The sequence below is a fragment of the Mycobacterium simulans genome (assembly GCF_900232995.1).
GTDB lineage: Bacteria > Actinomycetota > Actinomycetes > Mycobacteriales > Mycobacteriaceae > Mycobacterium > Mycobacterium simulans.
In genome coordinates this window covers 1893261-1950931 of sequence record NZ_OCVX01000003.1, presented here as the reverse complement: position 1 = coordinate 1950931, position 57671 = coordinate 1893261, and the positions used below count along the sequence as shown (strand labels likewise).

The 57671-nt window shown below is 66.2% G+C and carries 35 protein-coding genes and 5 pseudogenes (1 of these 40 only partly in view); 23 read left to right on the top strand and 17 right to left on the bottom strand.

What is annotated here, in order from left to right; all coding sequences use genetic code 11:
- Positions 1-1041, bottom strand: partial view of a CoA transferase gene (locus MSIMFI_RS09555; RefSeq protein WP_191497025.1) — the 5' portion only. 153 nt of this gene lie to the left of the window's left edge; the window shows 1041 of its 1194 coding nt (coding positions 1-1041); it begins with the start codon at positions 1039-1041; its stop codon lies beyond the left edge, outside the window.
- Between the two features lie 14 nt (positions 1042-1055).
- Complete coding sequence (locus tag MSIMFI_RS09550) at positions 1056-2006, bottom strand: class I SAM-dependent methyltransferase (RefSeq protein WP_191497024.1); 951 nt, start codon at positions 2004-2006, stop codon at positions 1056-1058.
- A gap of 120 nt (positions 2007-2126) precedes the next feature.
- Here MSIMFI_RS09550 and MSIMFI_RS09545 point away from each other — a divergent pair, with 120 nt between their 5' ends.
- Entirely contained in the window at positions 2127-2810 is a 684-nt protein-coding gene (locus tag MSIMFI_RS09545) for a cation transporter (RefSeq protein WP_224770250.1), read from the top strand.
- Positions 2811-2816: 6 nt separating this feature from the next.
- On the opposite strand, the gene ctpC is transcribed toward MSIMFI_RS09545, so the two are convergent.
- The 4 genes from ctpC to MSIMFI_RS09525 all read right to left on the bottom strand — a co-directional run bounded on the left by ctpC (position 2817) and on the right by MSIMFI_RS09525 (position 7658).
- Positions 2817-5003 carry a manganese-exporting P-type ATPase CtpC gene (gene ctpC, locus MSIMFI_RS09540; RefSeq protein ID WP_191497023.1) on the bottom strand — a complete coding sequence of 729 codons (2187 nt, stop codon included), beginning with the start codon at positions 5001-5003 and terminating at the stop codon, positions 2817-2819.
- Between the two features lie 9 nt (positions 5004-5012).
- On the bottom strand, positions 5013-5294 hold the full coding sequence (locus MSIMFI_RS09535) for a DUF1490 family protein (RefSeq protein ID WP_186241956.1): 282 nt from the start codon (positions 5292-5294) through the stop codon (positions 5013-5015).
- 145 nt (positions 5295-5439) lie between these two features.
- A complete protein-coding gene (locus MSIMFI_RS09530; protein ID WP_191498106.1) occupies positions 5440-6123 on the bottom strand; it encodes a TIGR03089 family protein in 684 nt (227 codons plus the stop codon).
- A 38-nt stretch (positions 6124-6161) separates the two neighbouring features.
- A complete protein-coding gene (locus tag MSIMFI_RS09525; protein WP_396819745.1) occupies positions 6162-7658 on the bottom strand; it encodes an LCP family protein in 1497 nt (498 codons plus the stop codon).
- A gap of 63 nt (positions 7659-7721) precedes the next feature.
- Here MSIMFI_RS09525 and rfbD point away from each other — a divergent pair, with 63 nt between their 5' ends.
- The 3 genes from rfbD to MSIMFI_RS09510 are packed head-to-tail and all read left to right on the top strand — an operon-like array spanning position 7722 to position 10642.
- A complete protein-coding gene (gene rfbD, locus MSIMFI_RS09520; protein ID WP_191497021.1) occupies positions 7722-8636 on the top strand; it encodes a dTDP-4-dehydrorhamnose reductase in 915 nt (304 codons plus the stop codon).
- Entirely contained in the window at positions 8629-9561 is a 933-nt protein-coding gene (locus tag MSIMFI_RS09515) for a glycosyltransferase family 2 protein (RefSeq protein WP_224770132.1), read from the top strand. Before rfbD ends, MSIMFI_RS09515 begins: the two co-directional genes overlap by 8 nt.
- A 1-nt stretch (position 9562) precedes the next feature.
- Positions 9563-10642, top strand: coding sequence for a mannose-1-phosphate guanylyltransferase (locus MSIMFI_RS09510; RefSeq protein ID WP_186241960.1), 1080 nt, complete (start codon positions 9563-9565; stop codon positions 10640-10642).
- A 50-nt stretch (positions 10643-10692) separates the two neighbouring features.
- Here the strand turns inward: MSIMFI_RS09510 and MSIMFI_RS09505 are convergent, their stop codons facing one another.
- From MSIMFI_RS09505 to cofD, 8 genes and pseudogenes are all read right to left on the bottom strand, one after another.
- Positions 10693-11238 (bottom strand): NUDIX hydrolase, encoded by a 546-nt coding sequence (locus tag MSIMFI_RS09505; protein WP_191497019.1) that lies wholly within the window; start codon positions 11236-11238, stop codon positions 10693-10695.
- Positions 11235-12912: pseudogene (locus MSIMFI_RS09500) on the bottom strand (Eco57I restriction-modification methylase domain-containing protein). Before MSIMFI_RS09500 ends, MSIMFI_RS09505 begins: the two are co-directional and overlap by 4 nt.
- Positions 12902-13603 carry a hypothetical protein gene (locus tag MSIMFI_RS09495; protein WP_224770131.1) on the bottom strand — a complete coding sequence of 234 codons (702 nt, stop codon included), beginning with the start codon at positions 13601-13603 and terminating at the stop codon, positions 12902-12904. The pseudogene MSIMFI_RS09500 and the gene MSIMFI_RS09495 overlap by 11 nt, the downstream one beginning before the upstream one ends.
- A gap of 32 nt (positions 13604-13635) precedes the next feature.
- On the bottom strand, positions 13636-14976 hold the full coding sequence (locus tag MSIMFI_RS09490; RefSeq protein ID WP_191497017.1) for a coenzyme F420-0:L-glutamate ligase: 1341 nt from the start codon (positions 14974-14976) through the stop codon (positions 13636-13638).
- 66 nt (positions 14977-15042) lie between these two features.
- Positions 15043-15116 (bottom strand): annotated as a pseudogene (locus tag MSIMFI_RS29620) (hypothetical protein); the annotation flags it as partial.
- A gap of 85 nt (positions 15117-15201) precedes the next feature.
- Positions 15202-15275: pseudogene (locus tag MSIMFI_RS29615) on the bottom strand (hypothetical protein); the annotation flags it as partial.
- 32 nt (positions 15276-15307) lie between these two features.
- A pseudogene (locus MSIMFI_RS29610) lies at positions 15308-15381 on the bottom strand (hypothetical protein); the annotation flags it as partial.
- Positions 15382-15396: 15 nt separating this feature from the next.
- Positions 15397-16452 (bottom strand): 2-phospho-L-lactate transferase, encoded by a 1056-nt coding sequence (gene cofD / locus MSIMFI_RS09485; RefSeq protein WP_191497016.1) that lies wholly within the window; start codon positions 16450-16452, stop codon positions 15397-15399.
- A gap of 329 nt (positions 16453-16781) precedes the next feature.
- Between cofD and MSIMFI_RS09480 the strand changes: the two genes are divergently transcribed.
- Complete coding sequence (locus MSIMFI_RS09480) at positions 16782-17147, top strand: WhiB family transcriptional regulator (protein ID WP_396820178.1); 366 nt, start codon at positions 16782-16784, stop codon at positions 17145-17147.
- A gap of 15 nt (positions 17148-17162) precedes the next feature.
- On the opposite strand, the gene MSIMFI_RS09475 is transcribed toward MSIMFI_RS09480, so the two are convergent.
- A complete protein-coding gene (locus MSIMFI_RS09475; RefSeq protein WP_186245608.1) occupies positions 17163-17582 on the bottom strand; it encodes a metallopeptidase family protein in 420 nt (139 codons plus the stop codon).
- Positions 17583-17755: 173 nt separating this feature from the next.
- Between MSIMFI_RS09475 and MSIMFI_RS09470 the strand changes: the two genes are divergently transcribed.
- The 4 genes from MSIMFI_RS09470 to manA all read left to right on the top strand — a co-directional run bounded on the left by MSIMFI_RS09470 (position 17756) and on the right by manA (position 22060).
- Entirely contained in the window at positions 17756-18247 is a 492-nt protein-coding gene (locus MSIMFI_RS09470) for a DUF3499 domain-containing protein (RefSeq protein WP_191497015.1), read from the top strand.
- An 85-nt stretch (positions 18248-18332) separates the two neighbouring features.
- The gene (locus MSIMFI_RS09465) at positions 18333-19739 is read left to right on the top strand and encodes a phosphomannomutase/phosphoglucomutase (protein ID WP_191497014.1); all 1407 of its coding nucleotides are present in this window, start codon (positions 18333-18335) and stop codon (positions 19737-19739) included.
- Complete coding sequence (locus tag MSIMFI_RS09460; protein WP_191497013.1) at positions 19736-20824, top strand: TobH protein; 1089 nt, start codon at positions 19736-19738, stop codon at positions 20822-20824. The genes MSIMFI_RS09465 and MSIMFI_RS09460 overlap by 4 nt, the downstream gene beginning before the upstream one ends.
- A gap of 9 nt (positions 20825-20833) precedes the next feature.
- Positions 20834-22060 (top strand): mannose-6-phosphate isomerase, class I, encoded by a 1227-nt coding sequence (gene manA, locus MSIMFI_RS09455; protein ID WP_191497012.1) that lies wholly within the window; start codon positions 20834-20836, stop codon positions 22058-22060.
- Here manA and MSIMFI_RS09450 read toward each other — a convergent pair.
- Positions 22057-23412 (bottom strand): FAD-dependent oxidoreductase, encoded by a 1356-nt coding sequence (locus MSIMFI_RS09450; RefSeq protein ID WP_191498103.1) that lies wholly within the window; start codon positions 23410-23412, stop codon positions 22057-22059. The two genes, manA and MSIMFI_RS09450, sit on opposite strands and share 4 nt — an antisense overlap.
- Before the next feature lie 50 nt (positions 23413-23462).
- Positions 23463-24833: an FAD-dependent oxidoreductase gene (locus MSIMFI_RS09445; protein ID WP_191497011.1), complete on the bottom strand. Its 1371-nt coding sequence runs from the start codon at positions 24831-24833 to the stop codon at positions 23463-23465.
- A 52-nt stretch (positions 24834-24885) separates the two neighbouring features.
- On the opposite strand from MSIMFI_RS09445, the gene MSIMFI_RS09440 reads away from it, so the two are divergent.
- The 14 genes and pseudogenes from MSIMFI_RS09440 to MSIMFI_RS09365 all read left to right on the top strand — a co-directional run bounded on the left by MSIMFI_RS09440 (position 24886) and on the right by MSIMFI_RS09365 (position 57455).
- A complete protein-coding gene (locus tag MSIMFI_RS09440) occupies positions 24886-26370 on the top strand; it encodes an amino acid permease (RefSeq protein WP_191497010.1) in 1485 nt (494 codons plus the stop codon).
- Between the two features lie 112 nt (positions 26371-26482).
- Positions 26483-27736 (top strand): alkane 1-monooxygenase, encoded by a 1254-nt coding sequence (locus MSIMFI_RS09435; protein ID WP_191497009.1) that lies wholly within the window; start codon positions 26483-26485, stop codon positions 27734-27736.
- Positions 27733-27909, top strand: coding sequence for a rubredoxin (locus tag MSIMFI_RS09430; protein WP_186241971.1), 177 nt, complete (start codon positions 27733-27735; stop codon positions 27907-27909). The genes MSIMFI_RS09435 and MSIMFI_RS09430 overlap by 4 nt, the downstream gene beginning before the upstream one ends.
- Complete coding sequence (locus MSIMFI_RS09425; protein WP_186241972.1) at positions 27906-28088, top strand: rubredoxin; 183 nt, start codon at positions 27906-27908, stop codon at positions 28086-28088. The genes MSIMFI_RS09430 and MSIMFI_RS09425 overlap by 4 nt, the downstream gene beginning before the upstream one ends.
- Positions 28085-28720: a TetR family transcriptional regulator AlkX gene (gene alkX / locus MSIMFI_RS09420; RefSeq protein WP_186241973.1), complete on the top strand. Its 636-nt coding sequence runs from the start codon at positions 28085-28087 to the stop codon at positions 28718-28720. The genes MSIMFI_RS09425 and alkX overlap by 4 nt, the downstream gene beginning before the upstream one ends.
- Before the next feature lie 145 nt (positions 28721-28865).
- On the top strand, positions 28866-30344 hold the full coding sequence (gene ahcY / locus MSIMFI_RS09415; RefSeq protein ID WP_191497008.1) for an adenosylhomocysteinase: 1479 nt from the start codon (positions 28866-28868) through the stop codon (positions 30342-30344).
- A 157-nt stretch (positions 30345-30501) separates the two neighbouring features.
- Positions 30502-31818, top strand: coding sequence for a lipase family protein (locus MSIMFI_RS09410; RefSeq protein ID WP_191497007.1), 1317 nt, complete (start codon positions 30502-30504; stop codon positions 31816-31818).
- A gap of 91 nt (positions 31819-31909) precedes the next feature.
- Positions 31910-32554 (top strand): dTMP kinase, encoded by a 645-nt coding sequence (locus MSIMFI_RS09405; protein WP_191497006.1) that lies wholly within the window; start codon positions 31910-31912, stop codon positions 32552-32554.
- A 69-nt stretch (positions 32555-32623) separates the two neighbouring features.
- Positions 32624-33310, top strand: coding sequence for a two-component system response regulator MtrA (gene mtrA / locus MSIMFI_RS09400; RefSeq protein WP_055576516.1), 687 nt, complete (start codon positions 32624-32626; stop codon positions 33308-33310).
- Between the two features lie 25 nt (positions 33311-33335).
- Entirely contained in the window at positions 33336-35012 is a 1677-nt protein-coding gene (gene mtrB / locus MSIMFI_RS09395) for an MtrAB system histidine kinase MtrB (RefSeq protein ID WP_191497005.1), read from the top strand.
- Entirely contained in the window at positions 35012-36769 is a 1758-nt protein-coding gene (lpqB, locus tag MSIMFI_RS09390; RefSeq protein WP_191498102.1) for an MtrAB system accessory lipoprotein LpqB, read from the top strand. Before mtrB ends, lpqB begins: the two co-directional genes overlap by 1 nt.
- Before the next feature lie 33 nt (positions 36770-36802).
- Positions 36803-37633: a hypothetical protein gene (locus MSIMFI_RS09385; protein ID WP_191497004.1), complete on the top strand. Its 831-nt coding sequence runs from the start codon at positions 36803-36805 to the stop codon at positions 37631-37633.
- Between the two features lie 174 nt (positions 37634-37807).
- Positions 37808-56731, top strand: a pseudogene (locus tag MSIMFI_RS27980) (amino acid adenylation domain-containing protein); the annotation flags it as partial.
- A 91-nt stretch (positions 56732-56822) separates the two neighbouring features.
- On the top strand, positions 56823-57455 hold the full coding sequence (locus MSIMFI_RS09365) for a ComF family protein (RefSeq protein ID WP_186241981.1): 633 nt from the start codon (positions 56823-56825) through the stop codon (positions 57453-57455).
- Positions 57456-57671: the final 216 nt, after the last annotated feature.

Genomic DNA, 57671 nt, shown 5'->3' with positions numbered 1-57671 from the left:
AAACAGTGGCGTGTCGACGACCTGTTTCCAGGTATGGGCAAGGCAGGCCATCAGCCCGTTGTCCTGCAGCAGTTCAACCCATTCGGCGGCGGTCTTGTTAGCCAATGCCGATTCCAGTTCGTCGGTCAACTCCGGGTAATTGATCGACCGTGAACGTTGATCAGCGAACCGCTCGTCGTCCAGAAGGTCGGGCCGGCCGATGAGGTGACACAGCTTTTCCCAGTGTTTGGGCACGTATGCGCTGATGACGACGTACCCGTCGGCGGCGCGGAATGCGTCCGACGGCTGGGTTGCGAAGCCGACGCCCTTGCGCCGCTTGGTCTTGGGCGCCGGATCTGGCTTGGGCAGGGCGGCGGCGGTTCGGTTGAGGTGCATCGTCAGTTGGTTGGCTTGCAGGCCGACCGCGACGTCGTACATGGCGACCCGGACGATGTCGGCGACCCCATGGCGCTCGCGGTTTAGCAGCGCGGCCAGAACCGCCTGAGCCAGCACATGACCGCTGGCGTTGTCGACCAGCTGGAACGGGATGATCTGCGGCTTGCCGTCTGGGGTAGGCATCCCGGTGGTCATGCCGGCCTCGGCGGCAACCATGAGGTCGATGCCGGGACGGCTGCCGTGCGGGCCGTTGCCGCCGTAGGCCGTCAGTCGGGCGTAGATCAGTTTGGGGTTGCGTGATCGCAAGTCGTCGGGGCCCAGGCCCATTCGTTCCATGGTGCCGGGGCGAAACGCTTCCAGGACGACGTCGGCGGTGTCGGCCAGCCGCAGGATCTGCTGCTTGGCCTCGTCGGTGGTCAGGTCCAGCGACACCGATTTCTTGCCGCGGTTGTTGGGCAGAAAATAGGTGGCCAGCGGCGGCCGTCCGGGAAGTACCGAGGTAATCCGCCGGGCCGCCTCGCCCCCGGGCGCCTCGACCTTGATCACCTCGGCACCCAGATCGGCCAGCACCTGCCCGGCCAGCGGCCCGGCCACGTTCTGGGTGAAGTCGAGTACCCGAAACTCGTCCAGCGGTTTGGCGGCGTGGTTGTTCGGCTTGTTTGCCATGGGCGGGGCCTTTCTCAATGTGTAGCGGTCTCCCGGTACCGCACGGCGGTGCAGTAGTAGTTTTCGGCGAAGAGCGCTGCTGCGGCATTCATGGCAAGGGGGGATTTGCCGTCGACGGCGTGCGGCTCGAATCCGTTGTCGACCAACAATTGATTCAGCGGTGTGCGAACCACCCGCCAACCACGCTCGTTCAGATAGGGGGCCACGTCGTTGCGTTCGCCGGGGAAGCCCAATCTTTCAATGTCGATGTCGAGACCGTGCTCGTACCACCTCTGGTAAATGGCGTCGAAAAGCTCTCGGCTGGCGGGCGCACTGAAAAAGACTTCGGCGACCAGCTGGCTGCCGTCGGCGCTGAGCTCGGTGATGTTGTCCAGGAGCCGGTCCTGGGCCTCCGGCGGCAGGTAACCGAGGAGCCCCTCAGCCGCCCACACGGCGGGTCGCCCGGCCTCGAACCCGGCCTCTCGCAGCGCCGCCGGCCAATCGTGGCGCAGATCTACTCCGACGCCCCGCACGTCGGCTGTCGGTGCGGCGCCGAGGCCTGCCAGCGCGGCGGTCTTGAATTCCACGACTTGCGGCACGTCGATCTCGAACACCGTCGTCCCCGCCGCCCACGGCAGGCGATACCCGCGAGCGTCAAGACCGGAGGCCAGGAGGACCGCCTGACGGATACCGGCGGCCTGGGCCTGAGCGAAGAAGGCGTCGATGTAGCGCGTGCGCGCCGCCTGTTGGTCGGTCATGCGCTGCATGCCCCAAGGCGCATCGGGAATGTCGACATCGGCGGGGTTGAGTTCGCCGCTGGCCCACCGGGTGAAGAAGTCAATGCCGACTGCGCGCACCAGAGGTTCGGCGAACGGGTCCTGGATCAGGGCGGCCCTGCTGGCGCGGGCACGTCCGGCGGCCACCATGGTCGCCGTGGCGCCCACACTGGACGCCAGGTCCCAGGTGTCGTTATCGGTGCGCGCCATCTCTATACCCCTCTGTGGCCCTTCGGGGCCTTTCTGGATCAGGGGCCACTCGTTAGACAGATTAATCACAAGCGCTCCCGGCGTTGGGCGCGTCTTGCCTCTACCATCATCGGGATGGAGATGACGCCCCCTGGCGAGTTGGTAGCGGACGTCTGCTGCGATGGATCCACACACAGTTCGCCCGTGGCGGCTGCCCGAGATGCCGACTGGCGGCGGCATGCTCGATGGGCGCTGTGCCTGGCCTGGGTGAGCCTGGTCGTGATGCTCTCCGAGGGAGTGGTCGGGCTCTGGCAGGGCGTTGCGGTGGGATCAGTCGCGTTGACTGGGTGGGCGCTTGGCGGTGGGGCCGAGGCGTTGGCCAGTGCGATGGTGGTCTGGCGATTCAGCGGAGCACGCACGTATTCCGAGACCGCCGAACTGCGCGCGCAACGCGGTGTTGCGGTGTCGTTCTGGCTAACCGCCCCCTACATCGCGGCCGAATCGATCCACTACTTGGCCGCCGAGCACCACGCCGAAACCTCGGTGATTGGCATTGCGCTGACGGCCGGCGCGCTGGCGCTGATGCCGATTCTCGGCTGGGCGAAACACCGATTGGCCGTGCGGCTCGGTTCGGCGGCGACCAAGGGCGAAGGCACGCAGAACTATTTGTGCGCCGCTCAGGCCGCCGCGGTTCTGATCGGTCTCGCTGTCACGGCGTGCTGGTCCAGCGGTTGGTGGGTCGACCCGGTGATCGGGCTTGGCATCGCCGGCGTCGCGGTGTGGCAGGGGGTACGGGCCTGGCGTGGCCTCGACTGTGCGTGCTGAACCAGGTCAGTCCAGGCGATAGCGGATCAGCCGGGAGCTGTTGGCTACCACCGCCACCGACGATGCGTTGTGCAGGATGGCCGCGAGCACGGGTGACAACGCACCCCCCGCACCGATGAGCAGCCCGGCGGCGTTGACGGCAATGGACATGCCGTAGTTTTCCCGGATTACATCCACCGCCCGGGAACCGAGGTCGCGCACGTCGAGCAGCCGATGCAGGTCGTCGTTGGCCAACGCCACATCGGCGGTCTCGACGGCGACATCGGTGCCGGCCAGGCCCATGGCGATGCCGATATCGGCCGCCGCCAGTGCGGGGGCGTCGTTGATGCCGTCTCCGACCATGCCGACGATGTAACCGTCGTCTTGCAGCTCGCGTACCACCTCAAGCTTGTCCTCCGGCATCACCTCGGCGCGCCATTCGTCGATTTCCAGCTCCTCGGCAACCACCTTGGCAATGTCGGGATGGTCCCCGGTGAGCATGACGATCCGTCGAATCCCGTTGGCGCGCAGCTCCTTCAGAACCTCGGCCGCTTCGGGCCGCACTTCGTCGCGCAGGCTGATCAGACCGACCAAGGTGCCATCCACGGCGAGCAAAAGCGGGGTCTCCGCCTGGCCCCGTAGCTTGTCCACCCAATCCTGGGCCTTCTTCGACACCTTGACTTTCTCCGACCGCAGCAGCGACGGGCTGCCCAGCAGCAGCGTGCGGCCGTCGGCCCAAGTCCGCATGCCGAGGCCGACGAGGACTTCGCACTCCTCGTGTGGGGGGATGCTGATGTGACGTTCCTCGGTGGATCGGATCACCGCTTCGGCCAGCGGGTGCCGCGAGTGGATTTCCGAGCTGGCCGCATAGGCCAGCACCTGCTCGGGCTCCCAATCCTTATGCATGGCAACGATATTGGTGACCACCGGACGTCCGACGGTCAGCGTTCCGGTCTTGTCGAACACGATCGCGTCGACCCGGCCCGCCTGTTCCAGGTGGGATCCGCCCTTGATCAGAATGCCGCGCCGTGCCCCGTTGCCGATCGCCGCGCTGATCGCGGTCGGGGTGGACAGGCCCACAGCGCAGGGGCAGGCGATCAACAACATGGTCATCGCACGGCGCACATCTCCGGTGATCAACAGGGTGATGGCCGAGACGATGAATGAGGTGGGCACGAAGCGGCGGGAGAAGTTCTCGCCAACCGTCTGGATCGGCGCCCGATCGTGCTGAGCCTCTTCGACTCTGGTGATAATGCGACCGATCGTCGTTTGGTTGCCGACGGCCTGGGCCCGCACCACCAGGCGACCGCGCACCACCACCGAACCGGCGTGCACGTGGGTCCCGACGGTGACGCTGACCGGCAGGTTCTCCCCGGTGATCGCGGACTGGTTGACCACCGCCTCGCCCTCGACCACCTCGCCGTCGACCGGTATTGCGACGTGGTCATGGACCACGACCTCGTCGCCGATCTGCACGGTGTCGATGGGCACCTGGACTTCGGTTCCCGCGTCGGGGCCTTCCGTAAGCCTGACCCAGGCGGTGTCCTGGTTGCCGCGCAACAGATCGGAGATCGCCCGGCGGGTTCGACGCAGGGTCAGATCCTGTAGATACTCACCGATATTGAGCAGCCATAGCACGGTGAGCGCGACGACATTCTCGCGCAAGATGAGGCTGGCGACGGTCGCCGCCGAGACCAGTGCGTCCGTGCCGGCCTTGCCGGAGCGCAGCGAACGCAATGCGCCGCGCAGGAAGGGATAGCCGGTGAAGATCGTGACGCCGGTGGCCACCATCCGGCCGCTCGGACCGAGCAGCGGTGGTCGGGCGAACACGTAGCGACGCACCCCTAGCAGGGCCAGTGCCGCACCACCGATCACCATGCGCAACACGTCGGTGTTGCGGATCTCCGACGAGTGCGGGGCGCGTGCCGGTATCAGTTCGGCGGCGATATGGGCGGCGCCGCTGATCGCCTCCAGAACCTGGGAGCGGTCGCAGCGCTTAGGCGAATACCACACCACCACCGACCCGGTGCGTGGGTAGGCGTGTACGGCCCGCACACCGTTCTGCTTGGCGACGGCCTCTTCCACCGCCACGGCGCGCCGGGAATCGGAGCGGACCCAGTCCACCAGGACCCGCATGCGCCCAGCCGCGTCCGAAACCACGACGAGTGCGGGGTCATCGGCTGGTGCGATCTCTTTGACAATCGCGAGAGACATTGGCAGAGATCAGTGGTCGTGGTCGTGGATGTCGCTGACGGCCGGGGTGGGCGCCTCTTCGCCGATGCGTTCGCGGGCTTCGGCCATCACATCGGCGATCTTCAGCCTGGCCGACTCCGCGGCCGTCTCGGCGCGGCGGGTGCCGCGCAGGCCCAGCTCCGCGGCCCCGACGGCGGTCTCACGCAGCGGCGCCTTGGCGGCGGCCTTCTTCAGCACTTCGTAGGCGGTCACCCCAACCACACCGGTGACTACCGTCGATGCTGCCTTCACCAAAAACGCCTGCACTGCCATTGCCAGAGCCTCCTCTGTGGTCTGTTGAGCTTTCGGACGACGGTAACATCTAAATATCGCGATATCAACATGGATGGTTTCCCCGGGCGAGCAGACGTGGAATCGCACTCAGAAGGCCTTCTGAGTGCGATTCCACGTCTGCTCGTCAGAGTATGCGGGTCACTTTTTCCGTCTCGATGCGGCGCTGCAGCGCCCCCGGATCGGGATTGGCCACTTGCACCAGCGATGCGCCGACGGCCAGTACCGCCAGCAGGCCGTACACCAATTCGTCGGGTGTGGTCCACGAGGCGGTGGACAGGACTCGATCCTTCGACGTCAAACCCCTTGCCGCCGCGGCCCTTTCACAGTCGGCCAGGACCTGCTCGACCGATCGGCCAGCGAGTGCCGGACCGGGTTGGCGTTCGGCGATGATCTGGTCGCCGTGCACCCGCACGCCGGTCGCGTAGTCGGTGACACCGACCGGTAGGTCGGGTGCCGGCCGGCCGAACGGATCCAGGGACAGCACCGCCACCTCTCCGTTAAGGCCGCCGGCGACAGCGGAGTCGGCCTCATCGAGCCTGTCGGCGGTACAAAATGCGACATCTGCGGTTCCGTCCAGAACCACCTCCGCGCCGATCCACCACACCCCGAACAACACCGCCGCCGTCTGCCAGTGGGCCGGCAATAGGATCGCGACCCGGCTGGATCGCCCGGCGGCCAGCTCGTCGCGCAGTAGGTTGCCGGTCTTGGCGGCCCAGTTGGCAAGCGTCGCCGCCGACAGTTCGATGCGCTCGCCAACGGCATCGTCGTAGTAGGTGATGCGCGGTCCGACCGGGTCCGCGCGCAGCATCGGATCCAGGATCTCGGCAGAAAGCGTTGTGAGCGTGGTCAGTTGATGCACTCGGGTTTGTCGGAGCCTGCGGTCAGGATCGGCGACGCTGGGGGAGCGGTGCCGTTATCGGACCCAGCGTTCGATGCCCGGGCAGGTGTCGCCTGGCCGTTCAGGCGGCCGCCGTCGAGGCCGGAGCCCGGACCGGTGTAGTCGTTGGCCAGCACCACGCGCACCGATCCCGCCGGTAGCGACGTATCGGCGACGACCGGCAACCCGCCGAGTTGCTTGGCCACCTCCTGCGCGCCCAGGTCGTCGGTTTTGGCGGCGCGCACCTGACTGCCCTTGACGTGGCCACCGTCGTTGTTGCCGATGTCGCCGGCGGTAAATCCCTTGGCGCTGAGCACGTTTGACACAGCTGCGGCCAGCCCGTTGATGTCGGTGTCATTGGCCACGTTGACCGTGGTCTTGCCGGGTGCGTAGGCCAGCTCTTCGGTCTTGCCTTGATCCTGCTCGTGCAGCAGGCTTGCGACCCATTCCTGGACCTGACGCGGATCCACCCGCACGACGCTTTGCATGCCGTCATCGCTCCAGCCGGCCCCGTCGAGCACCGGAATGGTGGCGAACGCGACATTGCCGCCGGCCAACTTTTGCAGCTGCTTGACGAAATCCATGATGTCCCAACCCGAGGACAGCACGACCGAGCGCTGCACGGCCTGCTCCAGGCGCTTCAGCGTGGCGGGGCTGGACAGTGTCTTGCCGGAGATGACCCGGTGGGCCAGCGAGGCCATCACCGCCTGCTGGCGCACCACCCGATCCAGGTCGCCCCGCGGCAGCTCATGGCGTTGCCGGACGAAGCTCAGCGCCTGCGGACCGTTGAGCTTCTGCTGGCCCGCCGGAAAGTCCGCGCCGGAAAGTGGTTCGTATACAGCCTCTTTGAGGCACACGTCGACGCCGCCGAGCGCGTCGGCGATCAACGCGAAGCCGAGCAGTCCGATCTCGGCGTAGTGGTCGACGGTGACGCCAGTGAGATCGGCGACGGTCTTGATCAGTGCCTCGCGCCCGGCTTCGGTGCCCGCCGCGGCGGCTTCGCCGGCAGAGGCGCCGGCCTGGACGAGGCTGGTTCGCTTGGCCTCTCTGGTTTGGCCGTAGACGCCGTTGATCTTGGTCTTGCCCAATCCGGGGGCGGCGACGTAGGAGTCGCGCGGGATCGAGATCGCGGTCGCCGACTTCCCGTTGTTAGGTATCCGGACCAGGATGATCGTGTCGGTGTTGGTGGCTTCCTCGTCGCCGGCCCGCAATGTCGCCAGTTCCTCGGTGGTCAGCGGGTTGCCGTGCGCATCGGTGCGGCTATCCAGGCCGACCAGCAGGATGTCGATCGCGCCGTCGTCGCCGCCGCGACCCAGGGACGGCGAGGACATATGGAAGATGCCATCTTCGAATGACCGGACGTTACTCCATGCCACTCCGGTGCCGAGGAGGATCGCGATGGCCAGCGCCGCGGAAAGGGGGCGAAGTGCACGAACCACACGAGCCACAGGTTGCTCAGGCATCACTGTAGATTACGTGTGTCACAGCTGCTTTTCGGGTAGCCCAGCTCGGCGTGCCAGACTCGATGCATGTCGGGCAGGCCAGGAAGACTCGTGATCACCGGCGCCGGCGGGCAGTTGGGCAGCCATATGACGGCGCTGGCCGCTCGTGAGGGCCGCGAGACGCTGGCCAAGACGTCTGCGGCGTGGGACACCACCGATCCCGCCGCTGCCGAGCGCAACATCCAAAGAGGCGACATCGTGTTCAACTGCGCGGCCTACACCAATGTCGATGGCGCTGAGAGCGACGAAGCGGGCGCTTACGCGGTCAATGCGACCGGCCCGGAAAACCTCGCCCGCGCCTGCGCACGTGTCGGAGCTCAGCTGATCCACGTCTCCACCGACTACGTATTCAATGGTGACTTCGGTGGATTGCCTGGCGGCGGGCCGCCGCGCCCCTATGAGCCCAGCGACGCCACCGCACCACAGGGTGCCTACGCCCGCAGCAAACTCGCCGGCGAGCAGGCAGCGCTGATGGCGTGGCCCGAGGCCGTCGTGGTGCGGACCGCCTGGGTGTACACGGGCGGGACAGGCAACGATTTCGTTGCCGTCATGCGTCGGCTGGCCGCCGGGGATGGCCCGATCAATGTGGTCGACGACCAAACCGGCTCGCCGACCTACGTCGCCGACCTGGCGGCCGCGCTGTTGGAGGTTGCCGACGCTCGGGTGCGCGGCTGCGTGCTGCACGCCGCCAACGAGGGCGCGGTCTCCCGGTTCGATCAAGCACGCGCGGTGTTCGAAGAAAGCGGCGCCGACCCGCACCGCGTTCGGCCGGTAAGTAGCGCACAATTTCCCCGGCCAGCGCCCCGGCCGAGCTACTCGGCGCTGTCGGGAAAGGCGTGGGCTGCGGCGGGCTTGACGCCGCTAAGGCCCTGGCGCAGTGCACTTGTCGCGGCACTGACAGCGGCCTCGCCCGATGGACCGATACCCTCTACGCGTGACTGACGTCCTGCCGGTCGTAGCGGTGACCTACTCGCCTGGCCCCCACCTGGAGCGGTTCCTGGCGTCGCTGTCAATGGCCACTGAGCGGCCGGTCGGCGTTTTGTTGGCCGACAACGGCTCCACCGACGGAACACCCGAGGCCGCCGTTGAGCGTTACCCCAATGTGCGGTTGCTGCCGACCGGGGGCAATCTCGGGTACGGAACCGCGGTGAATCGCACGGTCGCCCAACTGGGCAGGGAAGGGCCCGGCAGCGACGAGGTGTGGGTTGACGACTGGGTGATCGTGGCCAACCCGGACGTGCAGTGGGGCCCGGGCAGCATCGACGCTCTGCTGGACGCCGCGGCGCGCTGGCCCCGCGCCGGCGCGCTGGGCCCGCTGATCCGGGACCCCGATGGATCGGTGTACCCGTCGGCGCGCCACCTGCCCAGCCTGGTCCGCGGCAGCATGCACGCGGTGCTCGGCCCATTCTGGCCGCGCAATCCTTGGACGGCGGCCTACCGCCAGGAGCGGCTCGAGCCCAGTGAACGGTCGGTGGGGTGGCTGTCGGGTTCCTGTCTGCTGGTGCGCCGATCGGCCTTCAATCAGGTTGGTGGATTCGACGAGCGGTACTTCATGTATATGGAGGACGTCGACCTCGGCGACCGCCTCGGCAAAGCCGGTTGGCTGTCCATTTATGTGCCGTCAGCCGAGGTTTTGCACCACAAGGGCCATTCAACCGGCCGCGACCCGGCGAGCCATCTGGCCGCACATCACAAGAGCACCTATATCTTCCTGGCGGATCGGCATGCTGGCTGGTGGCGGGCCCCGCTGCGCTGGACGTTGCGAGCATCGTTGGCTGTACGCTCCCGCCTGATGGTGCGCAGCTCACTGCGCCGTTCGAGACGATCCGAGCGTCAGGACCTCAAACTGGCAGAAGGGCGGCACTGAGTTGGCAACCAACCGAGTCGATGCGGTGGTCCTCGTCGGCGGCAAGGGCACCAGGCTGCGCCCGCTGACACTGTCGGCGCCCAAGCCCATGCTGCCGACGGCCGGGCTGCCCTTTCTCACCCACCTGCTGTCGCGGATCGCCGCCGCCGGCATCGAGCACGTCGTCCTTGGCACGTCATACCGGGCCGAGGTTTTCGAGGCCGAGTTTGGTGACGGATCCAAGTTGGGCCTGCAGCTCGACTATGTGACCGAGGAGAACCCGTTGGGGACCGGCGGTGGGATCGCCAATGTCGCCGGAAAGCTGCGCCACGACACCGTGATGGTGTTCAACGGTGACGTGCTCTCGGGCGCCGACCTGGGCCAGCTGCTGGATTTCCATCAGTCCCGCCAGTCCGACGTCACGCTGCACCTGGTGCGGGTTGGCGACCCACGCGCGTACGGCTGCGTGCCCACCGACGACGGGGACCGTGTCGTCGCCTTTCTCGAGAAGACTCAGGATCCGCCCACCGACCAGATCAACGCTGGCTGCTATGTGTTCAAACGCGACATCATCGACCGGATTCCACGCGGCCGGGAGGTATCGGTGGAACGCGAGGTGTTCCCGAACCTGCTGTCCGATACTGACGTCAAGGTGTGCGGTTACGTCGATGCCACCTACTGGCGCGACATGGGCACCCCGGAGGACTTCGTTCGCGGATCGGCGGACTTGGTGCGCGGGATCGCCCCGTCGCCGGCCCTACGAGGCCACCGTGGGGAGCAGTTGGTGCACGACGGCGCCGCGGTGTCTCCTGGGGCGGTGCTGATCGGTGGCACGGTCGTGGGGCGCGGCGCCGAGATCGGCCCCGGCGTCCGGCTGGACGGCGCGGTCATTTTCGACGGAGTCAAGGTCGAAGCGGGCAGCGTGATCGAGCGCTCGATAATCGGCTTCGGGGTCCGCGTCGGTCCGCGGGCGCTGATCCGAGACGGCGTGATCGGCGACGGCGCCGATATCGGGGCGCGCTGCGAGCTGCTGCGGGGCGCGCGGGTATGGCCGGGCGTATCCCTTCCCGACGGCGGGATCCGCTACTCGTCCGACGTCTGAGCTTTACCCCGACCGTCACGCTAGCGTGGCGGTCGACGTCTACAGTCGCGCTAGCGTGACACTCGGCGCGTCGCCTGGGCGACCAGGTATGCCAACGCGTCATCGGTGCCAGGCGGCAGCGTGTCGGCCGGCCACCACTGCAAGTCCTCGGACTCGTCGCTGACCGCGATCTGCGCCGCGGCCGGGGCATGCGCCACGAACTGCAAATCCAGATGCCGCGTTGGCACACCCAACGAGCAGGTGACCGGATGCACGTGCACCGCAACCAATTGCGGCGCCATCCGCAGATCCGCGACTCCGGATTCCTCGGTCGCTTCGCGCCGTGCCGCGGCGACGATGTCGTTGTCGTCCTCCTCGCAGTGCCCACCCAGTTGCACCCAACGACCAAGGCGCGGGTGCAGGGTCAACAGCACCTGGCGGCCGCTGGCGTCGAGCACCAGCGTCGACGCGGTGACATGACCGGGTTCGCACTCGCGGCGGCAGGAATCGGCGCGCCCGTGCACGAAGGCCAGCACGGCATGCCGCACCGAGTCCTGGGCCGCGTCGGGCGCCTGCCAGTCGGTGAGGATCGCGATCACCGACTCGCGCAGGCTCACGTGTGCGCTTGCGGTCGCCGGGAACCTCGTTTGGTCCGCCGATCCCGCAGCGTGAGCCATGCCGCTCGACAGTCGGCGACCAGGCGCGGTGACAGTCCGAGTCCGTCGACCAAGACGTGACGATCCACTACATCGAGCGCCTTTTCGATCTCATTTGCTTTTAGTAGTAGATCAACATCCTGGGCGAGTTCGGCGCTCCCATACGTCGGCGGTGGAATGGGTAGCTGCTCGGCTTCCCTCGGCTCCAACTCCAATATGCCTCCGCCATAACTGCGGCCCATGATTTCGGCGAACGCGAATGTTGCGCTGTTGTGGAACACCGCGGCAAATATTGCGGCGTCGAGGTTCGGGTCGAGCCGGACCCGGTGCACGGTATCGGTGCTGGTAGCCGCCGCAGCGTTGACGGTCAGGCGCGGGGCGAAGTGTATCTGGCGCAGCATGAAGAGGTCAGGAATCCACAACGAGGGTGTGGCCCACCATGGCTTGCGGATCGAGCACTTGTAGCCGAGATGGACGCCGGCGGCTTCACCCGCCTCGATGTGCGCGACGAGAGCGGGATCGGTCGGATCGTTAGCGGCGTTGAGTAGCCACGTGCGGTGCTTCGCCGCGACATCGCTTGCCCGACAATCGTCGTCGTACACCAGGCCGCTCAGTTGAGCGCTGCGAGAGACCAGTGGGACGCAGTGCTTTCTCAGCCGTAGTGATTTCGCCTCGACATCGGTGAAAGTGAAAAAACTGTTACGGCCCGTAACGATGCCCACATCCACGTCAGCCATGGAGCCAAGCCGGGTCAGCGAGTCGGACTGCTTGAGTCTTCGGAGTAGCTGGATTTGAGCTGGGTCGAGGAAGTACTTTGTCCACTTCTCATTTTCGTGGAGAAGGGCCGGTGCCGACTCGTTGTCGAAGTCCTTGTCCGCTAGCGTGTCCAGATCGTTCGCATCGCCGAGATTGACGGTCCGTATTTGCGCTGGGCCGGCACCGACGACACCGCAAAACAACACAACTTCTTGCAAGATCCCGTCGAACACCAAACGCTCGAAGGTAACCAGGGTGATGTCGCGATAGCGGCTCAACAGAAATTCGCGCAGCTGCGCCGCGTAGGTGACTTGAAGCAATTCCGCCGGAACCACAAGACCCACTCGTCCGCCGTCGCGCGTCAACGTCGTGCTCGCCACAACAAACGGGACCCAGGCGTTGGTCAGTTTGGTCGGACGTAGGCCCACACGCCTCATCAGTTCGAGTGCCGGGTCGCGCTGTTCCGATGCCCAGTTTCCGAAGCGGATGTACGGCGGATTGCCGGCAACAGCATCCCAGCTGCCGGCTTGACTCCCGCGCACCCAGGTGAAGAGGTTCGCCGCGTCGACGGAAGCGAATTTTCGCGACTTTCTCGCCTCCCGCGCGACGAGGTCGACACCGTGCGCGTGGTTTGTGATGGCGGCGAGTTCGCGGAGAATTCGCCCATCGCCGCATGACGGCTCAAGGATCCGCGGGCCCGCCCTTCGGACCCAGCGGGCCAGAAATCGGGCCACCGCGGGCGGCGTGTAGTAGCCCCCGCGAACCTTGTCAGCGGACGCGGCCGTCTTGCCGGCGAACGTCGTCATGGGACAAGTATCAGGGGAGCCACCGACATCCTTGGTGACCGCACGCAGGGCGCGTCGGATGCCTAGGTTGCATGGGGTGGAAGGCCCTGGAATCGAGCCTGATAGCAGCGGTACACGTCGGCACTGAATCGTTCTATCCGTAGGGGGCTCTGCGCGTCGGGCAGGTTGGGGTCGACTTGACCGGTTGCCGGGTCCCACGAGATCAGGCTCATGGCTTCTGCCCGATGGTTTGGCTCGTCGACGAGCTCTCGACCTCCCAGCCGAGCCAAGGTGCCTACGATGGCGTTCGTTCGTGCACCGGGCGCCAAACACGGCATCGGTATGGCGACTACAAAACCCACGACGGCACTTGGAAACCTGCTGTGGACCGTGGTTGCTTCGGTCGCCAAGTCGTTGATCATGTTCTGCCAGTTCTTGCCGACGCTTTCGTGGTCATTCAATGTCTTGCTGTCGAACGCGATTCGCACACCATCCGGCCGGTAACCGACGTCGAAGTTCTGTGGCCGAACGCCGCCGACGATGCGCACTGGCCCAACTTCTACGCAGTCGGGTTGGGAAGGTTGCAGCTGGTTGGCGTTCGGAACCACTAATGGGATGTTGCCGAGCATCACGGACAGTGCGCCGCCCACAGCCGCATCTATCAAGGTGCCGAAGTCCATGCCGTCCTTCTTGGAGAACTTCGAGCCGAGGAGCCACTTTTGACCGAACGCAGTGAACTGATCCGTCGGGAGATCGATGGTTGGCATCGGTTGCAGGACGGCCACGTCTGCGTAGCCTATCGTCGCTCGAGCCCATGTCACTTCAGGATCAGCAAGTCAGCGAGCGGGACCGGGTCGCGCAACCCGGCCGGATCCTGCGCGTAGCCGATCGCGATGGCGCCCAACGGCTCCCACTCGACAGGCAGGTCCAGCTCTTCGCGGACCAGGTCAGCGGCAAAGATCGTCGACCCGATCCAGCAACTACCCAGCCCGCGCACCGCCAGCGCGACCAGGAGGGCTTGCACGGCAGCACCTACCGCGACGGTAAACATGGTGTGCTCCGCGTCGGTGCGTGCGGCGTCGGGGTAGGTGTGTGCGCCGTCGGGCACCATCATCGGGATGACGACTTCGGGTGCGTCGTAGAGGATCTGGCCCCGCGTCACCCGGCGCTCGATGGAGTCGGCGGGCCTGCCGTCGCCGGCGAGGTCGTGCCGCCACTTGTCTTTCATCCGGTCGAGCAACCGGTCGCGGGTGGCGTGACTCTGCAGCCACACGAACCGCACCGGCCTGGTGTGGTGGGGGGCCGGAGCGGTGAGGGCTTCGGCGACGGCGGACTCGACGAGGTCCGGTGGCACCGGTTGGGCGCTGAACCGGCGCACCGACCTGCGCAACAATTGCGCCTGCTGACGCCCGAGCTCGATGGCCTCGGCGGTGCCGAGCCAGAACAGGTCTTCGGTGCCCGGTCGCAGCAGTTGCCGGGCCGTCGAGCCGTCGTCGGGCACCGAAAGACCGCGCACCACGGCCACCGGCATCGCGTTGAGTTTGCCCTTGACCAGGTCGGCCGCGGCCGCGATCTCGTCGGCGACCGCGATCTCGGTGACCACCAACTCGTTGCCGTATCCGTCGACGACACCCGAATAGTTGTGCAGCACAGCCAAACCGGCGGCGCCGACGGCGGCGTCGATCTGGCCGTTGCGCCACGCGCGGCCCATGGTGTCGGTGATGATTACGGCGACGGTGACGCCGAGTCGCTCCTGCAGCCCGGCCCGCAGGGCCGTAGCACTGGCGTCGGGATCGACTGGTAGCAGCGCCAGTTCGGACCGGCCGACGTTGGATCCGTCAACACCGGCGGCGGCCTGAACCAGCCCCAGTCGGTTCTCGGTGATCAACGTGCGTCCCTTGCGCGCCAGCACGCGCACTGCCTCTTGGTCCACCAGCTTGCGGCGCAGTTCGTCTCGCGCCACTTCATTCTGGGGGGCCGGGACCAGCCGGCCCTCGCATTTGGACACCACCTTGCTGGTGACGACCACCACGTCGCCGTCGCGCAGCCACGGCGCCGCCGCGGCGACGGCACCGCCCAGGTCGTCGCCGGGACGGAATTCGGGAAGCCCGGTGACGGGCAGGATCTCGATCCTCGAGGCGGTACCGTGGTGGGTCATTGGCGCCGCTCCTCAGCATCGCTGCGTTCTGCATCGTCGCCGGCGCGGTTCATTGGCGCCGCTCCTCCGCATCGCTGCGCTCTGCATCGTCGCTGGCGCGGTTCATTGGCGCCGCTCCTCAGCATCGCTGCGCTCTGCATCGTCGCTGGCGCGGTTCATTGGCGCCGCTCCTCAGCATCGCTGCGCTCTGCATCGTCGCTGGCGCGGTTCATTGGCGCCGCTCCTCCGCATCGCTGCGCTCTGCATCGTCGCTGGCGCGGTTCATTGGCGCCGCTCCTCAGCATCGCTGCGCTCTGCATCGTCGCTGGCGCGGTTCATTGGCGCCGCTCCTCCGCATCGCTGCGCTCTGCATCGTCGCTGGCGCGGTTCATTGGCGCCGCTCCTCCGCATCGCTGCGCTCTGCATCGTCGCTGGCGCGGTTCATTGGCGCCGCTCCTCCGCATCGCTGCGCTCTGCATCGTCGCTGGCGCGGGACACGCCCGCAAGGTCCAAGCCGGCGCGGACCATCTCCGCCGTCGCCTTCGGGTCGCTCATCAGCAGCGGTACCGACGCCACCGTGACTCCGTCGATTTCGGCCTCGAAATCGGCCTCGTCGCCGTCGTGCACCAACCAATAGTCCAGTATCCCGGTCGTGCGGCGCCCGCCGTAATGCCGGCCCACAGCTTCCGCGCTGGAATCCACCCCGATGACCGCCAGGCAGGCATCGGCCATGCCGCGCAACGGCTTTCCGCCGATGATCGGCGAGTAACCCACGATTGGAGCGCTGGCCGATCGCAATGCCCCGCGGATACCAGGGACCGCCAGGATCGCGCCGATGCTGACCACGGGATTGGACGGTGCCAGCATGATGATGTCGGCCTCGGCGATGGCTGCGACTGCTTCGGTTGCGGCGCTGGCCTTTTCGGCCCCGACGAAGGCGAAGCTGTGCGTCGGCAACTGGGCTCGGTAGCGCACCCACCACTCCTGAAAATGGATCGCGCGGCGCGTGTCGTCGACTGGATCGGTTACCACCACGTGGGTTTCGCAACGGTCGTCGCTCGCGGGTAGCAACTGCGCGCCCGGTTGCCAACGATCGCATAAGGCCGTGGTGACTTGCGACAGCGGGTAGCCGGCCCGCAGCATTTGGGTGCGGACCAGATGGGTGGCCAGATCTCGGTCGCCGAGCTGAAACCAATCGGGCTGCATGCCATAACGCGCGAGTTCCTCTTTGGCGTGCCACGTTTCGTCACGGTGGCCCCAGCCGCGCTCCGGGTCGACGCCGCCGCCGAGTGTGTACATGCAAGTGTCCAGATCCGGGCAGACGCGCAGTCCGTGGATCCAGGCGTCGTCGCCGATGTTGACGACAGCCGTTAGTTCGTGGCCCGCGTCCTGGAGGGCACCGTCGGGTGTGGCAAACTGGCCCAGGCCAAGCAGCTGCTGCACTCCCAGGAGGAAGCGGGCGCCGCCGACTCCACCCACCAGTACGGTGACTTTCACATCGCAGGACAGTACCTGCCCGCGAGCAGGGTCTACCGGGCCCGTGTGAGGAGTCGCATAAGACACGCCGAAGACCAACAACAACGGAATCGCCGAAATTTGATCACGAGATGATATGGAAATGCCGCGGAATGCTTGACCCAACAGGTGAAGCCGTGTCTAATCACATCAGTGTCATTTCCCGGTTGGCCGGCCGGTTCCGGTGTCGCAGACCGAGATTCGATCACTTGTTCGAATTGGGTTAACTGTACATCAAAACAGTGGGAAACCATTTCACTATCTATGAGTGAGGAGGCGGAGGCATGTCCTATGAGCACCTTCGGGGCGTAATGGGAGGCGTCCCGCACACCACTACCGGTTCGACGCCAGTGTTGCCAATGACACCGCCAGTGGCACCGGCCCGACCGCATCTGAGCTTGGTTCCAGAAGCACCCCCCGTATTCGAGGCATTCGAGCCCGAGTCCGAGCCGGTGCCCAGCGACCAATGGCAGGATCGCGCGTTGTGCGCGCAAACGGATCCCGAAGCGTTTTTCCCGGAAAAGGGCGGATCCACCCGCGAGGCCAAGAAGATCTGCCTGGGTTGCGAGGTCCGTCACGAGTGCCTGGAGTACGCCCTGGCCCATGACGAGCGCTTCGGCATCTGGGGCGGTCTCTCCGAGCGCGAGCGTCGCCGTCTCAAACGCGGCATTATCTAAAGCGGCGTCCAGGAGTCAGTCGTCGATCGTCGGGTCGATGACAGAAGGATCGACGTCCAAGTAGATGGCCACCTGAGCCACCAGTATTTCGTGCAGCAATTCGCCAAGCTCGAGGGTGTCCTTCGCCCGTCGTTCGATTGGCTTGCGGAACAAGACAATTCGTGCCCGCGTGGCGTTGCCGCGGACGTCGACACCGGCGGGGATCAAGCGGGCCAGCGCGATCGGTCCGTCGGCGATGACCTCGGGCGGCCACTGCACGCTGTCGGGATCCTTGGCCGCGATGCGGGGGATCTCGTCGACCGCGACATCGAGCTCCGACACCCGCACGTGCCAGCGCCGCTCGATGGGCTCGTAGGCCTCCAGCACCGCCATGTCGAACCGCTCGGCCCGGCTGCGCCATCCCGGCACTGTCGGTGGCAGCAGCGGACCCCGCAGATCGCGACCCCGTCGCCGCGCTCGTCGCGACGCCGATCTACCTCCCGAGCGACCGCTGCGTGGGGAGCCTCGGGAATCGCTCACCGACCGATGGTAACGGTTACACATCGTGGGAAGAACGGATGCGCGTGTCCGGCGCTTCGGCAGCGTTTCCGCACGATAGCCTTTCGATCGTGAACGTACCCCGTCGCTGCTGCCGGCCCGGGTGTCCGCACTACGCAGTGGCAACGTTGACGTTCGTCTACTCGGACTCCACCGCGGTGGTCGGTCCGCTCGCTACCGCGCGGGAACCGCACTCCTGGGATCTATGCGTCGGCCATGCCGGCCGTATCACCGCACCACGCGGGTGGGAACTCGTGCGGCATGCCGGGCCTCTAAGTTCTGAGCCTACGCATCCTGACGAGGACGACCTGGTCGCGCTGGCCGACGCGGTGCGGGAAGGTGGCCCGGGCGCTGGGGAGCTCTCCTACTCGGGAACCCACGCGGCGACAGGTGTGCCGCTCAACGGCTTTGCGCCGCGAGCTGGGGCCGCTCCCACCGATTCCCACTTGCAGCCTGCGGGGGCACATGCCACTGCGCCAACCGGTAGCCTGCTGGCCCAGCCCGAGCGTCGCTCCGGACGCCGGCGCGGACATCTGCGGGTGTTGCCCGATCCTTCCGATTAGGTGCGCTAGCGCTCGACGGCGGCTCGCGGGCCATTAGGCTGGCGAGCAACAGACAATCACAATCCAGGTCGTCAGGAGCTCCCGCATGTCTTGGCCCGCCGCGGCTGTCCACCGTGTTATCAAGGCTTACGACGTGCGCGGGTTGGTCGGCGAAGAGATCGACGAGCCGTTCGTTACCGATGTTGGTGCGGCGTTCGCCCGGCTGATGCGTGCCGAAGGTGCGCGGCAGGTGGTCATCGGGCACGACATGCGCGACAGTTCACCGGCGTTGTCGGCGGCATTCGCGGCCGGCGTGACCGCCCAGGGCCTCGACGTGGTGCGAATCGGTTTGGCGTCCACCGATCAGCTTTATTTCGCCTCGGGGCTGTTGGATTGCCCCGGCGCGATGTTCACCGCCAGCCACAACCCAGCGGCCTACAACGGCATCAAGTTGTGCCGGGCCGGCGCCAAACCGGTGGGCGCGGACACCGGGCTCACGGCCATCCGTGACGATCTGATCGCCGGGGTCCCCACGACCGACGGACGGCGCGGGACCATCACCGACCGGGACGTGCTCGTCGACTACGGGGTATTCCTGAGATCGCTGGTAAACACCTCTGGGTTGCGTCCGTTGCGGGTGGCGGTGGATGCCGGCAACGGCATGGCTGGTCACACCGCGCCGGCCGTACTGGGTGCCATCGAATCGATTACGTTGTTGCCCTTGTATTTTGAACTGGACGGGTCGTTTCCCAATCACGAGGCAAATCCGCTGGATCCGGCGAACCTGCTGGACCTGCAAGCCTTTGTGCGCGACACCGGTGCCGATATCGGGCTGGCGTTCGACGGGGATGCCGATCGGTGCTTCGTGGTCGACGAACGCGGCCAGCCGGTCTCGCCGTCGACGGTCACCAGCTTGGTGGCAGCGCGTGAGCTCCAGCGGGAGATCGGCGCCACCGTGATCCACAACGTGATCACGTCGCGCGCGGTGCCGGAGCTGGTCATCGAGCGCGGCGGCACACCACTGCGTTCGCGGGTCGGACACTCCTACATCAAGGCGTTGATGGCCGACACTGGCGCGATTTTTGGCGGTGAGCACTCGGCGCACTACTACTTCCGTGACTTCTGGGGCGCCGATTCGGGAATGCTGGCCGCACTCTATGTGCTGGCCGCCCTCGGCGAACAGGATGGCCCCCCAAGGCCACTGTCGGAGCTGACCGCCGACTATCAACGCTACGAATCGTCAGGCGAGATCAACTTCAAGGTGGCCGACGCGCCGACCTGTGTGGACGCCGTGCTGAAATCATTCGGCAGCCGGATTCAGGCGATCGATCACCTCGACGGGGTGACGGTGGATCTGGGTAACGACAGCTGGTTCAATCTGCGCAGCTCCAACACCGAGCCGTTGCTGCGGCTTAATGTGGAGGGACGCAGTGTCGAGGATGTTGAGGCGGTGGTCCAGCACGTCAGCGCCGAAATTGCTGCCCAGGCAGTTGCCAACGAGGCGGGACCGTGAACGCCACCCAGGCCATTGATCTCGAGGACGCCAAGGGCCTGATCGGTGCCGACCGCGAGGCCATGTTGCGGGCCGCGTCGACGGCCGGTGCGCAGGTGCGCGCCATCGCGGCTGCGGCCGACGAAGGCGAACTTGACTCGCTGCGTGGGGACGACCGTGCACACACGGTGATATGGGTCGCCGGACGAGGGCCCGCCGAGACCGCCGGGGCCGTGCTGGCCGCGACGTTCGGTACGGCGGCCGCCGCGCCGATCGTGCTTGCCGCCGAGGCGCCGCCGTGGATCGGGCCGCTCGATGTGCTGATCGTTGCCGGTGACGATCCCGGTGATCCTGCGCTGGTCACCGCGGCGGCGACCGGAGTGCGCCGGGGCGCCCGGGTGGTTGTGGTGGCCCCGTATGAGGGCCCGTTGCGCGACTCCACAGCGGGCCGCGTCGCGGTGCTTGCGCCGCGGGTGTGGGTCCCCGATGAGTTCGGGTTGTGCCGGTACCTGGCGGCGGGGCTGGCCGTTTTGCAAACCCTGGAGCCTAGGCTGCGCATCGATCTGGCATCGCTTGCCGACGAGGTGGATGCCGAGGTGTTGCGCAACAGCGCCGGCCGCGAGGTGTTCACCAATCCGGCCAAGACGATTGCCGCGCGGATGTCTGGGTGCCGGGTGGCACTGGCCGGTGACAGCGCCGCGACGCTGGCGCTGGCGCGCCATGGTAGTTCGATTCTGCTTCGGGTTGGAGACCAGGTCGCGGCCGCCACCGGGCTGGCGGATGCGGTGGTGGCGCTGCGTAACCGCGCGCCCGACGGCGGTTATTCGGGAGAGGCCCTCTTTCACGACGACGACATCGACGGGCCGCTGCTGGAGCGACTTCGAGTGCTGGTGCTGACCCTTGCTCACGAGCGGACGGTAGTGGCGGCTCGGGTGGCCGGGCTCAACGACGCCTACCTGATCGAGGCCGAAGATGTGCCGGAGGTGGCCGACGGCCCGGCTTCGTCTCCCGCGCCGCGGGGCACCGGGCGCGCCGAGCAGCAATTGGCGGTGTTGGCCGTTCGGCTGGAAATGGCCGCGGTTTACTTGCGACTGGTGCGGGGATAGATAGAGACGGTGGAACTGCTACGCGGAGCGTTACGGACGTACGCCTGGGGATCGCGCACCGCCATCGCCGAATTCACTCGGCGGCCGGTGCCGGCCGCTCACCCGGAGGCCGAACTTTGGTTCGGCGCACACCCAGGCGACCCGGCGTGGCTGGAAACCGACCATGGCGAAATCTCCCTGTTGCAGGCGCTGACTGACGATCCGGAGGGACAGCTCGGCGCGGGGTCGCGCGCCCGGTTCGGCGATGTGCTCCCATTCTTGGTCAAGGTGCTCGCAGCCGACGAGCCGCTGTCACTGCAGGCCCATCCCAGCGCAGAGCAGGCGGTGGAGGGTTACCTGCGCGAAGAGCGACTTGGCATTCCGATCTCCTCACCCGTCCGCAACTATCGCGACACCAGTCACAAGCCTGAGCTGTTGGTCGCGGTGGAGCCCTTCGAAGCGCTGGCGGGCTTTCGTCAGGCGGCCCGCACCGCGAAGCTGTTGCAGGCGCTGGCCGTGTCCGATCTCGATCCGTTCATCGATTTGCTGAGCGACCAGTCGGACGCCGATGGTCTGCGTGCCCTGTTCACCACCTGGATCACCGCACCTCAGCCCGACATCGACGTGCTGGTGCCCGCCGTCCTCGAGGGCGCCATTCAGTACATCAGCTCCGGCGCAACGGAATTCGCGGCAGAAGCCAAGACGGTGCTGGAACTCGGCGAACGCTATCCGGGCGACGCCGGCGTGCTGGCGGCGCTGTTGCTCAACCGGATCAGCCTGGCCCCCGGCGAGGCAATCTTCTTGCCGGCGGGCAACTTACATGCCTATCTGCGAGGCGTCGGCGTGGAGGTTATGGCCAACTCCGACAACGTGTTACGCGGCGGCCTCACGCCCAAGCACGTCGATGTGCCCGAGCTGTTGCGAGTGCTGGACTTCACCCCCACCCCCGACGCCCAGCTGCGGCCGCCGATCCGCCGCGAGGGGATCGGGCTGATCTATGAGACCCCGACGGAAGAGTTCGCGGTCGCGCTGCTGGTAATCGACGGCGAGCATCTCGGCCATGAGGTCGACGCGTCGTCGCGCCATGACGGGCCCCAGATCTTGTTGTGCGCTGAGGGTTCGACGACCGTCCACGGGAAATCCGGTTCGCTCACGCTGGACCGCGGTATGGCGGCCTGGGTGGGGGCCGACGACGGTCCGATCCGGCTGGTGGCGCGCGAACCCACCAAGTTGTTCAGGGCGACTCTCGGGCTTTAAGCGCGCGCGGCCCTCCTGTGGTCACGCTGCTCTGACAGCCACAGTCGCATATTGTGCGCCATCGTCCGGCCGATTATCCGCGGTGGCGGCACCATGTACAGGCTGTCGAGAAGGCTGAACCGACGCAAAAACCATTCGGCAAGCACGGGTTCGGTTTCCGCGGCCCCCAGGAACTGATCGAACAAATTGCCCGCCGGTCGCCACCAGCGGGGTATGGAGTCAGCGTTGGCGTGATGAAAAGTGATGTCACCGATGGCATTCATCATCCATACCGGATAGGTCGTCTTGGCGGTGGCCCGATTGAATTCGCGGGCAAGGTCGCCGTCGGCTGTTTGCAGTGCCCGTCGCAGGTGACCGGCCTGCAGCGACGTCATTGTCATGCCCTGCCCGAAGGTGGGATTAAAGCTGGCTACCGCATCCCCGAACGGAAGGATCCCAGAGGGGAAGCGGTCCAGCTTGTGGTATCGGCGCCATCGGCTAGCCGGAAAAGCGTGATATGACGGCTCGCCGATGGGTTCGGCCTGGGCCAGCGCGGAGGTGAAATGTTCGGGCAGCAGCTTGTCGGCCAGCGCGAGCATCCCCGGAAACGTCTGTGGCGGTTTGACATTGGCCACCCCGAAGGTGGTCAGGACCCACGTGCCGTCCTCATAACACAGCATGCCCAGTCCCAGCGACTGGTCGTGTGAGGCGCCGTTGACCACGACCTTCTCCGGGATCAGCCCCTCCGGGATGCGGAACTGCTGTGAGGCGTACTTGACGCCGATATCCACCGTGGCTTCCTCGGGGCGCTGGTATCCCCACTGGGTCAGCCACACCGGTAAGCGAGTGCCGCGACCCGCCGCGTCGATCACCAGGTCTGCTGGTACTAACTCCCGGTTTTGACCAGGTGTGGTGGGGTCGAGCAGCACGCCGGTCACCCGCTGTCGCGCGGGCTCAAACTTCGGCTCGGCGACGGCGCGCCGCGCGATCTCGACATTGGCGATGTCGTCGACGCGTTGCCGCACCTGCCACTCGAGGTGCGGGCGGCTCGGCACATAGGCGGTGAACTCATCGCGCAGCGTGTGTCCGGTGCCCAGGACATGGCCCGCGGCGCCTAGGTAAATGCAGTCCGGCCGGTTCTCCAGCATGGGCACGCCCGCGGCAACCATGTCCTTGAGTAGGCCGGGGAACAGACCCTCGAACTCGTTCGCGCCGCGGGCCATCAGCATGTGTAAGTGCCGGTCCTGGGGTACCGTCGCGCGGTTGGCCGGTGTGCTCGGTAGCTCGTCGCGCTCGAAAACCGTCACTTGGTCGAAGAACTCCGAGAGCACCCGCGCGGCGCACAAGCCGGCGATGCTGGCACCGATGACCACCGCGTGATCTTTCCCCCGCATGCCCGCAGACTACCCAGTGCTTGCGGGGTTCAGCCCGAGCGCCGCCTCGCGACGGCGCGGCGCACATAGTTCGCGAGGGCACGGCCGACCAGCGGCGGCGACGGCACCATGTAAAGGCTGTCGAGTAGGGAGAACCGGCGCAGGAACCACTCGGCCAGCGCGGGCTCGGTTTCGGCTTCCTCGAGGAACTGGTCGAACAATGCGCCGAATGGCCGCCACCAAAAGGGTGCGGGACTGGCCGTCGCATTGTGGAAACTGACGTCGCCAATGCCGTTGCTCATCCACACCGGGTAGGTGGTTCTGGCGGTCGCCCGATTGAGCTTGGCGGACAGTTTGCGGTCCGGAAATTCCAGTGCCCGTCGCAGATGACCGGCCTGCAGCGAGGCCATCGTCATGCCCTGCCCATAGGTGGGATTGAAGCTGGCGACCGCATCACCGACCGCGACGATCCCGGCGGGAAACCGGTGCAGCCTGTCATACCGGCGCCACCTGCTTACCGGATAGGCGTGGCGCGCCGGGCTTCCGATGGGTTCGGCCTGCGCCAGGGCGACGCCGAAACGCGTCGGCAGCAGCTCGGCGGCGAGTGCGCGCATTTCATCGAACGTCGGCGGCGGCTTGGCATTGGCAACGCCGAAAGTCGTCAAGACCCAGGTGTCGTCTTCGTTGCGCAGGATGCCGATCCCATAAGACTGGTCATGCGAAGCGCCCGCGATGACGATCTTCTCCTCGAGCGAGCCGTCGCATATGCGGAACATCTGGGTCGCGTACGTGATGCCGACGTCCACCGTTTGTTCGGTGGGCCGCTTGTATCCCCACTGCGCCAGCCACACCGGCAAGCGGGTGCCCCGTCCCGCGGCGTCGACGACCAGATCGGCAGCTATGAATTGCCGGTCGTCGCTGGCGACCGAATCCAGCAGCACGCCCGTTACCCGTCGCTGGGCCCGCTCGAACGTCGGTTCGGCGACCGAGCGCCGCACGATCTCGACGTTGCCGATCTCGAGGACCCGCCGCCGCAGCTGCCATTCCAGATGTGGCCGGCTGGGCACATATGCATTGAATTCCTTACGCAGGGTGGACCCGGTGCCCAGGACATGGCCCGCAGCGCCCAAATAGACGCGTTGCGGCTCCGTCCGCAGCATCGGCACGCCCGCGGCCACCATGTCGTTGAGCAAGCCGGGAAAAAGGCTCTCGAACTCGTTGGCCCCGCGCGTCATCAACATATGCAGGTGTCGGTCCTGCGGGACTGTCGCGCGGCTGGCGGGTGCGCTTGGCAGCTCGTCGCGCTCAAAAACCGTCACCCGCGTGTAGAAATCCGAGAGCACTCGCGCCGCGCAGAGCCCGGCGATGCTGGCGCCGATTACGACTGCATGGTCCCTGGTGTCGTCGCGTCGGCCACGCATCCACGGGAGGTTACTCGGTACTGTGCGGTCACAACGAGTGGGAGGACGAGTGATGGCCGGTCGATGGCGCACGAAATCGGTAGAGCAATCGATCGCTGACACCGACGAACCGAGCACCCGGCTACGCAAGGACCTCACCTGGTGGGACCTAGTGGTTTTCGGTGTCTCGGTGGTGATCGGGGCCGGCATCTTCACGGTTACCGCGTCGACAACGGGTGACATCACCGGCCCGGCCATCTGGGTATCGTTTCTGATCGCCGCGGGCACCTGTGCGCTGGCGGCGCTGTGCTACGCCGAATTCGCTTCGACACTGCCGGTGGCCGGTAGCGCGTATACCTTCTCCTATGCCACCTTTGGTGAGTTCCTCGCCTGGGTGATCGGTTGGAATCTGGTGCTGGAATTGGCCATTGGCGCTGCGGTGGTGGCCAAAGGCTGGTCCAGCTACTTGGGCACGGTGTTCGGATTTGGCGGTGGCACAGCCAATCTCGGGTCGTTCAGCCTTGACTGGGGTGCGTTGCTGATCGTCGCGCTGGTGGCGACCCTGTGCGCACTGGGCACCAAGTTGTCATCGCGGTTTTCCGCGGTGGTCACCGGGATCAAGGTGTCGGTGGTTGTGTTGGTGGTGATCGTCGGCGCCTGCTACATCAAGGCCGAAAATTACTCACCCTTTATTCCCAAACCCGAAGCCGGACACCATGATGGAGGGCTCGACCAGTCCGTCTTGTCGCTGCTGACCGGCGCGTCGGGCAGCCATTACGGTTGGTACGGCGTGTTGGCGGGCGCATCGATCGTGTTTTTCGCGTTCATCGGGTTCGACATCGTGGCCACCATGGCCGAGGAGACCAAGGACCCTCAGCGCAACGTCCCGAAGGGAATTCTGGCGTCGCTGGGGGTTGTCACCCTGCTCTACGTCGCGGTTTCGGTCGTGTTGTCCGGCATGGTCTCCTACACCCAGTTGCGGACCGTCCCAGGCAGTGGCTCGACGAACCTGGCGACCGCGTTCAAGGCAAATGGGTTGTACTGGGCCAGCGGCATCATTTCCGTCGGGGCATTGGCGGGCCTGACCACCGTGGTGATGGTGTTGATCCTCGGGCAGTGCCGGGTCTTGTTCGCGATGGCCCGGGACGGGCTGTTGCCGCAGCAACTGGCCAAGACCGGTTCGCGCGGCACCCCCGTTCGGATCACTGTGCTGGTCGCGGTAGTGGTGGCCGCGACAGCGTCGGTGTTCCCGATAACCAAGCTCGAAGAGATGGTCAATGTCGGCACCCTGTTCGCATTCGTCCTGGTCTCCGCCGGCGTGATCGTCCTGCGCAGGATGCGGCCGGATCTGCAACGCGGGTTCCGGGCTCCCTGGGTGCCGCTGCTGCCGATCGCCTCGGTGGTTGCGTGCTTCTGGCTGATGCTCAATCTGACCGCCTTGACCTGGATCCGGTTCGGCGTCTGGCTGCTGCTGGGAACCGCGATCTATGTCGGCTACGGGCGCCGGCACTCAGTGCAGGGCCGGCGGGAGACTCAGGAGTTCGTGCAAGACAAATAACTCGCATTTGGCCAATAATTATACAAACTGCCATCTATTGTCTAGACAGGAGACGGAGATGGCGGTATTGTCCAAACCTCAACGTGGTGTGACTCACAAGGAGGTTTGGCTTATGACCACACAGATCCGGTCCGAAACGGCCCAAGAAGATCAGGTACCCGCTCCCGAACCCGAATGGCGCGACAAGAAGCGCTACCTGTGGCTCATGGGACTGATCCCGCCGACGGCGTTGTTCGTGATGCTGCCGATCACTTGGGGGCTCAACCAACTCGGCTGGCATGCCGCCGCGCAGGTGCCGTTGTGGATCGGGCCGATCCTGCTTTACATCCTGTTGCCGCTGCTCGACCTGCGCTTCGGACCCGACGGGCAGAACCCGCCCGACGAGGTGATGGCGCGGCTGGAGAACGACAAGTACTACCGCTACTGCACCTACGTCTACATCCCGTTCCAGTACCTCAGCGTGGTCCTGGGTGCCTATCTGTTCACCGCATCCAATCTCAGCTGGCTCGGCTTTGACGGCGGGTTGAGCTGGGCAGGGAAACTCGGTGTGGCGCTATCGATCGGCGTGCTCGGCGGCGTCGGCATCAACACCGCGCACGAGATGGGGCACAAGAAGGAGTCACTGGAGCGCTGGCTGTCCAAGATCACCCTGGCGCAGACCTGGTACGGGCACTTCTACATCGAGCACAACCGTGGTCACCACGTTCGGGTGTCTACCCCCGAGGACCCGGCGTCGGCTCGGTTCGGCGAGACCTTCTGGGAGTTCCTGCCCCGCAGCGTGTTTGGCAGCCTGCGCTCGTCGGTTCGGCTGGAGGCCCAGCGGCTGCGCCGGGCAGGCGTCAGCCCCTGGAATCCGAAGACATATCCGCGCAACGACGTGCTCAACGCCTGGGCGATGTCGGTGGTGCTGTGGGGCGTGCTGATCGCGGCGTTCGGCCCGAGTCTGATCCCGTTCGTGATCATCCAGGCGGTCTTCGGCTTCTGCCTGCTTGAAGCCGTCAACTACCTCGAGCACTACGGACTCCTGAGGCAGAAGAACGCCAACGGCCGCTACGAGCGCTGCGCCCCGGTACACAGCTGGAACTCCGACCACATCGTCACCAACCTGTTCCTGTACCACCTGCAGCGGCACAGTGACCATCACGCCAACCCGACTCGCCGCTACCAGACGCTGCGCAGCATGGACGGCTCGCCCAATCTGCCCAGCGGGTACGCGTCGATGATCGGCCTGACCTACTTCCCTCCGCTGTGGCGCAAGGTGATGGACCACCGGGTCCTCGAGCACTACGACGGCGACATCACCAGGGTCAACGTGCAGCCGCGGCTGCGCGAGAAGATCCTGGCCAAGTACGGGCAAGCCGCATGACTGCGTCCTACCAGTGCCCGATCTGTGACTACGTCTACGACGAGGCCAAAGGTGATCCCAGGGAAGGCTTTCCAGCCGGAACCGGCTGGGATCAGATTCCCGATGATTGGTGCTGTCCGGACTGCGGTGTCCGCGAGAAAGTTGATTTCGAACTGATTGGAGCTGTGAAATGAGTGACTACAAGCTGTACCAATGCGTCCAATGCGGCTTCGAGTATGACGAGGCGCTGGGCTGGCCGGAAGACGGCATCGCGCCGGGCACCCGCTGGGACGACATTCCCGAGGATTGGAGCTGTCCGGACTGCGGCGCGGCAAAGTCGGACTTCGTGATGGTGGAGGTTGCTCGCTCATGATCGCCCCGAACACTACAGTCGCGCCTATGAAGCGGATTCCCTACGCCGAGGCATCGCGAGCCCTGCTGCGTGATTCGGTACTGGACGCGATGCGGGATCTGCTGTTGACCCGCGACTGGTCGGCCATCACGTTGTCCGATGTCGCTCGCGCCGCCGGCATCAGCCGGCAGACCATCTACAACGAGTTCGGTTCGCGGCAGGGGCTGGCACAGGGCTACGCACTGCGCCTGGCCGATCGCCTTGTCGACGCCGTGCATGCCGCCCTGGATGCCAACGTGGGCAACATCTACGAATCGTTCTTACAGGGATTCCGGACGTTCTTCACAGAAACGGCCGCCGACCCGCTGGTGATCTCGTTGCTGACCGGCGTCGCGAAGCCCGATCTGCTGCAACTCATCACCACCGACAGTGCGCCCATCATCACCAGGGCATCGGCCCGGCTGGCGACCGCGTTCACCCAGACATGGGTCGCCACCAGCGATGACGACGCCAATGTGCTGTCGCGGGCGATCGTGCGGCTGTGCTTGAGCTACGTGTCCATGCCGCCAGAGGCCGACCACGACGTGGCAGCGGATCTGGCCCGGTTGATGACGCCGTTCGCCGAGCGGCACGGCGTCAATATCGTCCCCTGAGTGGTTTCCAGACAGTTCCCCGAAAGGTCCTGACCTGCGGGGCTTACAGCGAGGCGACTAAAGTGGCGCTCGAGCGTATGGAGGCGACGTCGCCCGCTCGGACCTTTGAACCCCTGTGAGCCCCGTAGTAAGGATGAAATACGTAATGACCACAACCGAAGTCGCGCTAACTCCAGACGTTCGTAACGGCATCGACTTCAAGATCGCCGATCTGTCACTAGCGGACTTCGGGCGCAAGGAACTCCGGATTGCCGAGCACGAGATGCCCGGCCTGATGTCACTACGCCGCGAATACGCTGAGGTGCAACCCCTTAAGGGGGCTCGGATTTCGGGTTCGTTGCACATGACCGTCCAGACCGCGGTGTTGATCGAGACCCTCACCGCGCTGGGTGCGGAGGTCCGGTGGGCGTCGTGCAACATCTTCTCCACCCAGGATCACGCGGCGGCTGCCGTCGTCGTCGGCCCGCACGGCACCCCGGAGGAGCCCAAGGGGGTCCCGGTGTTCGCGTGGAAGGGCGAGACGCTCGAGGAGTACTGGTGGGCCGCCGAGCAGATGCTGACCTGGCCCGACCCCGACAAGCCGGCCAACATGATCCTCGACGACGGCGGGGATGCCACCATGCTGGTGCTGCGCGGCATGCAGTACGAGAATGCCGGCGTGGTGCCACCCGCCGAAGAGGACGACTCGGCTGAGTGGAAGGTCTTCCTGAACCTGCTGCGGACCCGCTTCGAGACCGACAAGGGCAAGTGGACCAAGATCGCCGAGTCGGTCCAGGGCGTCACCGAGGAGACCACCACCGGCGTGCTGCGGCTCTACCAATTCGCCGCGGCCGGCGATCTGGCCTTCCCGGCGATCAACGTCAACGACTCGGTGACCAAGTCCAAGTTCGACAACAAGTACGGCACCCGGCACTCCTTGATCGACGGCATCAACCGCGGCACCGACGCGCTGATCGGCGGCAAGAAGGTCCTCATCTGTGGCTACGGCGACGTCGGCAAGGGCTGTGCGGAGGCCATGAAGGGCCAGGGTGCGCGGGTCCAGGTCACCGAGATCGACCCGATCAACGCGCTGCAGGCGATGATGGAGGGCTTCGACGTCGTCACCGTCGAGGAGGCCATCGGCGACGCCGACATCGTCGTGACCGCGACCGGCAACAAAGACATCATCATGCTCGAGCACATCAAGCAGATGAAGGACCACGCCATCCTGGGCAACATCGGCCACTTCGACAACGAGATCGACATGGCCGGGCTGGAGCGCTCGGGCGCGACGCGGGTCAACGTCAAGCCGCAGGTCGACCTGTGGACCTTCGGTGAGACCGGCCGCTCGATCATCGTCTTGTCCGAGGGCCGGCTGCTGAACCTGGGCAACGCCACCGGGCACCCGTCGTTCGTGATGAGCAACAGCTTTGCCAACCAGACGATCGCCCAGATCGAGCTGTGGACCAAGAACGACGAGTACGACAACGAGGTGTACCGGCTGCCCAAGCACCTCGACGAGAAGGTGGCCCGCATCCACGTCGAGGCCCTTGGTGGTCATCTGACCAAGCTGACCAAGGAGCAGGCCGAATACCTTGGCGTCGACGTCGAAGGCCCATACAAGCCGGACCACTACCGCTACTGAGGTGGCCTTCGCGCCGAGCGTCACGCCTGCGTGACGTTCGGCGTCGAGCGTCACGCCAGACGGGGCGCCCGCGCACTCGATAGCCTCGCGCTCATCGACCCTAGGGCTATTGAGTGCGTGTTTAATACCGGGGTTCCAGGGAATTCCTGGGGAGTGTGTGCCGCATCGGTCCCGCCCGCGCTCGTTTCGTCAGGCCGCCAAGATTGCGGTTGCGCTCTCACTCTCGGCCGGTAGCTGGCTTGCGGACGCTGCCTGGCTCGCCGTCGATGCGCGCGCCGACGAAGGCCAATACGAGGAGTTCTATACCCCACCGGATCCGCTGCCGCCGGGACAACCCGGCGACGGGATCCGCGCAGAGCCGTCCCGGCTCGTGATCGAGCCGTCGGGTCAACTCGGCGCTTTCCCGGCGACCGGTACCCGCATCATGTACCACAGCGAGGGCGGCGGCCCGACCGCGGTGACCGGCACCTACTTCGAGCCGAACAACCCGTGGCCCGGAACTGGGCCTCGCCCGCTGATCGCGCTCGCTCCCGGAACCCAGGGCATGGGCGATCAGTGCGCGCCGTCGCGGGTGTTCAACCAGGGCATCCATTACTCCGGCGGCCTGGACCTGGCCTTCGGTTATGAAGAGGTGATCGTCTCGATCCTGGTGTTTCGCGGATATGCCGTCGTGGTCACCGACTACGAAGGTCTGGGCACCCCGGGGGTGGAAACCTTCGGTAACCGCCTCGCCCAGGGGCAGGCGCTGCTCGACGCAGCACGTGCAGCCCTGCGTCTGCCGGGGACTTCGCTGAATCCGCATGGGCCGGTGGCGCTTTGGGGATACTCCCAGGGCGGCGGGGCAGCGGCTTCGGCCGCCGAACTGGCGCCGTCCTACGCGCCTGACCTCAACATCGTCGGCGTCTTCGCCGGTGCGCCGCCGGCCGATCTCGCCGAGATGTTGCCCTATGTCGACGGCAGCATCCTGGCTGGAGGCATTGGCTATGTCATCAACGGCCTCATCGCCGCCTACCCCGAGATCGAACCGGCGGTCCGCGAGAAGCTCACTCCGGCGGGTGCGGACATGCTGGCCAAGACGCAGAACCAGTGCACGCTGGAGACCGTGCTTACCTACGGGTTTCATCGCCTCAACGAGTATTTCACCGAAGACCCGGTGGAATTGGTTCGGCAGGAGCCGTTCCGGAGTTTGCTTGACGAGCAACGCATTGGCCGGCACAAGCCGGCGGTGCCGGTACTGATCGACATCAATCGGTTCGATCCCTTGGTGCCGTGGACAGCGGCCAGCCAGCTCGGCCGAGACTGGTGCGCCCAAGGCGCCGATGTCCAATTCCATACCAACGAGCAGCCGCCACTATGGAATAAGTTGGGGATCAATCACGTGCTGTGCTTGCTGGTGGACGGCGAGCGCGCCATGCAGTGGATCGCCGACCGGTTCAACGCCTTACCGACCACCCCGAACTGCGGGGCCTACTAACGTGCCATTAATGGCGACCCGTCCGCCGCAAGCGGGAGGTGCCCCCAGCGCCCGGCTTCGCCGCGCTTGCGATCGCCATTAGGCTCACGCCGTGCTGATCGCAATCGAAGGCGTCGACGGCTCCGGCAAACGAACGTTGACCGAAGGCCTGCGCAAGGCGTTCGAGGACGCCGGGAAGTCGGTGGCCACGCTGGCCTTCCCGCGATACGGGCAATCGGTAACCGCCGACGTCGTGGCCGAGGCGCTGCATGGCAAGCACGGCGACCTGGCGTCGTCGGTGTATGCGATGGCGATGCTGTTCGCGCTCGACCGGGCGGACGCGATCGACGAGATCGACCGCGCCAGGCATGACCACGACGTGGTGATCCTGGATCGCTACGTGGCGTCCAACGCCGCCTACAGCGCAGCGCGTCTGCACCAGGATGCTGACGGCGAGGTGGTGGCCTGGGTGCGGCAGCTCGAATACCGCAGGTTGGGGCTGCCCGCACCGGACTGGCAAGTGCTGCTCGCGGTGCCCGCAGAGCTTGCCGAGCAGCGGGCGCGCAGCCGGGCGGAAAGCGATCCCGGTCGGGCGCGCGACAGCTACGAACGCGACGACGAACTGCAGCGGCGCACCGGGGCGGCGTACCTCGGATTGGCCGCCGCCGGCTGGGGCGGACGATGGTTGGTCGTCGACGCCGACGTCGATCCGGGCGGCCTGGCGGCGACTTTAATGGCCCCGGATGGGCGAATTTGAGAGTATTTGCCCTTATCGAGCAAGAAACGCCCGTGTGGCGCCCCAGTTTTATCCCGAACTGGTGACACCATGGACAGCATGAGGCAAAGGATTTTGGTCGTCGACGACGACGCTTCGCTGGCCGAGATGCTCACCATCGTGTTGCGTGGGGAGGGTTTCGACACCGCGGTCATCGGCGACGGTACTCAAGCCCTAACCGCGGTGCGCGAGCTGCGCCCCGACCTGGTGCTGTTGGATTTGATGTTGCCCGGTATGAACGGCATCGACGTGTGCCGGGTGCTGCGCGCCGATTCCGGCGTTCCAATCGTGATGCTGACGGCCAAGACCGACACCGTGGACGTGGTGCTGGGACTGGAGTCCGGCGCCGACGACTACATCATGAAACCGTTCAAACCCAAGGAGCTGGTCGCGCGGGTGCGGGCACGGCTGCGGCGCAACGACGACGAGCCCGCCGAGATGCTGTCCATCGCCGACGTCGACATCGACGTGCCGGCGCACAAGGTCACCCGCAATGGCGAGCAGATCTCATTGACACCGCTGGAGTTCGACCTGTTGGTCGCATTGGCGCGCAAACCCCGCCAGGTGTTTACTCGTGATGTGCTGCTCGAACAGGTGTGGGGATACCGGCACCCGGCGGACACCCGCCTGGTGAACGTGCATGTCCAACGTCTGCGGGCCAAGGTCGAAAAAGACCCGGAGAACCCGACCGTAGTGTTGACCGTTCGAGGAGTGGGATACAAGGCCGGACCTCCGTGATCCGGGATGTTGAAGCGGGGCGCCGTTGATCTGGGGCTCGCGGCGACGTAGTCGAGGTCGTTGGGGGCGTTCTGGCCCCATGACGCGGGGCTTGAGTGCACTGAGTCGAGCCGTAGGTATTGCCTGGCGCCGATCGCTGCAATTGCGGGTCGTGGCGTTGACGCTCGGACTCTCGCTCGCCGTGATCCTGGCGCTTGGCTTTGTGCTGACCAGCCAGGTCACCAACCGGGTGCTCGACATCAAGGTCAAGGCCGCGATCGATCAGATCGAGCGGGCGCGCACCACCGTCAGTGGGATAGTCAACGGCGAGGAGACGCGCTCGCTCGACAGTAGCCTCCAGCTCGCACGCAACACCCTGACGTCGAAATCCGACCCGGCCTCGGGCGCCGGCTTGGCCGGTGTGTTCGACGCGGTGCTGATGGTGCCGGGGGACGGGCCGCGCGCAGCCTCTAGCGCCGGACCCGTCGACCAGGTGCCTAGTGCGTTGCGGGGCTTCGTCAAGGCCGGGCAGGCGGCGTACCAGTACGCCACCGTGCACACCGACGGTTTCTCGGGGCCGGCGCTGATCGTCGGTACCCCGACGTCGTCCCGGGTGGCCAATCTGGAGCTGTACCTCATCTTTCCTTTGGTCAACGAGCAGGCCACGATCGCGCTGGTGCGCGGCACCATGGCCACCGGCGGCCTGGTGCTGCTGGTCCTGCTCGCCGGTATCGCCCTGTTGGTATCCCGGCAGGTCGTGGTGCCGGTTCGGTCGGCGTCCCGGATCGCCGAACGATTCGCCGAGGGCCACCTTTCCGAGCGCATGCCGGTCCGCGGTGAAGACGACATGGCCCGGCTCGCGGTCTCGTTCAACGACATGGCCGAGAGCCTGTCACGGCAGATCACCCAGCTCGAAGAGTTCGGCAACCTGCAGCGCCGGTTCACTTCCGACGTCAGCCACGAACTGCGCACGCCGCTGACCACGGTGCGGATGGCTGCCGACTTGATCTACGACCACAGCGCCGACCTCGACCCGACGCTGCGGCGCTCCACCGAGTTGATGGTCAGCGAGCTGGACCGGTTCGAGACACTGCTCAACGACCTGCTGGAGATCTCGCGCCACGACGCCGGCGTGGCCGAGTTGTCCGTCGAGGCGGTCGACCTGCGCGCGACGGTCAACAACGCTCTGGGCAACGTGGGCCACCTGGCCGAGGAGGCGGGTATCGAGTTGCTGGTGGACATGCCCGCGGAGGAGGTGATCGCCGAGGTCGATGCGCGCCGGGTGGAACGGATCCTGCGCAATCTGATTGCCAACGCCATCGACCACGCAGAACACAAACCGGTGCGGATCCGGATGGCCGCCGACGAAGACACGGTCGCCGTGACGGTCCGCGACTACGGGGTCGGGCTGCGGCCCGGTGAGGAGAAGCTGGTGTTCAGCCGGTTCTGGCGTTCGGATCCGTCACGGGTGCGGCGCTCCGGCGGCACGGGTCTGGGTCTGGCGATCAGCATCGAGGACGCGCGACTGCACCAGGGTCGACTGGAGGCATGGGGAGAGCCGGGCGAAGGTGCATGCTTCCGGTTGACGCTTCCCCTGGTCCGTGGCCATAAGGTGACTACGAGCCCGCTGCCCATGAAACCAATACCGCAGCCGACACCACCGACTGCGCCGGACCACGATGAGCGTCAGCGCCCACGTGAGCATGCCGAGTGGACCGGGTGATGGGACGGTTCCTTGCGATCGTGTTCCTGGCGGTGTTGCTGGGCGGTTGCGCCAGCGTGCCTAGCTCGTCGGCGCCGCAAGCCATCGGCACCGTCGAGCGACCGGCACCGTCAAATCTGCCCAAGCCGACTCCCGGCATGGACCCTGACGTACTGTTGCGCGAATTCCTCAAGGCCACAGCCGATCCCGCCAACCGGCATCTGGCCGCGCGCCAGTTCCTCACCCAATCGGCCTCCAACGCCTGGGACGATGCCGGTAGCGCACTGCTGATCGACCACGTGGTGTTCGTCGAAACCCGTGGCGCCGACCGGGTTTCGGCGACCATGCGGGCAGACATCCTGGGCTCGCTGTCCGACGTGGGGGTATTCGAGACCGCCGAAGGCCAGCTGCCAGACCCGGGCCCGATCGAGCTGGTCAAGACATCTGGCGGCTGGCGCATCGACCGGCTGCCCAACGGGGTCTTCCTGGACTGGCAGCAGTTTCAGGCGACCTACAAGCGCAACACCCTGTACTTCGCCGACCCGACCGGCAAGACCGTCGTCCCCGATCCGCGCTACGTGGCGGTGTCCGACCACGATCAGCTGGCCACGGAGCTGGTCTCCAAGCTGCTCGCCGGTCCGCGTCCCGAGATGGCGCACACGGTGCGCAATCTGCTGGCCCCGCCGCTGCGGCTACGCGGTCCGGTGACCCGAGCCGACGGCGGCAAGAGTGGCATCGGCAAAGGCTACGGCGGCGCACGCATCGATCTGGAGAAGCTGTCCACCACCGACCCACACAGTAGGCAATTGCTTGCCGCGCAGATCATTTGGACGCTGGCCAGGGCCGATATCAGAGGGCCGTATGTGATCAACGCCGACGGCGCCCCGCTCGAGGACAGGTTCGCCGAGGGGTGGACCACCTCCGACGTCGCCGCCACCGACCCCGGAGTCGCCGACGGCGCCGGTGCGGGGCTGCATGCCCTGGTAAGCGGGTCACTGGTAGCGCTGGACGGACAGCGCATCACCACCGTGCCCGGAGCCTTCGGGCGCATGGGGGACCAGACGGGCGCCGCGCTCTCGCGCAACGGGCGCCAGGTGGCGTCGGTGGTGACGCTGCGGCGCGGCGCCCCGGATATGGCGGCGTCTCTGTGGATCGGCGATCTCGGTGGCGAGGCGGTCCAGTCCGCCGACGGGCACAACCTGTCGCGGCCCAGTTGGTCGCTGGACGACGCGGTCTGGGTGGTGGTCGATACCAACAACGTGCTGCGAGCGATTCAAGAGACGGCGTCGGGACAACCGGCGCGGATCCCCGTGGATTCCACCGCGGTCTCCAGCCGCTTCCCCGGTCCCATCACCGATCTGCAGCTGTCCCGGGATGGGACACGTGCCGCGATGGTGATCGCTGGCCAGGTGATTCTGGCCGGTGTCGAGCAGACCCAGGCCGGCCAGTTCGCCCTGACCTACCCGCGGCGGCTGGGCTTCGGGCTGGGCACCTCGGTGGTTTCGTTGTACTGGCGAACCGGGGACGACATCGTGGTGACCCGCAACGATGCCACCCATCCGGTGTCGTACGTCAACCTCGACGGGGTGAACTCCGACGCGCCGTCCCGCGGTTTGCAGATCCCGCTTTTCGCCATCGCGGCCAACCCGTCGACGGTGTATGTCTCCGGCCCCCAAGGGGTTCTGATGTACTCGGCGTCGGCCGCCGAAAACCAGCAGAGCTGGTCGGAGGTGGCGGGGCTGATGGTGGCCGGGGCGGCGCCGGTGTTGCCCGGGTAATCCGGCTACCCTCGCACTGAGGAGGCCCGTCGGATGTTTCCCAAACTTCCCCGGTTGCGTTGGGATGAAGCCTTCCGTGCGTTGGACGTGCTGGGCTCATTGTGGCAGTCGACCGGGTTGCCGTCGGTCAGTGCCGGTGCGGCCCAGGCGGTTTCGATGCCCTACCGGACCTTGTTCATGACGCTGCAGCAACTGCTCGTCGGCAAGGAAGTCACGGTACGCATCGGCGACCACGATGTGGTGCTGACCGTCACCGAGCTGGATTCGGCGCTGGATCCCCAAGGATTGGCCGTGGGTCAGCTGGGCGAGGTCCGGGTGGCCGCCCGCGACGTCAGGTGGGATCAACACCACCTGCGGAGTGCCGTGGCCGTGCTGCGCAACGTGCATATCCGGCCGGGTGTGCCGCCGTTGGTGGTGGCTGCTCCGACGGAGCTGTCGTCGACGCTGCCCGCCGAAGTCTTCGACGACGTGCTGCGGCAGGTGGCGCCGCAGCTTCGTAGCGAACTGCGGCGGGACGGCACGGCCCGGCTGCGCTGGGCGCGCCGGCCCGACTGGGCGGGGCTCGAAGTGGACGCAGACGTGGTCGGGGCCGCTTTGTGGCTGCGACCACGCGCCGTGATTGCCGGGCAGCGGCGGTGGACGTTGCCGGCGTGGACGCCCGCTTACCGGGTGCCGCTGCCCGAGCTGCCTCATGGGCTGTTGATCACCGAGGTCAGCCTCGGAGTGGATTCCTTGCAATTGTCGGCCTTGCTTCCGGAATGGCGCATGGACTTGCCGATGAGGTATCTCGAGGATCTCATCACCCGGTTGAGCCAGGGTGCGCTCAGCTTCACTTGGCCGTCGCTGTGGAGGGGCTCCGACTAAGCCCGGATTGTGCGCATTGTCGATTTGGCGCGGTCGTTCGGGTGATTATGTCCATGGTCTCTGGGATCATCTTGCGCTTATTCTCTTGCCGCGTCGGCGAGTGATCCGATTAAACCAACCGATCTGGATGCTGTATATGGAAATAGGTGCAAGTCGCTGGGTATGAGTAATCGGATGAAACTCGACGAACGGGCACTTCCGCTGACCCCGGTACAGCTGGGGATATGGCTGTCCCAAGAAATAGAGGGCTCGGTAACGGAATGGCAAGTCAGCCAATTTGTGGTCATCGATGGCTGGGTTGATCCTGATTTATTGAAGCGGGCGATATGGCTAGTGGTGGGAGAGGCCGAACCGGCCAGGGCCGCTTTTTTCCAGCGCGATGGCCAGATCGTTCAAAGAACAATCGATGACCCCGATTTCGAGGTCGCCTGCTATGACCTCAGCGGATCGGATGATCCGGTGCAGGAGGCTTATCGGCTGGGTTCGTTGATCCAACAGACGCCGATGTCCTTTACTGGCCCATTGTTCAAATTTGCTTTGTGTCAGACGCGCGGCGATCAATTCTATCTATTCATATGTTGCCATCACCTGGTGGTCGACGGGTTCGGTTCCGTCCTTTGTGCCAATCGGATCGCTTCGGTGTATTCAGCGCTCGCTTCCGGTGTGCCCGTTCCGCCGGCCATTTTCGGCTCGTTTTCGGACATGGTTGGCTGTGAGTTGGAGTACGAGGCCTCCCGTGAATATCAGGAGGACCTGGCCTATTGGCGCCAAAACTTGCCGACCGAAAGCGTACCGAGCTATGGGTTGCCGGCTGCCGTGGGAGGGCCCGAATCGTGCACGGCATCCGCGCCGGTTCAGTTGGATCCGGCCGTGGTGCGTCGCGTCGACGAGTTTTCCGCCGCGTTGGGCATTCGTCGGTCGTCGGTTATCAGCGCTGCGTGCGCGCTTATCGTCCATGGGTGGTGTGGCGGTGGATCGGAGGTCGTGCTCGATTTCCCGGTCAGTAGGCGTACCACCCCGGAATTAATGACATTTCCCGGCACAATTGCCGGAGTTGTACCGCTGGTGGTGCAGATTTCCGCCCAATCTGCGGTTGGGAATTTTTGCCAACACGTCCACACACGGATACGCGAGGCGATGCGGCATCAGCGATTTCCGGTGCAGTCCTTGGGGGACAATCGAGCGTCCAATAGGGTAGGCGTCAACTTCCTGCCGTCCATAACGATCCTGCCGTTCGACGGCGCCCCGGCGTCCGCGGTATATCGGACTTTTGGCCGGGTGGGCCATTTTGGTCTCTTTTTCATTAGGGACGGCGATCGGCTGTCGTTGAGTACCGTAGGTGCTGGCCGGCCGTTTTCGGATTTCGACAGCGTCGATTTGGCGGGGCGGTTGGAGCGGGTGTTGGACGCGATGACCGCCGATCCGGCGCAGCTGGTGTCGTCGCTGGATCTGTTGGACGCGGCCGATCACGCCTGCCTGGATGAGTGCGGTAATCGGGCGGCATTAGCCCAGCGCTGTCTCGGCGAACCGGTACCGTCGGTTCCCCGATTGTTCGCTGCGCAGGTGGCGCGCACGCCCGAGGCCGTCGCGCTGGTATGCAACGGTCACCGGTGGACCTACCGCGAGCTCGATGCGAACGCCAACCGGCTCGCGCATCTGCTGGTTGGCCGCGGGGTGGGGCCCGGCGATGTGGTGGGGTTGCTGTTGGATCGATCACCGCAAGCCATCGTCGCGATTCTGGCGGTGCTGAAAACGGGAGCGGCCTACCTGCCCATCGACCGCAACTATCCCGATGCCCGCATCGCGTTCCTCGTGGCGGACGCCGCACCCGTCGCCGTGGTCAGCACCGCCGAGTTGGCCGGACGGCTGGCTGGGCATGAGGTGATGGTGATCGACATCGACGACCCCGTCATCGCGACCTGCGATCCGGATTCCGGGTTGCCGGCGCCGGCCGCCGACAACATCGCCTACATCCTCTACACCTCCGGCACCACCGGAACCCCTAAAGGCGTGGGGATCACCCACCGCAACATCACCCAATTGCTGGCGTCCCTGCGGGCGGGCGTGGCCTATGCGCCCGGGCAGGTGTGGTCCCAGTGTCATTCGTATGCCTTTGACTTCTCGGTCTGGGAAATCTGGGGCGCGTTACTGCACGGCGGGCGACTGGTTGTGGTGCCTGAGCCGGTGACCCGCTCCCCGGCAGACCTGCTTGCGTTGCTGGTCGCCGAACGGGTCAACGTGCTCAGTCAGACCCCGTCGGCGTTCTATGGCCTGCAGGCCGCCGACGCGGCACAACCCGAACTGGGTCGCCGGCTGCGCCTTGATGCGGTGGTGTTTGGCGGGGAAGCCCTTGAGCCGCATCGGATCACACCATGGCTTGACAGCCACCCGCGGCGGCCGCGGCTGATCAATATGTATGGCATTACCGAGACCACGGTGCATGCCTCTTACCGCGAGATCGTCGAAGCTGACACCGATAACAACAGCAGCCCGATCGGGCTGCCCCTGGCGAATCTGAGCTTCTTCGTGCTGGATGGGTGGCTGCGGCCAGTGCCGGCCGGGGTGGCCGGGGAGTTGTATGTGGCCGGTGCCGGGCTGGGTTGTGGGTATTGGCGGCGGGCGGGGTTGACGGCGTCGCGGTTTGTGGCCTGTCCGTTCGGCGGCGCGGCGGCGCCGGGCGCGCGTATGTATCGGACCGGGGACCTCGGGTATTGGGGGGCCGACGGGCAGCTGCACTATGTCGGGCGTGCCGACGAGCAGGTCAAGATCCGCGGGTATCGCATCGAACTCGGTGAAGTGCAAGCCGCGCTCGGCGGTTTGGATGGTGTGGATCAGGCGGTGGTCATCGCCCGCGAGGACCGCCCGGGTGATAAGCGGCTGGTCGGCTACATCACTGGAGCAGTCGAACCGAGCGCGATGAGAGCCGAGCTGGCGTCCCTGCTGCCGCATTACATGGTGCCCGCCACGGTGATGGTCGTTGAGCGGTTGCCGTTGACGGTCAACGGCAAGCTCGACACGCGGGCCCTGCCGGCGCCCGGCTACCGCGACACCGACCGATATCGCGCGCCGGCCACGCCGACCGAGGAAATCCTGGCCGCCATCTATGCCCAGGTGCTGGGAGTGGAGCGGGTCGGGGTCGACGAGTCGTTTTTCGACTTGGGTGGGGATTCGCTGTTGGCGATGCGGGTGATCACCGCGATCAATGTCGCGCTGGACGCCGGTCTGACGGTGCGCAGCGTGTTCGAGGCGCCGACGGTGGGACTGCTCGCGAGTCAGGTCGGGGTCGCGGCAAGGCGTGCTCCGTTGGTTGCCGCAGATCGACCTGAACCGGTGCCGCTGTCGTTCGCCCAGCAGCGGTTGTGGGTCCTGGATCAAGTGCATGGGGCATCACCGGTTTACAACATGCCGTGGGCGGCGCGGTTGGTTGGCAGTCTCGACGTCGAGGCGTTGGGCGCGGCCTTGGCGGATGTGGTGGGCCGCCATGAAAGCCTGCGCACGGTCTTTACGGATGGGGTCGACGGGATATCGCACCAGGTGGTCCTGCCGGCCGACCAAGCCGATCTGGGGTGGCAGGTCATCGACGCGGCCGGGTGGTCGGCAGGCCGGCTGCAGGCGGCGGTCGACGAGCAGGCCCGGCAGTGTTTCGATCTGGGCGCCGAGATCCCGTTTCGGGCGAGGCTTTTCCGGATCAGCGATCGCGAACACGTGCTGGTGATCGTGGTGCACCACATAGCCGCGGATGGCTGGTCGCTGGCTCCGCTGGCCGCCGGCTTGGGTGCGGCCTATGCCAGCCGGTGTGCCGGGCGGGCTCCGGACTGGGTCCAGTTGCCGGTGCAGTATGTCGACTACACGCTGTGGCAGCGGGCGAACCTGGGTGACCTATCCGATCCCGACAGCGCCATCGCGGCCCAGGTGGGGTATTGGGAGCGTGCGCTTGCCGGGCTTCCGCAGCGCCTGGAGTTGCCCACCGATCGGGCTTATCCGCAACGGGCTGATCACCGCGGCGCCAGTGTGGCTGTGCGGTGGCCAGCCGTGCTGCAGCGACAGGTGGCCCGGGTAGCTCGCGAGCATCATGCGACCAGTTTCATGGTGATCCAGGCGGGCTTGGCAGTGTTGTTGTCGGCGTTGAGCGCGAGTTCCGATGTGGCGGTAGGGGTTCCGGTGGCGGGCCGGGCAGATCCCGCCCTGGATGAATTGGTGGGCTTTTTTGTCAATACCTTGGTGCTGCGGGTGCAGGTGGCTGGTGATCGCACCTTCGCCGAGCTGCTGACCCAGGTGCGTGCGCGCAGCCTGGAAGCCTTCGAGCATCAAGATGTCCCCTTTGAGGTGCTGGTGGAGCGGCTCAACCCGGCCAGGAGCCTGACCCACCATCCCCTGATCCAGGTGATGCTGGCCTGGCAAAATAACACCCCTCCCGAGCCGGCGTTGGGTGATCTCGAGATCACCCCCATCCCGCTGGACACCCAGACCGCCCGCATGGATTTGGTTTTTTCGTTGGCCGAATCCTTCACTGCTACGGGTGAACCCGCCGGGATCGAGGGTTCGGTGGAGTTTCGCACCGACGTTTTCGACGCGGCCAGCATCCACACCTTGATCGAGCGGCTACAGCGCGTGTTGGAAGCCGCGGTGGCCGACCCCAACGGCGCGGTGTCGTCGATCAGGCTCCTCGACGCCGCCGAGCGCGCGCACCTAGACGAGGTCGGCAACCGGGCCACTTTGACCCAGCCCATCACCGCGACATCGATCCCGGAAATGTTCGCCGCACAGGTGGCGCGCACCCCGCAGGCGGTCGCGGTGGTGTTCAACGGTGACGCGATGACCTACCGCCAGCTCGACGACCAGACCAATCGGCTCGCTCACCTGTTGGTCGGCCATGGTGTGGGACCCGGTGCTGTGGTGGGGCTGCTGCTGCCTCGCTGCGACAGCGCGATCATCGCAATCCTGGCGGTATTGAAGACGGGAGCGGCGTATCTGCCGCTGGACCCCAGCCATCCCGATGCCCGCATCGCGTTGTTGGTTGATGACGGCGCGCCGGTGGCAGTGCTAACCACCGGCGAGGTGGCTGGGCGGTTGGCCGGCCGCAGCCCGCTGATCATCGACATCGACGACCCCGCGATCAATGCCCAACCTTGCCGGGAGTTGCCGGCGCCGGACCCGGACAACGTCGCCTACATCCTCTACACCTCGGGGACAACCGGGACGCCCAAGGGCGTGGCCGTCACCCACCGCAACATCACCCAGCTGTTCGCCGCACCGACTCCGTTGGCACCCTCGGCCGATCAGGTGTGGAGCCAGTGTCATTCCTACGGTTTCGACGTCTCGGCGTTGGAGATCTGGGGAGCGCTGCTGCATGGCGGCCGGCTGGTGGTGGTCCCCGAATCCGCCACCCGCTCCCCGGCAGAGCTGCATGCTCTGCTCGTCGCCGAACACGTCACCGTCGTGAACCAAACCCCCTCGGCCCTAGCGGCATTGCCCGCGCCGGGATTGGAATCGGCCACACTCGTGGTGGCTGGTGAGGCGTGTCCCGCCGAACTGGTAGAGCGCTGGGCGCCCGGGCGGGTAATGATCAACGGCTACGGCCCAACCGAGACGTGGTACGCGTCCATGAGCGCACCCCTGCTCCCGGCGTCAGGTGCGCCTCCGATTGGGACACCGCTGGCGGGGGCGGCGCTATTCGTGCTCGACGCCTGGTTGCGTCCCGTGCCGGCCGGGGTGGTCGGGGAGTTGTATGTGGCCGGTCGCGGAGTCGGCTGCGGATACTGGCGGCGGGGGTCGTTGACCGGGTCGCGGTTTGTGGCGTGCCCGTTCGGGCCGGCGGGGTCGCGCATGTATCGCACCGGGGACATGGCGCGCCTGCGCGCCGATGGCCAGCTGGAGTTCGTCGGGCGCGTCGACGAGCAGGTCAAGATTCGCGGGTATCGCATCGAACTCGGTGAAGTGCGAGCTGCAGTGGGCGGCTTGGCGGGGGTGGATCAGGCGGTGGTGATCGCCCGCGAGGACCGCCCCGGCGATAAACGCCTGGTGGGTTATGTCACCGGGACTGTTGATCCGGCAGAAGCGCGCGCCGCACTGGCGGCCTGGTTACCCGGTCACATGGTGCCTGCGGCGGTGGTGCCGCTGCCGGCAATGCCGTTAACGGTCAACGGCAAGCTCGACACTCGCGCGCTACCGGTGCCCGAATACGGCGACAGCGAACGGTATCGGGCCCCGGCCACCGCGACCGAGGAGATCCTGGCTGGCATCTACGCCCAAGTGCTGGGGGTGACGCGGGTGGGGGTCGACGATTCGTTCTTCGATTTGGGTGGGGACTCGCTGTCTGCGATTCGGGTGATTGCAACGATCAATACCGCTGTGGCGGTGGGGCTTTCGGTACGTGCCCTGTTCGAGGCCCCGACGGTGGCCCAGTTAGCCACCCGCATTGGGACGGGTTCGGGCGTGCGTGCGTCGCTGGTGCCGGTCGAACGGCCCTCGATGGTTCCGTTGTCGTTTGCCCAGCAGCGGTTGTGGTTCCTCGATCAACTCGAGGGGCCATCGCCGGTCTACAACCTCGCATGGGCGGCGCGGTTGCACGGCGATCTGGATGCCGTCGCGTTGGCCGCGGCGCTGGCCGATGTGGTGGCCCGCCACGAGAGCCTGCGCACGGTGTTCCCGTCGATTGACGGCACAGCCCAACAGGTGGTCCTGCCCACCGAAAAGGCCGCCCTGGCATGGCAGTTCGTCGATGCGGCCGAGTGGTCCGCGGACCGACTGGATGAGGCCGTCGCCGAGCAGGCTCGGCACTGTTTCGATCTGGGTGCCGAGATACCGTTGCGCGCAGTGCTTTTCCGAGTCCACGACCGCCAGCACGTTCTGGTGATCGTGGTGCACCACATCGCCGCCGACGGGTGGTCGCTGGCCCCGCTGGCCGCCGATCTGAGCGCGGCATATGCCAGCCGGTGTTCCGGGCAGGCTCCGGGCTGGCCTGAGTTGGCGGTGCAGTACGCCGACTACACCTTGTGGCAGCGTGAGCGCCTGGGCGATCTGGCCGATACCGACAGCGGCATCACCGCTCAGCTGGCCTATTGGGAAAAGGCGTTGGCGGACCTGCCGGAACGCCTTGAGCTGCCGACCGATCGCCCCTATCCGCAGGTGGCTGACCACCGCGGTGCCAGTGTGGCGGTCCAGTGGCCGGCGACGCTGCAACAGCGGGTGGCGCGGGTGGCCCGTGAGCATCACGCGACCAGTTTCATGGTGGTCCAAACCGCTCTTGCCGCACTGTTATCGACGATCAGCGCCAGCAGCGATGTGGCGGTGGGGATTCCGGTCGCCGGGCGAGGCGACCCGGCGTTGGACGCGTTGGTGGGTTTTTTCGTCAACACCGTGGTGTTGCGTGTCCAGCTGTCTGGTGATCCCAGCTTCGCCGAGCTGCTGGCGCGGGTGCGTGCGAGCAGCCTCGAGGCTTTCGAGCATCAAGACGCCCCCTTTGAGGTGCTGGTCGAGCGGCTCAACCCCACCCGGAGCCTGGCCCATCACCCCCTGGTGCAGGTGATGTTGGCCTGGCAAAACACCGCCCCCGCCGAGCTCGCGTTGGGTGATCTCAACATCACTCCCATGCCGGTGCACACCCAGACAGCGCGCATGGACCTCACGTTTACGTTGTCCGAACACTTCACCGACACCGGTGAGCCCGCCGGAATCAGCGGCACAGTGGAGTTTCGTACCGATGTATTCGATGCCGCCAGCATCGGCGCTCTCGTGGGGCGGTTACAGCGACTCCTCGACGCGATGACCGCGGACCCGGCGCAGCGGTTGTCGTCGATCGATCTCTTGGATCCGGGCGAGCACGGACGGCTGGATGAGATCGGCAATCGTTTGGCGTTGACGGCGCCAGCGATGTCCGGGTCGATTCCGGAGTTGTTTGCCGCGCAGGTGACCCGCACCCCGGATGCGGTCGCGGTGGTGTTCGAGGACGACACGTGGACCTATCGCGATCTGGACAGTGCGGCTAATCGGTTGGGGCATCTGCTGATCGACCACGGCGTCGGCCCCGGTGACGTCGTGGGTCTGTTCGTTGAGCGTTGCGCGCAAGCGATTACGGCGATTTTGGCGGTGCTCAAAACCGGCGCTGCCTATGTGCCGATCGATCCGCGCTATCCCGATGCCCGCATCGCGTTCGTGCTCGAGGATGCCGCGCCCGTCGTGGTGCTGACCACCGCCGCGTTGGCCGATCGGCTGGCCGGCCACGACGTGGCCGTTATTGACCTAGACGAGCCCGGCGTTGACACCTGCAATCTCGCATGTGGGTTGCCGGCGCCCGACGCCGACCATCTGGCCTACCTCGTCTACACCTCGGGCACCACCGGAACGCCGAAAGGCGTTGGGATCACGCACCGCAACGTCACACAGCTGTTCGCCTCCCAAGCCAACGGTGTGGCGCCGGCGCCGGGGCAGGTGTGGAGTCAGTGGCATTCCTATGCCTTCGACGTCTCGGTGTGGGAGATGTGGGGAGCGTTGCTGCATGGTGGGCGGCTGGTGGTGGTACCCGAGGCGGTGATCGGTTCCCCCGCAGACCTGCTGTCGTTGCTGGTGCGCGAGCGCGTCACCGTGCTCAGCCACACCCCGTCGGCGTTCGACGGTCTGCTGGCCGCGGCTACCGCACAGCCCGAGCTGGCGCGTCGGCTGCAGCTGGATGCGGTGGTGTTCGCCGGTGAAGCGTTGCAGCCGCAACGGTTAGCGGAGTGGCTGGCCAACCATCCCGCGCGCCCGCGACTGATCAATATGTATGGCACCACCGAGACCACGGTGCATGCCTCGGTTCGCGAGATCGTCGAGCACGACACCCACTGTGGTGTCAGCCCGATCGGGGTGCCGGGGACGCAGGCGGCGTTTTTCGTGCTGGACGGGTGGTTGCGTGCGGTGCCGGTCGGGGTGGTGGGCGAGCTGTATGTGGCGGGTCCGCAGATGGGATGTGGGTATTGGGGCCGGGGCGCGTTGACCGCGTCACGGTTTGTGGCCTGCCCATTCGCCGGGACCGGGACACGGATGTATCGCACCGGAGACTTGGTGCGCTGGGGCGCCGACGGGCAACTCGAATTCCTCGGGCGCTGCGATGAGCAGGTCAAGATCCGCGGGTATCGGATCGAACCCGCCGAGGTCGCCGCGGTGCTGGCCGACGTCAATGGGGTGGATCAAGCGGTGGTGATCGCCCGCGAGGACCGCCCGGGGGACAAGCGGCTGGTGGGCTACATCACCGGAACGGCCGACCCAGCGAAGGCGCGGGCCGCGCTAGCGACCCGGCTGCCCGGCTATATGGTGCCCGCCGCGGTGGTGGTAGTGCCCGCAATGCCGTTGACCGTCAACGGCAAACTCGATCGGCGGGCGTTGCCGGCCCCTGAGTTTGTCAGTGACGTGGCCTATCGGGCGCCGCGTGATCGGGTGGAACAGGTGCTGGCCACACTGTTCGGCGAAGTCCTCGGGGTTGCCCGGATCGGCATCGACCAAGGGTTTTTCGAACTCGGTGGGCATTCCCTATCGGCGACGCGGCTAGTGGTGCGGATCCGGGCCGAACTGGATGTCGAGGTACCCATCCGGGCCGTGTTCGACGCGCCCACCGTGGCCGGGTTGGCGCAATGGCTGCGGGAACAATCCGGGGAACGCACGCGGACGGCTCTCACCAAACAGCGACGCCCGCAACAGATCCCATTGTCATACGCACAGACCAGATTGTGGTTCATCGATAAGTACGAGGGTCCGGCCGCGACCTACAACGTTCCCCTGGCGGTGCGATTCACCGGCCGGCTCGATGCTGCGGCCCTGGTGGCGGCGATCGGCGATCTGGTGGCGCGTCATGAAAGTCTGCACACGGTCTTCGCCGACACCGACGGCGTTCCGTGGCAGCGGATCCTGCCGGCCGAGTCCGTCGACGTGCCGGTAACGCTGACCGAAGTGACTGGCGGGCAGCAGTTGTCGGGAGCGGGGGCACGAGCCGCTAAATACCGCTTCGACCTGGCGACCCAGATCCCAATCCGGGCGGATCTGTTGCGGGTGTCCGAAACCGAGCACGTATTGGTGTTGGTGTTGCACCACATTGCCGCCGACGGAGCCTCGCTGATGCCGTTGGCCCACGATTTGGCCACGGCTTATGTCGCGCGGTGTGCGGGTGTCGAGCCGAGCTGGTCACCGCTGCCAGTGCAGTACGCCGACTACACCCTGTGGCAGCGCCATGTCCTGGGCGCCGAAGACGACGCCAACAGTGTTTTGGCGGCGCAGTTCGCCTACTGGCGTGCCGAGCTAGCCGGGGTGCCCGAGCAGATCTCACTGCCGACGGACCGGCCGCGCCCAACCCAGCAGACGTTCGACGGCGATCTCGTGCCCTTCACCATTGATCCGCGGCTGCGTCAACAAATCGAGCAGCGCGCCTGGGAAACCGGCACGACCACCTCGATGGTGTTGCAGGCGGCGCTGGCAGTTCTGCTGCGAAAGCTCGGTGCCGGTGACGACCTGACGATCGGCTGCCCGATCGCCGGGCGCACCGACCAGTCGCTGGCCGGCCTGATCGGCTTTTTCGTCAACACCTGGGTGCTCCGCGTTGACACCTCGGGCAATCCCCGCTTCCGTGAGCTGCTCGAGCAGGTACGCGCAAAGGCGTTGGCCGCCTACGAAAACCAGGACGCACCGTTTGAACGTCTGGTGGAACTGCTCAACCCGTCACGATCCGCGGCGCACCACCCGCTGTTCCAGGTGTCCTTGGTGCTACAGAACAACCCGCTCCCGCAGGTCGAGCTCCCCGGACTGAGCATCGAGACGCTGCCCGCGCCCACCAACACCGCCAAGTTCGATCTGCACATCGAACTCGTCGATCTCCCCGCGATTGCCGGGCAGCCTCAGCCGCTGCCGGGGACCATCGAATACGCCACCGACCTGTTCGACCGCGACACCGTCGAAAAGTTCGCCGCGTACTACCTGCGCATCCTGCACGCGGTTGGCGAGGATCCCCGCCGTCGCATCGACCTCATCGACATTCTCGATGCCGCCGAACGCAGCCAGATGCTCGGCGACGTCCCAATCGCGGCCCCGCCGGCAACCGTCCCGCAACTGTTCGCCGCACAGGTCGACCGCAACCCGGATGCGGTGGCCGTGGTGTGTGCGGGCGGCTCGTCGACCTACCGGGAGCTCGATGCGGCCGCAAACCGATTGGCGCACTGGCTGACCGGCGTCGGAGTGGGTGCCGGTGATGTGGTGGCGCTGCTCTTGGAGCGCTCGACGGAGGCGGTCATCGCGATCTTGGCGGTGCTCAAAACCGGGGCCGCCTACTTGCCCATCGACCCGGCACACCCCGATGCGCGCATCGCGTTCATGCTGGGCGACGCCACTCCGGTGGCCGCCGTCACCACCACCGACCTGGCCGGCCGGCTGGACGGCCACCAGGTGCGGGTGGTCGACATCAACGACTTCACCGACAGCGTCCACACCGCCCACCCACTCAACCACCCAAACCCCGACGACATCGCTTACATCCTCTACACCTCCGGCACCACGGGAGTCCCCAAAGGCGTTGCAGTCACTCACCACAACGTCGCGGCGTTATTCACCTCGATGAGCCAGGGTCTGACGGCGGCCCCGAACCAGGTGTGGACCCAATGTCATTCCTATGCCTTTGACTTTTCGGTCTGGGAGATCTGGGGCGCATTGCTGCATGGCGGGCGGCTGGTGGTGGTGCCCGAAGCGGTGACCCGGTCGCCGGCGGACCTGCTGGCATTGCTGGCCTCCGAGCGGGTCAATGTGCTCAGCCAGACCCCGTCGGCGTTTTACGGGTTGCAGGCCGCGGAGGCCGCCCAGCCCGAGCTGGGGCGCCAACTCGCGCTGGATGCGGTGGTGTTTGGCGGCGAAGCTCTGCAGCCGCAACGCCTGGGCGGGTGGCTGGACAACCATCCGGGGCTGCCGCGGCTGATCAACATGTATGGCATCACCGAGACCACGGTCCATGCCACCTGGCGCGAGATCGTCGAGCCTGACACCCATAGCAGCACCAGCCCGATCGGGATCGCCGGATACGGGGAGGCGTTGTTCGTGCTGGACGCTGGACTGTGCCCGGTAGCGCCCGGCGTTGCCGGCGAGTTGTACATCGCCGGCACCGGCGTGGGGTGTGGCTATTGGCGCCGGGCGGCGCTGACCGCCGCACGGTTTGTGGCCTGCCCGTTCATGATTGGGACGCGGATGTACCGCACCGGAGATCTGGTGCGGCGGGGTGCCGACGGCCAATTGCAGTACGTTGGCCGCGCAGACGATCAGGTCAAGATCCGCGGCTACCGCATCGAGTGCGCCGAGATCGAAGCGGTGCTAGCCAGCCATCCCCGGGTCGCTCAGTCGGCCGTCATTGCCCACTCGGCCAACACCGGCGACCAACACTTGGTGGGCTACGTCGTGCTGGACCGCCAGGCCACGCTCACCCGCGAGCCCGAACACGAAGACCACCTCGTCCAGCAATGGCGTGGCATCTACGACAACCTCTACACCGGGTCTACCCGCCCAGCGCTCGGCGAGGATTTCAGCGGCTGGAACGACAGCTACACCGGCGCAGCCATCCCGCTCGAGCAGATGCGCGAATGGCGCGACGCTACCGTGGCCCGCATCACCGCACTGGGTCCGCGACGGGTGCTCGAGATCGGGGTGGGTTCGGGCCTGCTGCTGGCGAGGCTGGCCCCTACGGCAGCTGAGTATTGGGGTACCGACCTCTCCGCGCACACCATTGAAACGCTGAAATCCGCAGTGGCACAGGAAAACTGGGGTAATCGAGTGCGGCTGCGCGCACAGCCCGCGCATCGGGACGATGGGTTACCCAACGGGCACTTCGATGTCGTGGTCCTCAACTCGGTGATCCAGTACTTCCCCAGCGCGGGCTACCTGCTCGACGTGCTTGCCACCGCGCTGCGGCTGCTGGCACCGGGCGGGGCGCTCTTTGTCGGTGACGTGCGCAACCTGACCCTGCTGCAAGCGTTCACCGTCGGAACGTTATGCACCGACGGCGTCAACGACGGCGCGGCCGTGCTGCGTGAGCGGGTGCGCCGGGAAATGCTCGCCGACAAAGAGCTGCTGCTGGCGCCCGAATTCTTTACCGCCCTGCCCCAGCACCTGGCAGATATCGCCGCGGTCGACGTCCAACTCAAGGACATGCAAGCGGTCAACGAACTCAGCGGCTACCGCTACGACGTGGTGCTCCGCAAGGCGCCGATACCGACGCGCTCCGTGGCACAATTCCCGACCCAACCCTGGCAGCAGCTGAAAAGCCTTGCCGCACTTCGCAATTACCTGACGTCCCAGCGCCCATCGGAGCTGCGTGTCACCGGAGTGCCGCATGCCGGGATCTGGACCGACATTGCGATGACACAGGCGCTGGCCCGCGCGCACGATCGGCTACCCGTCAGCCAGTTGCGTGCCGACCTTCCCGCCCCGGAGGGCGTCCTGCCCCATCAATGCCACCTGCTGGGGCAAGAACTGGGCTACACCGCGGCGGTAACCTGGTCGGCCACAGCCGGATTGATGGATCTCATCTACACACAAGGGCCAACCGAAGCGGCCCTCTCGGACGTCTATCTGCCCGCCACAGCGGTGGGCTCGATCACGCAGTACGTCAATGACCCCTCGGCCACCGAAGTGGTGGCTGGGCTGCGCCGGTTCGCGGTCGCGCGGTTGCCGGAGTTCATGATGCCCGCAGCGATCATGGCGGTCGAGTCCTTGCCGTTGACGGTCAACGGCAAGCTCGACCGCAAGGCGTTACCGGCCCCGGAGTTCACCAGCGGAAGCGTCTACCGGGAGCCGCGTGATCGGCGGGAACGGGTATTGGCCGCGTTGTTCGGCGAGGTCCTCGGGCTGGAGCGGGTCGGGATCGACGACGGATTCTTCGAATTGGGCGGGGACAGCATTTCGTCGATGCAGGTGGTGGCGCGGGCCCGCGCGGCGGGCGTGGTGTGTACGCCGCGCGACATTTTCACCGAGCGGACCGTGGCCGGGGTGGCCCGCGTTGCCGGGCTGGTTGCCGACGGCGAGCACGGTCGCGTTGACGACGGCGTCGGTGAGGTATTGGCGACACCGATCATGGGCTGGCTACACGGCCTTGACGGCGCCGTGGAGCAGTTCAACCAGACGATGCTGCTGCAAGCCCCCGCGGGGGTGACCGAAGCCGACGTGAGCGTGCTGGTGCAGGCCCTGCTGGATCGCCACGCTATGTTGCGGGCGCGCGTCGTGGAGGACGGCGCCGGGACTTGGTCGCTGCACGCGCCGGAACCGGGCTCGGCCAAGGTCGAGGTGCAGGGTGTGGCGGAGTTGTCGGACGAGGTGCTGGTGGCGGCGCGGCGCCGGTTGGATCCGGCCGCCGGGGTGATGGTGAGCGGGCTATGGGTGTCGTCGACGGCCCAGCTGGTGCTGGTCATCCACCATCTGGCCGTCGACGGGGTGTCCTGGCGGATCCTGGTAGACGACCTGAACTCGGCTTGGGCGCAGCGCCGCGGTGGACACGACGTTGCACTGCCGGTGCGGGGCACATCGTTTCGGCGGGGGGCCGCGGTGCTGGGCGAGCACGCGCGGTCCGCGGCGGTCGTCGATCAACTCCCGGCGTGGCGACGCCTCGAAGCGGTGGGCCCGGCGCTGCCCACAGCCAAAGACACGTTTGCCGCCGCCGAGCAGACGTCGGTGTGGCTGGACGTTGAAACGACGCGCATGCTGCTCGGTGCGGTGCCGGCGGCGTTTCACACCGGAATCCACGAGGTCTTGCTGATCGCGTTCGGGTTGGCGTGGGCGGAATTTCTGGGTCGCAGCGGTAAGCCGATCGCCATCGACGTTGAGGGTCATGGCCGTCAGGAAGGCATCGTCGCCGATATTGACCTATCGGCCACCGTGGGATGGTTCACCACCAAATATCCGGTGGCGTTAAAGGTGGATCGGCTGGACTGGCGCGCCGCGCCAGGGACCGTGATCAAGGACCTCAAGGAGCAGCTTCGAGCCGTCCCGGACGGCCTGTCCTACGGTTTGCTGCGCTACCTGAATCCCGAGGCGGACTTGACCGGGCCCGACACGTCGATCGGCTTTAACTATCTGGGCCGGCTGGGCGGCGATGCGGCGCACGCCGATACGTGGCAACTCGCCGGGAGCCCGGTATTCAGCGATCCCGCGGCGGCAGCGGTGCCGATGGCGTTGCCTCACGCCGTGGCGGTCAACGCGTTCACCCTCGATACCGACACCGGCCCGCGGCTGCTCGCCACCTGGACCTGGGCGTCCTCCGTCCTCGACCGGGTGGCGATCGACCGGGTGAGCCAGCTGTGGTTTGACGCATTGGCCGCGATCTGTGCCCATGTCACCGACGGTGGGGGCGGATTGAGCCCGTCGGACCTGGCCCCCCTGCACATGACCCAGCAACAGATCGACCGTCTCGACCAGCGCTACCGGATCGCCGACATGCTGCCGCTCAGCCCGCTGCAACAGGGTCTGCTGTTCCACGCCGGCAGCGCGCGCGGTCGCGATGACGTGTACGCGGAGCAGCTCAATATCACCGTGACCGGCCACCTGGACGCCGATCGTCTGCATGCGGCGGTGCAAGCGGCCGTCGATCGGCACCCGAACCTGGCGGCCCGATTCGTCTACGAGGATCTTGACCAACCGGTGCAGATCATCCCGGCCGACCCGCGGGTGCCGTGGCGTTATCTCGACCTCACCGAGCACGTCCGGCCCGACGAAGAGCTTGCGCGCGTGGCCGCCGAAGAACGCGCCGCCGTCATGGATCTGGCGGAGGCGTGCCCGATTCGGGCCGCGCTGATCCGCACCGCATGCGACGGGCATCGATTGGTGCTCACGAATCATCACATCGTGCTCGGCGGCTGGTCTCTGGCGATCCTGCTCAGCGAAATCCTGGCCTGCTATGACGGGCAGCCGCTGCCGACCCCCGCCTCGTATCGCCGCTATCTGACCTGGCTGGCCGACCAGGATCGCGACCGCGCCCACGCCGCCTGGCGGACGGTAATGGCGGGTGTGCCGGCACCCACCTTGGTAGGCCCGCCCGATCCGTTGGGGTTGGGCGGCAAGGACGCGAGGTCCTTCCAGTTGTCGGTGGCCACCACCGAGGCGCTGAGCGCGCTGGCGCGGGCGCATCACACCACGGTGAGCACGGTCCTGCAGGCGGGCTGGGCGCAGATACTGTGCTGGCTGACCGGTCAGCACGATGTGGTGTTTGGCACCGTGGCCGCGGTGCGCCCGCCCGATCTGGCGGGCGCGGAGTCGATGGTTGGCTTGTTGATCAACACCGTGGCCGTGCGGGCGACCATGAGCGCGACAACCACGACCGCGCAGCTACTGGACCAGCTACACAATGCCCACAACGTCACCCGTGAGCACCAACACCTGGCGCTCCCCGAGATCCAGCGCATCGCCGGCCACGACCGGCTGTTCGACACCCTCTTCGTCTACGAGAACTATCCGATCGACAAGTCGACCGAGCTCGGTGCCCACGACCTGTCCATCACCGAGATCACCGCTCACGAACACACCCACTATCCGCTCGTCCTGACCGCTGCACCGGGACCGCGACTGAGCTTTCGGGTCGAATTCGCCACCACCGTTTTCGACGCGGCCGGCATTGAGGCGCTCTTCGACCGGTTGATGGGGGTATTGGAGGCCATGTCCGCCGATCCGGCGCGACCGTTGTCGTCGATCGATCTGGTCGATGCCGCCGAGCGGGCCCGGCTGAATGACATCGGCAACCGGGCGGCGTTAGCACGGCCGGTGGATGCGGTGTCGATTCCGGAGTTGTTCGCCGCGCAGGTGGCCCGCACTCCGGAGGCGGTCGCGCTGGTGTTCAACGGTGACACCTGGAGCTATCGCGAGCTCGATGAGGCGGCTAACCGGTTGGCGCACTTGCTGGCCGATTGTGTGGTGGGCCCAGGTGAGGTGGTGGGGCTGTTGTTACCCCGTGGCGCGCAGGCCATTATCGCGATCCTGGCGGTGCTCAAAACCGGGGCGGCCTATCTACCCATCGATCCCCACTATCCCGATGCCCGCATCGCGTTCGTGCTCGAGGATGCCGCGCCGGTGGCGGTGTTGACCACCGCCGCGTTGGCACCCCGGCTGGCCGGGCACGACGTGGGCGTCATCGACATCGACGACCCCGCGATTGACACTTGCTATCCCGCGGATCGGCTACCGGCGCCGGAAGCCGGCAACATCGCCTACCTGCTGTACACCTCCGGCACCACCGGTGTCCCCAAAGGCGTTGCCGTTACCCACCGCAACGTCACCCAACTGTTCGCATCGCAGGCGGTGGGCGTGGCGCCGGCGCCGGGGCAGGTGTGGAGTCAGTGGCATTCCTATGCGTTCGACGTCTCGGTGTGGGAGATGTGGGGCGCGTTGTTGCATGGCGGGTGCCTGGTGGTGGTGCCCGAGAACGTGGTCGGCTCCGCAGCAGAATTGCACAAATTGCTGGTTTCCGAACGCGTCAACGTGCTCCATCAAACCCCCTCGGCGGCGGCGGTTCTGCCACCGGAGGGCTTGGAGTCGGTGACAGTGGTGGTTGCCGGGGAAGCGTGTCCGGCTGAGTTGGTGGATCGCTGGGCGCCCGGGCGGGTAATGGTCAACGCCTATGGCCCGACTGAGACAACGGTGTATGCATCGATGAGTGCGCCGCTAGAGGCGGGGTTGCCCGGTTCGGGTGCGCGACCGATCGGTTCGCCGGTGTGGGGGGCGGCGTTGTTCGTGCTCGATGGGTGGCTGCGTTTGGTGCCGGTTGGGGTAGTAGGGGAGCTGTATGTGGCGGGTCCTCAAGTGGGGTGCGGGGATTGGCGCCGGACGTCGTTGACGGCGTCGCGGTTTGTGGCGTGCCCGTTGAGCGGAACCGGCCAGCGGATGTATCGCACCGGCGACCTGGTGCGCTGGGGTGCCGATGGCCAGCTCGAATTCGTGGGACGCGCCGACGAGCAGGTCAAGATCCGCGGGCATCGCATCGAGCCGGCGGAGGTGGCGGCGGCATTGGCCGACGTCGATGGAGTGGATCAGGCGGTGGTGATCGCCCGCGAGGACCGCGCCGGGGACAAGCGGCTGGTGGGTTATATCACGGGGACGGCCGACCCGGCCCAGGCGCGCACAGAGCTGGCCGCCCGGTTGCCCGCGTACATGATGCCTGCCGCGGTGGTGGTCGTGCCCGCAATTCCGTTGACCGTCAACGGAAAACTCGACACCCGCGCGCTACCGGCCCCGGACTACGGTGACGCCAACCGGTACCGCGCTCCGGCCACCGCGGTCGAGGAAGCCTTGGCCGGCATGTATGCCCAAGTGTTGGGGCTCGAACGGGTTGGTGTCGACGATTCGTTCTTCGAACTCGGCGGGGATTCACTGCTGGCGATGCGGTTGATCGCCACGATCAACTCGACGTTCCATGCCGGGCTATCGGTGCGCACGCTGTTCGAGGCGCCGACGGTTGCCGGCCTGAGTCAACGGCTGGGCTCGACGGACAGCTCGGTCGAGCTTGTTCCCGTCGAGGTGCTCAAAAATGGCGCCGGGGTTCCGCTGTTCTGTCTGCCGCCGGCCGGCGGCGTCAGCTGGCAATACCGCGCTTTGGGTTCGTATGTGGATTGCCCGATCATTGGCCTGCAGCAGATCCCGAACAACGAAGCTCCGCGATCGGTCCGGGATTTGGCAAAGAACTACGCCGACACCATCCAGGCGTTACACCCGGACGGTCCGTACCGCCTGCTCGGCTGGTCGTTCGGCGGCACCGTTGCGCACGAGCTCGCCATTGAGCTGCGCCGCCGAGGATGCGTCGTCGCCCCCCTGTTGCTCCTCGACGCTCGGCCGGTGCTCAATGCTGCCCCAGCGCCGCTTACCTACGAGCAGGGCGTGGAATTGCTGCAACGCCAGGTGCCCGACGTGCCACTGCCGTCCCGGCAACTCGGAGAGGCCCTGCTCGAGAACATAAATCGGAACGCGCTACTCGGGGCGCAGCATATGCCGGACATCTTCGACGGCGACATGATCATTTTCTCGGCCACGCGCGACGGCGACGGTTCACCGCTGCTGCAACGTTGGTGGCCATATGTCGCCGGCAACATCGTCGAACACCCCGTCGACTGCACTCACAATGAGATGTTGGCCCCGCAGTCGCTGGATCTGTTCGGCCGGATGCTCGGCGACGCACTGGCTTGATGTCACCCGCACCGGCCACACTGCACTTGTGCTCGACCTGATCCTCCCGTTGGCATGCGGCGGCTGCGGAGCGCCGTCGACGCGCTGGTGCCACACCTGCGCCGAGGAACTGTCGGTGGACACCGGTGAGCCGCGCGTGGTGACTCCCCGCATCGACCCGCAGGTGCCGGTGTTCGCGCTGGGCCGCTATATCGGCGCCCGACGCCAGGCGATCCTGGCGATGAAGGAGCACGGCCGCGACGACCTCATCGTGCCGCTGGCGCGCGTACTCGCCGTCGGGCTGCACCGGCTGCTGTGCTGGGGCATGGTCGAGACGCCGCTGACGATCGTGCCCGCACCGACGCGACGCTCGGCAGCGCGGCGGCGCGGGGGCGACCCGATCACCCGCATCGCAACGACGGCGGTCGCAGGCCATCCGAACATCACCGTTGTGCAGGCACTGCGAATGCGAGCGCTGGCCCGCGATTCGGTAGGGCTTGGCACATCGGATCGCGAGCGAAACATCGCGGGCCGGGTGCGGCTGCGGGCTAGGCGACCGTGCAGCGAAGTCGTGCTCGTCGACGACATCGTCACGACTGGGGCCACTGCACGCGAGTCGGTTCGGGTCCTGCGGGACGCCGGAATGCGGGTCGCCGCCGTGCTTGCGATCGCCGCAGCATGAGAAGAATCTGTGTGAACCAAAGAAGTTGACAAGAGAACGTGAAGAACTCGAAACAGGTGTGCCAAATTGGTGGCACGGCAAGGCGAACACGAGCTAACGTCGGAACCAACCTTCATGCAGCACCCGCAGGTAGGGGGTGAGTAATCGATATCTTGCTCCGGCGGGCAGCCTGCGGCGGTGACCCTTTCCAAAACCGCGCTAACCCCGTCGGCGCCG

Bases quoted from the DNA above. Each gene is read 5' to 3' on its own strand.
- MSIMFI_RS09550 (WP_191497024.1), bottom strand. From the start codon at position 2,006: ATGGCGCGCACCGATAACGACACCTGGGACCTGGCGTCCAGTGTGGGC.
- MSIMFI_RS09545 (WP_224770250.1), top strand. From the start codon at position 2,127: ATGACGCCCCCTGGCGAGTTGGTAGCGGACGTCTGCTGCGATGGATCC.
- ctpC (WP_191497023.1), bottom strand. From the start codon at position 5,003: ATGTCTCTCGCGATTGTCAAAGAGATCGCACCAGCCGATGACCCCGCA.
- MSIMFI_RS09535 (WP_186241956.1), bottom strand. From the start codon at position 5,294: ATGGCAGTGCAGGCGTTTTTGGTGAAGGCAGCATCGACGGTAGTCACC.
- MSIMFI_RS09530 (WP_191498106.1), bottom strand. From the start codon at position 6,123: ATGCTGCGCGCGGACCCGGTCGGACCGCGCATCACCTACTACGACGAT.
- rfbD (WP_191497021.1), top strand. From the start codon at position 7,722: ATGTCGGGCAGGCCAGGAAGACTCGTGATCACCGGCGCCGGCGGGCAG.
- MSIMFI_RS09490 (WP_191497017.1), bottom strand. From the start codon at position 14,976: ATGACCCACCACGGTACCGCCTCGAGGATCGAGATCCTGCCCGTCACC.
- MSIMFI_RS09480 (WP_396820178.1), top strand. From the start codon at position 16,782: ATGGGAGGCGTCCCGCACACCACTACCGGTTCGACGCCAGTGTTGCCA.
- MSIMFI_RS09465 (WP_191497014.1), top strand. From the start codon at position 18,333: ATGTCTTGGCCCGCCGCGGCTGTCCACCGTGTTATCAAGGCTTACGAC.
- MSIMFI_RS09445 (WP_191497011.1), bottom strand. From the start codon at position 24,833: ATGCGTGGCCGACGCGACGACACCAGGGACCATGCAGTCGTAATCGGC.
- MSIMFI_RS09440 (WP_191497010.1), top strand. From the start codon at position 24,886: ATGGCCGGTCGATGGCGCACGAAATCGGTAGAGCAATCGATCGCTGAC.
- MSIMFI_RS09435 (WP_191497009.1), top strand. From the start codon at position 26,483: ATGACCACACAGATCCGGTCCGAAACGGCCCAAGAAGATCAGGTACCC.
- MSIMFI_RS09430 (WP_186241971.1), top strand. From the start codon at position 27,733: ATGACTGCGTCCTACCAGTGCCCGATCTGTGACTACGTCTACGACGAG.
- MSIMFI_RS09425 (WP_186241972.1), top strand. From the start codon at position 27,906: ATGAGTGACTACAAGCTGTACCAATGCGTCCAATGCGGCTTCGAGTAT.
- alkX (WP_186241973.1), top strand. From the start codon at position 28,085: ATGATCGCCCCGAACACTACAGTCGCGCCTATGAAGCGGATTCCCTAC.
- ahcY (WP_191497008.1), top strand. From the start codon at position 28,866: ATGACCACAACCGAAGTCGCGCTAACTCCAGACGTTCGTAACGGCATC.
- mtrA (WP_055576516.1), top strand. From the start codon at position 32,624: ATGGACAGCATGAGGCAAAGGATTTTGGTCGTCGACGACGACGCTTCG.
- lpqB (WP_191498102.1), top strand. From the start codon at position 35,012: ATGGGACGGTTCCTTGCGATCGTGTTCCTGGCGGTGTTGCTGGGCGGT.
- MSIMFI_RS09385 (WP_191497004.1), top strand. From the start codon at position 36,803: ATGTTTCCCAAACTTCCCCGGTTGCGTTGGGATGAAGCCTTCCGTGCG.